Origin of the sequence: Nocardia asteroides (genome assembly GCA_019930625.1) — a bacterium.
In the GTDB taxonomy this organism is placed as follows: Bacteria; Actinomycetota; Actinomycetes; order Mycobacteriales; family Mycobacteriaceae; genus Nocardia; species Nocardia sputi.
The window spans coordinates 6,612,430-6,670,100 of the sequence record CP082844.1; the positions used below are offsets into that span (position 1 = coordinate 6,612,430).

Here is a 57,671-nt window from a genome sequence, read left to right on the forward strand (position 1 = left end):
CATTCCTGCCGTGCAGCAGAGCGTGGTTCTCGACCACGACGATGTCGCCGGTCCGCCACTGGTGGGCATAGCAGTAGCGCGCGTCGTGCAGCCGCTCGCGCAGGTCCTCCATGACGCGCACCCCGTCCTCGGCCGAGATTCCCTCGACGGTCAAGAACAGCGGATTGGCGTAGCGCGCCGGATCCAGCGGCTCGGCGTATCGGATCGTCGTCTCGCCCGTGACGGGATGCGTTCCGAGCAGCGGCCATTCGGCCGAGCCACCGTAGTGCGCAAGTTTGTCGGTCCGGTATGTGATCGTGGTGCGAGCCCAGAGCTCCTTCAGATCTTCCGGCGCCTCCCGGTAGACCTGAACGCTGTCACAGAACACGGTCTCGCCGCCGGCGCCCTCTCCTCGCACGCACTGGAAGAGGAAGAACCGCGGTACGTGCTCGGCGAACGCCCCGTCCCAGTGGAACGGGACATCGTCCCGGTCGAAAAGGTAGTTGTCGGGAGTGTCCCGGACCACCAGATCGAGAATCGACCCGAAGTTCCACTGAAGGATCTCGCCGGCCGCGCGGCAGTAGTTCTCCAGTTCCGGTTTGCCGAGCAGGCCGAATCCGCGCAGCACGACCACTTTCTCGCTGAGCGTCGTTGCGAGCAGCTCCTCGATCGGCACGTCGGCGAGGGTCTGCCCCTCCGTCGCGGACGCCACGAGACGGCCGAACGGCCGAAGCCGCTGCCCTCCCAGCAGCAATTCGCTCGAACTTTTCATCATGACCTTATGACCTTCCTTACACTCGCTAGGAATCGGTTTGCGGCGTCCTGCCGAGGACGAAGTGACTGGGGCGACTGTTGCGCCATACCAAGCGAGCGCCCAATTCCTCGGCATGCATCCGCTTGACCAGCGTCTGGCTGGTTCCGTCGTCGAGCACCACGCCGTGCCACGGCGTCAGCCAGCTGTCCTGGGTCCGCAGGAGATGGAAACCGATCTTCTCGGAATGATTCGCCTGCGGATGAATCGACAGTCGCACCGCCTCGGTGAAGATCTCCGCCATCAGGCGGCTCCACGCTTGGCTGCGCTGCACCACTTCGTACGCCGTCTCCTTCGACCGGTTCCGCCGTTGGGTGGCGGACAGGTCGGGCAGCAGCACGGCATTGTCCTCGACCATGAAACGGTGGATTCCGTTGAACATTCGCCGTGCGGCAGGATCGGTGCGCACCGCTGCGCGTAGTGCGCCGATGCCGTCCGAGTACTCCGCCAGCAGACGCCGCCTGCGTTCGTCCCAGGTCATCTCGGGCATCGCGTCCCGCAATCCGTACAGGCCGATGGAGCCGCCGCCGGTCGACCGGATCATCCGGCGAAGCTCCGTACCGTAGTGATCGACGTGCACGTCCGGGATTCCGAGCGTGTCGCTGAAGACATGGCCGTCGGAACAGATGGTCACGATCGCGCCCGGCCGGTAGACCGACGAGATCTGGTCACAGAATCCCTGCAGCGACTCGATCGCCAGTGCCTCGGCCATGTCGGGCAGACGACCGAGCGTCTTGCGGCGGTTACGCGACTTCGCCGGGAACGCCGGAATGACGAAATGGACCGGCGTACCTGCCTCGATGTACCGGATCACCTTGGGCAGGTGCGGTGCGAAACACTCCGCGCACGGAGCCAGCTCACACACCGACTTCGGCTCGGCGCTTCGCCGGCGCGCGAAGACCATGCGAAGTATCTCGGTGGCAACCGATTCCGCGTCATGGTCGTGTCTGGAGTAGGACTGTTGTCGCCCGAGCTCGTGGAGACGCTCGGACCCGTTGTCGACAGTCGTATTCATTACTACCTTCCGAACATACGACACAGCGAGCGCACACAACCGGACCGCACGGCGCATTTCCGCGATTCACGCGGACCGGACCGTCGGTGAATTGTCTGCGATCAGAATGCCTGAGCGGGATTCGAAATCAGGAAGGAGAATCCGTTCGAAACCCCGTATATGCGAACCCTAAAAGTTCATAACCAGATGCGATTCACGTAATTCATTTGATCGAGCACCCCCCATATTCAGAACTCGTTCCCTGACTCAGAACACATCCCAGGATACCGCCGAGGCGGCGGCGAGGCAACCGAATTGTTCCCATCGTCGATAAAACGTGAATCGGAGGCCCGTGGCGCACCACGAGCCTCCGACCGGAAAATTTCCGCTGATTTCGAGAGCGATCCGAAGGTCTAACCGACCACCCTTTCTTCGACGCTGGGAGCTCGCCTCGGCCGAGCGAACCGACGCATAGCAGGTGCTTCCACGAAGGTGAACAACATCCAAGCGGCGAGGATGTTCAAACAGAATAGAAGGACGATTATCAGCACGGCGACCGGCACACTGAACGTGGCGGCATCCATGAGGCGGCGGACATAGAACAAAGTGACGCCCTGACAGATATAGAAGGCGAAGGAGATCTCACCGAGCTTGACCGAGAGCCGGCTCGACAGGAACCGCGACGTCCCCTCGATGTCGGACTGGGCGGCCGATCCGATCAGCAGGGCGAGCGGAACCGCGGTCGCCAGGACGAAGCCGACGTAGAACGGCGTGTACATCGCCACCACGTAACCCACCCCGACCGCGGCCACCGCGGCCCAGAGCGGAATCCGTATCCATCGCCCTTCCATCACGATGCGCGCCACGAACACACCGAGGAAGAATTCGAACAGACGCGACGGAGGAAAGAGGTAACCGAACCACAGCTGCAGAACGGGAATCGGCGTGAGTTCGGATTTCTCGGAGCCGGGGACGACGAAGGCCGTCAAGAGGACGATCACGGCAATGCCCGCCACCATGGCGGCGGCTCCGTGCCACAGATACTTCCTGTCGATTCGCAGCACCGCCGGTATCACGAATGGAAACAGAATATAGAACAGCAGCTCACAGGACAACGTCCACGACGGCGTGTTGACTCCTGCATTGATGTAGTTCTGTGGGAACCACGCATGGAGGAGGAAGAGATTCGGCAACCAAGCTTTCCATGGCGTGATAGCCGCGGCGAAAAGAACCATCGACGCCACCCAGAGCGTGAGGTGGTTGGGGAATATCTTGACCACTCGTCGCCGGATGAACTGCAATTTGCTCGATCCCGGTTTCCACGACCAGGTCAGGACGAAGCCGCTCAAAATGAAGAAGAAGGACACCCCGAGGAATCCCAACTTCCCTACAGCCCACGCCGCGTCGTACGCGACGTCCGGATCGGCGAAAAGATTGACCGGCTTGTAGGGAGGTATCGGCGAGTTCGGCAGCATCACGTGGAAAACGAACACCGAGAGCGCCGCGAAGAACCGCAGTCCGGTCAGGGACGGCAGCCGTTTGCGCTTGTCGACTTCCATCGGATCAGCCCAGCCCTACGACGAACGGGAACTCCGGCCTGCCGCCCATCAGGAAGGCTCCGGTGGACTGGATCACCTGGTCGTGCGCGATGATGTGCCGCGCCATCGTGTTCATGTCGCGCAGCCAGATATCCAGCGGATCCGGCCGGTAGATCGAATCCGTACCCACCAGCTCGCACAGGCGGGAGACGATCCGCAGCGCGGCGCGGAAAGCATGGGTCCTGGCCAGCGCGGTCGCGATCCTCGTGTCCGGTGGCAATTCCGCGAAACGGTTGCCCTCCAGAGCGTCCCACAGTGCCTCCACCGTGTTGACGACGGCGCCGCGCGCGACGATGTACTCCATCTCGCACTCGCCCAGCAGGTACTGCGCACGGTAGTTGTCCGCCCATTTCTGCCCGGCCGCAGGCACTGTCTTGCCGTCCGCGAGTCCGCGGACGTAGTCCAACGCCGCGCGCGCCGTACCCAGCGGTACGCCGGGCATGATCCGGGCCAGCGCTTCGGGCTCGGCCAGCTTCCCGCTACAGCTCTTCCTTTCGCCGAACGCGAAGGAATGATGCTCGGGGACGAAGAGGTCCTCGACCGCGTAGTCGTTGCTTCCGCTGCCACGAAGACCTGTGGTGTCCCAGGTGTCGAACACGGTGACCTGATCGCGGCGCATGAAGAAGAGCCGGACGACCGGCCTGCCGTCCGCGGTCGCCTCCGGGATTCCTCCCGATGTCACGAATGCCCCGCCGATGACCAGGTCGGCATGCGTGATCGCGCTGCCGAACTTCCATCGTCCGGTCAGTCGATAACCACCGGGGGTGCGCTCGGCACGGCCGGCCGGGAAGATCAGACCCGCCGTGATCAGGTCCTGGCTCGGCATGAGCTCCGCGATCGCCTGCTCGTCGAGATATCCCGCGTAGATGCCGGTGGCGGCGCCGATCATGGCACACCACCCGGTCGCCGTGTCGCCGTACGACAGGGCCTCGACCACTTCCAGTTGCTCGAGGGAGGTCAAGCCGGGACCGCCGATCTCCGAGCTGAAACCCATTCGGTAGACGCCGATCTCGCGGAGTCGCTCCACGATGTCCACCGGAAGCTTGCGCTCGGCATCGATCTCGCTGCGGCGTGCCGCCAAATCGGGCGCCAGGGAACGTACCGCCTCCAGCAGGGAGGTCGCCGAAATTGTTGCTGCAGTCATCGTTCGATTTCCTATGCCAGAGAGGTTTCGTGCGATTCGGACCGATCGCGCAGGAGCAGCTCGATCGCCGAGGTGGTCTGCTCGGGTCCCAGCGCGGAGTAGCCGCCGTCCACGGTCCACTCGGCGCCGGTCACGAAGCTCGCCCTGGACGAAGCGAGAAAGGCGGCCACCTCACCGATTTCCCGGGCATCGGCCGCCCTGCCCAGCATGTGGAATCGGGAGGCCACCGCGTCGGTCCGCGCCCGGTCCCCTTCGGTGATCTCATCCATCACACGCGACCAGGTCCAGCCCGGCGAGACACTGTTGACGCGGATCCCGTCACCGGCGTATTCCAGCGCGAGACTTCGGGTCAGTTGCAGCAACCCGGCCTTGCTCACCGGGTATTGCACTCGCCCGGCCTGCGCGATCCGTCCACTGGGCGAGGTGAAGTTGACGATGGACCCTCCCGCGTCTCGCAGAGCGGATCGCGCCTGTCCGCACAACATCGCCGTACCGACGACATTGGTGTTCAGCACCTCCAGCCACTGTGCCCGTATGTCCGCGGTGGAGCCGTCGTCGCCGTAGACGCAGGCGATGTTGACCAGAGCGTCTATCCGGCCGTGCCGGTCGACCGCGGTCGCGACGAACGACCTGATGGACGAATCGCTGCGGAGATCGATCGGCACGAAGACGGCGCGATCGCCGATACCGGCGGCCGTCCCCTTCCCGCCGTCCGCATCGATGTCTCCCAGCACAACATTCGCGGAATACCCGGCGAAGACCCGAGCGACCTCCGCGCCGATTATGGTTGCCGCACCGGTTACGAGTACCGTCTTACCTTCGAACAACGTCGACTCCCCTCAGCTGCGCCCTCCGACTGGCTCCAGCCATAGATCGAAGTATTCACAACCAAAAGAGCGACCAGCCAGTCCGATTCGCGACAGACATGCACTCCTTTGCGCCACACGCTCCGGACCCCGTACCGAACGTGGCGTAGGTCACTCTCCCCCCTCATTCGCCGCGCGGTTGCGATATCGTCTCGATGCAGGTAGTCCGTCTTTCGGGGGTTTCCGCACCGCGGTTCGACGTACGGACAGACCGCCTGCGAGGGTCGAATCCGACCTCGCGATCTCCTCAATGCCGAACGGAGTCGAGGCGTTGCCGAGCAACCAAATGATCTTGTTATTGCTGGACCTCGTACTCATCGTGGCCGCGGCCCGGCTGCTGGGATGGCTGGCCGAGAAATGCGGCCAACCCCCGGTTATCGGCGAGATCGTGGCAGGAATACTCGCGGGGCCGACGATCCTCGGCGCGGAGCTGTCCGCAGCGGTGTTTCCGCACGACATCCGGTCGTATCTCACGGCTTTCGCCAATGTCGGCGTGATGATCTTCATGTTCTCGGCAGGCCTCGAGATGGATCTCCGGTCGCTCGCCGGTCGCAGGCGGTCGGTCACCGCTGTGGCGGTTTCGGCCTACGTCGTTCCCTTCGCGCTCGGTTCCGCGATCGCGATCTGGGCGCTGGCACGGCACGGTGAAGGAAATCGGCTGACATTCGCCCTCTTCATCGGGTGCGCGTTGGCCGTGACGGCGTTTCCGGTGCTGGCCCGCATCCTGCACGACCGCGGGCTGCTGGGCACCCGCCTGGGCCAGTCGGCGATGACCAGCGCCGCATTCGACGACGTACTCGCCTGGTGCGTTCTGGCGGTAGTCATCGGTATCGCGCAGCCCGACCTCGATCACCAGTGGCGGATACTACTGTTCATCCCGCTGGTCATGGTGTTGTGGTGGGCGGTGCGTCCGGCGCTGTGCCGTATCGCCCGCAGCGGGTCCGAGAAGAACACCGGCAACATGGTATTCATCGGCGTCGCGGGCGCTCTGCTATTGGGAGCCACCACCGAGTGGCTGGGCCTGCACCTGATCTTCGGCGCGTTCCTGTTCGGTGTGGTCTTCCCCCGGCCGCTGCGCACGGCCGTCGAGGACGGCGCCCGACTGCTGAGCAGTATCTTCCTGCCTGCTTTCTTCGTGGTCGCCGGCCTGCAAGTGGATCTCGGCGCGCTCGACCGCGCGGGCGTCGTCGAGTTCGTCGCGATCATGTTCGCCGCCCTCGTTGGCAAGCTGGGCGGCACCTACGTGGCGGCCCGCTGCGGCGGAATCGACCGGGTGGAGTCCGCGGCCCTCGCCGCGCTGATGAACACCCGGGGGCTGACGGAGCTGGTGATCCTGAACATCGGACTGACGATCGGCGTCATCGGCCAGCAGTTGTACTCGCTGCTGGTCATCATGGCCTTGGTCACCACCGCGATGACGGCACCGTTGCTGAGAATCTGCGGCGTCACCCGCGCGGTGCGGCACGGTGACCCACCGTCGGCTACAAAAGAGCCGGAACAGGAGGTCGACGCCGCCGCGCAGACCGAGGCTCGAGCATGACGCCGCCCAGAGAGCCGGACCCGGGATCCTTCCCCGCGCCGGAGCTGATCGATCGAAAGGTCGCTGTCCCAGCTGTTTTCGTCGACGTCGATGAAACGCTGGTCCGGAGCGTAACCTTCCTGTCCCTGTTCGTCTTCGACGCGCGGCGCCGGGGGCACGGCGCCGAAGCCGACGCCGTGCTTCGAGAGTTCCGGACGCTTCGTGCGGCAGGCATGAGCCGCGGCGAATCACATCGGTGGTTCTATCGGCACTGGGCCGGCCGTGACACCGCCGACCTGCGGCGTACCGGAAGAGACTGGTTCGCCTCCAGTTCCGCGGACCCGGCTTTCTTCAATGCCGCCGTGCGGCGACGACTGGACGAGCTCTCCCGCACCGGCAGTCGCATCGTGCTGGTCTCCGGCTCGATCGCCCCGGCGCTGGAACCGATCGCCGAAGCCGTTGGCGCGGCAACGGTTCTGTGCACGAAGATGGAGACGGCCGCCGGAAAGTACACCGGCGACGTCCTCGCGACGATGGTCGGTACCGACAAGTCCGCCGCCCTGCTGCGGTATGCCGAACAAGCGGCCATCGATCCCAAGGCGTGCATGGCCTTCGGCGATCATCATTCCGATGTCGCGATGTTCGAGCTGGTGGGTCATCCGGTCGTCGTCGGCGACACCGACCCACGACTGCGCGATTATCCCGCGCAACGGCTTCCCGGCTAGGGCCCGAGCCCCCGGCCGAGCAGTTCCCGGAGGCGCGCCGTTCAGTTCCCGACCGTGAACATGCGCCGGTACTGGCCGGGGCTGACGCCCAGATGACGTTTGAACACCGCCCGGGTGTTGGCAGGGTTGCCGAGGCCGACGCGGTAGCCGATCTGATCGACCGGGAGGCCGGTGGTCTCGAGCAGCTCTCGAGCCTGATTCAGGCGCGCGCTGGTGATCCACACATGCGTGGAGGTTCCGGTTTCTTCGCGAAAGCGCCGGATGAAGCTACGGCGCGAGAGATTGGAACGCCTGGCGAGGTCCTCGATCGAATGCCTGCGATCGAGGTTCGCGAGAATCCACGCGCGTGTCTCGGCGAGCACGCCGGAGGAGGTCTGCGGCGAGAACTGCCGGGTGTACTGCGCTTGGCCGCCCTCACGGACCGGCGGCGCCACCAGGTCGCGGGCACGTTCGTTCGCGGCCGCCGCGCCGACGTCCTTGCGCACCACGTGCAGGCAGAGATCGATTCCGCTGGTGACCCCCGCGGAGGTCATCACGTCGCCATCATCGACGAACAATCGATCGGAATGAACGTCGATGTCGGGGTATCGGCGCTGAAGCAACGGCGCGGCGCGCCAGTGCGTCGTAGCGGGCCGGCCGGCCAGCAGGCCCGCCGCGGCGAGCGCGAAAGTGCCGGTACAGATCGACAACATTCGCGCACCCCGTGCGTGGGCGTCGCGAAGCGATCGGATCACGGGGTCCGGCAGTGGCTGCTCGTAGGTGGAATAGCCGGGCATTATCACCGTATCGGCATGGCGGAGAGCCTCCAGCCCGGCCGTCGCCACACACGACAGCCCAGGAATCGAGGTCGGCACGGTCGGCGATGCCGCGCACACTTCGAGGCGATAGTGGGGGTCGGAACCGAACACGTCGATCGGAATCGCGGCGTCCAGAACCACTACTTCGTCGGGAATGACGACCGTCACACGACGCGTTCCCCCATCCGGTTGCATGGCCCGATCGTAGCGGTGATCGGCACTCGGGCTACTACCCCGCGGTTCCGGCACGCGCATAGCCTCGCTGGAGCATCTGAGCCGACGAGCCGAAAGAAGGGGTTTGATGTCCGATTTGGCGGACTTCTCTACCAGCAACGGAGGATTCCGGGGTGTGGTCGTGACTGCTATCGAGATGTCGACCGCTGTCGGCGCCGACACCGACGCCACCTGGAAAGGACTCCTCGCCGGCGAAACCGGGATCGCCAAGGTACAAGACCCCGACTTCGAGCGCTTCAAGGTTCCCGTCGACATCGGCGGCCAGTTCAAACTGGATCCGACCGACGAACTCAGCCGCGTCCAGAAGCGACGCATGTCGTATGTCCAGCAGATCGCCTACGTCATGGGCAACCGGATCTGGGACACCGCGGGCCGGCCGGAAGTCGATCTCGATCGACTGGGCGTCTGCATCGGCACCGGCCTCGGTGGCGCCGACACGATCATCGAGTCCAACGACCAGATGCGAGAGGCGGGCTACCGCAAAGTGTCCCCGTTCGCGGTGCCCATGGCCATGCCCAATGGCGCCGCGGCGGTGGTCGGGCTGGAACTCGGCGCGCGAGCCAGCGTGATCACGCCCGTCTCCGCGTGTGCTTCCGGATGCGAGGCGCTGGTGCACGCGTGGCGTTCGATCATCCTGGGCGAAGCCGACATCGTCGTGGCGGGGGGCGTGGAGGGCCGGATCAATCCGCTCGCGGTGGCCGGGTTCTCGATGATGCGGGCGCTGAGCACACGGATCGATGAACCCGAGCGCGCGTCACGCCCGTTCGATCGGGACCGAGACGGTTTCGTCTTCGGCGAGGCCGCGGCCCTGTTCGTGCTGGAGTCGGAGGACCACGCACGGGCTCGGGGGGCGAAACCGCTGGCTCGCCTGATGGGCGCGGGCCTCACCGCCGACGGGTACCACATGGTTCTCCCGCACCCGGACGGCGCGGGAAACATTCGAGCCATGCGTCGTGCGCTCGAAACGGCGGGGGTGAGCGCTTCCGACATCGATCACGTCAACGCCCATGCGACAGCCACTCCCTTCGGCGACCTAGCGGAGGCCAGGGGAATCCGAGAGGCGGTGGGCGACCACGCATCGGTCTACGCGCCCAAATCCGCTCTGGGCCACTCGGTGGGCGCGGTGGGCGCGGTGGAAGCCGCCCTGACCGTGCTCAGCGTGCGGGACGGCGTGGTGCCGCCCACGTTGAATCTCGACAATCAAGATCCCGAGATCGATCTCGATATCGTCCACGGCAGCGCCCGGACTCAGAAGATCGAGTACGCGCTGAACAACTCGTACGGTTTCGGTGGCCACAACGCGGCCGTCGTGTTCGGCCGCTGCTGACGGAGTCGTTGCGTGCGGTCACCCGTAACGGGCTTGTCCGTCGGCATCCGCTGTGCCGGTTCGATCGGGCTCGGCGCCGCGGCGTGCTCGTTTTCCGCGAGCGATCTCCGTCGCGAGAGCGTCGAGCGGTTGGGCGAACCGATGTAGCGGGTCCGTCAGCCCGGTCAGCCAGGCCCGGGCGGCGTCGACGCCCGCGGGGTCGAGGGTGTACAGCCGTCGAGTGCCCTCGGCGCGGACGTGCACCAGCCCGGCATCGCGCAGCACCTTGAGATGTTGTGAGACGCCGGGCTGGGAAATCGGCGTGTGCTCTCGCACGGCCGCGACCAGCGCACCCGCGGGCTGCTCGCCCGCCGCCACCACTTCGAGGATGAACCGGCGAACCGGGTCACCCAGTGCCTCGAAGATCTTCGCCGGAGACCTGTCCATCAAACCTGAGAGCCGCCTTCCGAGGCGCCGGTATAGAACGCGACGGTTCGCAGCGCCGCCGCGTTCGCGGCAGCCGGGTCGTCACCGCCGCCCACTGCGGCCTCTGCCCAGCCGAGAGCCGCCGTGCGGATGAAGGCCGCTCCCTCGGGCGTCGTCGGAAACGCCATGGCCTCGGCCTGGTCCACCGGAACTCCGCTCGACAAGTGCAGCCCCAGTCCCATCAGGCCGAGATCCCACCCGACGCCTACAGCACCCGGTCCGTACTGCGACCAGAACTCGGGATCGACCGGAGCCTCGTGTACCAACTCCAACTCGGTGCCGTCTCCGGAAGGCGTGAGATCCACCGTCAGCCAGGAGATCTGCGGCCCCATCTCCCATGTCACGGCGAACCGCCTCGGCGCATCGCACTGTTCGACGACACCGTTGGCATTGCCCTCGAGCTGATAGCGGCCGCCGACCCGCAGGTCACCGCTGACGGGCAGGAACCAGCGTGGGATCCGCTCGATGTCGGTGAGGGCGTCCCAGAGATCCGCCTGATCGGTCGGATACGTGCGCCGGGCGACAGCGATCCTGGTCGGCGTGCCGTCGCGAGATCCGGTGCGGACCTCACGGGTCACGAGCCCGGCGATGGCGGCGGGATCGGTCAGCAGTGGCATGGCATCCTCCTTGATAAGCCTTGACTTATATTAGGCTCCGATGCGGCGAACGCAATACCCCGGAGCCCTTCCGGCATCGGCGCGCGTACGACCGGAACACATGCCCACCGAGCACTTCAGCCGTTGCGGGTCAACCCCGCGATCGCGCGCAGCGCCGAGATCATCCCCGTCACCGGGATGCCGGGATCGATCGACCGGAACAGGCCCAGCCCGACACCGAGCGCCAGCACCGCGACCGCGGCCTCGGCCCGCGATCGCTGGATTTCGAGGTCGTCCGGGGTTCCCAGGGCCGCGCCGACCATGCCGACGATATTGTCGAGCCGGGTCGCGAGTTCGTCGCGGAGGTGGTCATCGCGCCGAGCATGGACACTGAACTCCAGCTCCAGTTGCGTCCAGTTCGGATCACCGACAACCCGTTCGGCCCATTCCGTCATCCGTTTCAGACGGTCGGTCGCCGTAGGCGCCGCGATGATTTCGGCGACCTCCGCCGCTCGCTCGGCGTGAATTTCGTCGAGCACCGCCAGGCACAGGTCGTCTTTGGTGCGGAAGTTCGAATACACCGCCCCTTTGGTGAAACCGGCGGCCTTCGCGACCTTGTCCAGAGTCGTCGCCTGATACCCGTCCCGCAGAAAAAGCCGTTTTGCGGTGGCCATCAATTCGTTGCGCGTACGCGCCTGGCTCTGCGCTCGAGTCGGCCGCGAACGCCCTGTCCCCCGCAGCGGCCGACACTCATCGATATTCCCAGACAATCCATACCCCTTACAGATACTCTCAGTATCCGATTCTAGATGCCATGGGTATCCCAATCGCAGGAAGGATCGCATCGTGAGGAGTCGAATACTCAGATTGGCCACAGCCCTGACGGGAACCCTCATCGTGGCCGGGAGCGGGGCGGTCTCGGCCCCACACGTGTGGGCGGAACCAGCCGCGGAAGCGGTGGCGGGCGACGAGTTCTACATTCCACCGGCATCGCCCGGGGGCGCGCCGGGCTCCATCATCCGGACCGAAGCGTCACGGCTGGCGATTTCCGTCCCGGGAATCGGCGGATCGATCCCGGCTTCGTCGACCCGCATCATGTACGTCAGCAGCGATACCCACGACGCCAGGACGACGGTGGTCGGTACATATCTGGAGCCGGCAGCGCCGTGGACCGGCCCCGGTGAGCGCCCGCTGATCGCGTACGCGGTCGGCACGAAGGGGCAGGGCGACCAATGCGCGCCTTCGAAACTGCTCGCGCAATTCATCCAATACCAGCCTCCGTTCGACGTCATCGTGGAATACGACGTACTGGCGCTGTACACGCTGCTGGCCCGCGGCATAGCGGTGATGGTGACCGATTACCACGGGCTGGGAACGCCCGCGGTGCACGACTACCTCAACCGTAAAGCTCAGGCCTACGCCCTGCTCGACTCCGCGCGTGCGGCGCTGCAATTGCCGGGCACCAGCCTCAACCCCGGCTCGCCGGTCATTCTGTACGGGTACTCCCAGGGCGGCATGGCGTCCGCGGGCGCGGCCGAGTTGCAACCTGCTTATGCCCCTGAGCTGAACGTACAGGGCGCTTACATCGGCGGGCCGGTGGTGGACGACCAGTACTTCATCGGGTTCAACGATGGCCGAGCTCCACTCGGACCGGCTTTCGCGTGGATCCTCAACGGCATCGCGGCCAACTATCCCGAAACCCGCCCGGTGCTCGAGTCCGAACTCAACGACACCGGCAAAGCGATCCTGCGGGAGTCCATGGAGAAGTGCGCCGTACCGCTGGGACTGGCACAGCAGTTCCCGAACACGTCGCAGTGGACCACCAGCGGGCAACCGCTCACCGCGGTGATCGATCAGTCCCCGGTGTTGAAGTCGGCGTTCAGCCAGCAGCGAGTCGGCACGCTCACCCCGCAGGTTCCCGTCCTCATCTCCTCGAGCCCGAGCGACGAGGGTGCGCCTTATGTGCCCGTTCGCGAGATGGCCGCGGGGTGGTGCGCCAGCGGCGTGCCGGTGCAGTTGAACGCGAACGTCGAGCTGCCCAGTGTCATCACCGGGTTGCGGGCCACCCACGTGCTGGCGTTCTTCCCCTCGCTGGTCGGATCGCAGCAGTGGATCACCGAGCGGCTCGCCGGACAGCCCGCACCGACCAACTGCGGGGCCCTGCCCTGATTTGCGAAAACACGCCCGACTCGGATACCTTCGGTATCTCGATCGGAGACTCGGCGCAGCGCCGCGCGCAATCGCGCAGCATCGGCTCGTAGCGCCGCGATCTCCATGCACAATGGTCGGCCGCGGTTCGGTTTCACGACCGAGCCGCGGCCGACCTGCCTGCCAGGGTCGTCACAGATCCCCGCACGGCAGGCGAGTTCCGCCAGAAGGTCCAGCCCGAGGCGTCCCAGCTGCAGAGCCGGTGGACTGATTGCAGGAAATTTGCTGTTTGAGGTATCGCGTGACTGGTCGAGATCGGCACAGAAAGGGTCGCATGTCGGAGTTGGCTCACCCCCGCCGACCTGAGCCGCTCAGGTGCGCACACCGGTGATACTCGGAGATCCGGCGCGGATCCATCCGTGTCCGACACCGCATCGCCGACTGCAGGAAGACCGGAAGTCGATGCCTTACTGTCGAAATATTCACCTCGACTATGCCACCGACGACGACCGGCCGACGACGACCGAGCTCGCCGAATCCGGTCACCGGGCACCGAACCAGACACCGGTCGCACGAGGCCGCTACCCCCGGCAGGTCGCGGCCGACCTCGCCGCACCGAATGATCGTGAGTCGGACACTGCCCGCTCAGAGGGCGCTTTCGATAGTTTTCCGCCATCCAGCGAACTTCCAGTTATCCTGGATGAGCGTGCAAAAAGTCCGCGTTGTCCGCAGTCAGAACTGTCGGTTGAGTGTCCTCCTGATGGATCGGCGAGATGACTATGACGATCTTCGAGCACACGAAAGCCCGTGATCCCAAGCGATACCTGTGGCTTCTGGGTTTGATCGCCCCGGGTTGCGCCTTGCTTCCCTCCCAACTGGTGTTGCTCACCGGGTTGGAGGTGTTCTGGTGGATCGGCCCCATCATCGTGCTGGTTGTGATTCCACTGTTGGATTGGGCGGTCGGCGACGACGGAAGCAATCCTCGCGACGAGGATTACGAGGCGCTGTCCAACGACCGCTATTACCGGTGGTGCACCTTTATGTTCCTGCCGATGCAATTCATCGGCCTGCTCATCGCCGGATATCTGTGGAGCAGCCACGAGTTGAGCCTGGCCGACAAACTGGGCTTGGCCGTGACTCTCGGCTTCGTCTCCGGTATCGGCATCAACGCCGCGCACGAACTCGGGCATCGCGCCGAACGCCTCGAACGCTGGCTGGCCAAGATCGCGCTCGCCCAGTCCGGGTACGGCCACTTCTTCGTCGAGCACAACCGCGGCCACCACGTTCGCGTCGCCACACCCGACGACCCCGCCAGCGCCCGCTTCGGGGAATCACTGTGGCAATTCATGCCGCGCACCATCGTGGGCGGATTCCGTTCCGCCCTCGAGCTCGAGCGTCAGCGCCTGGCCCGCAACGGCAAACGCTGGTTCAGCCCCACCAATCATCTTCTGCAAGCCTGGGCGATGAGCGCGGCGTTGTTCATCGGCTTGATCGCGGCCTTCGGCCCCGCCATCATCCCCTACCTCGCCCTGCAAGCACTCATCGGCGCAGGTCTGCTGGAAACCGTGAACTACGTCGAACACTATGGATTGCTGCGCGCCCGCCGCCCCGACGGCCGCTACGCACGCTGCTCACCGCGCGACAGCTGGAACAGCGACCGTCTGGTGACGAACATCTTCCTGTTCCACCTCCAGCGCCACAGCGACCATCACGCCAACCCCGGCCGCCGCTACCAGACCCTGCGCAGCTCCGAACAGGCCCCCCAGCTGCCCGCCGGTTACGCCACGATGGTCGTGCTCGCCATGATTCCCCCGCTGTGGCGCGCGGTCATGGATCACCGCGTCTTCGCCCATTACAACGGCGACATCACGCGCATCAATATGCAGCCTCGCAGGCGGCGGCTCCTGCTGCCGATCCGGCATGCGCGCAACGACGCGCAGCCTGCCGCGGACCCCCGCGCCCACAGCATGAGCCAGTCGACCCAGTCGGACCGATGACGGGCGGCGAGAGCCGCCGAGCCTCAACGGCGCAGGCGCTCGAACTCCGTCGCGCAGTGCGCGGAGAACACCGTCACCGTGTCGGCATTGTCGCGGACGAGTTCCCGTAGCCGCTGCTGGTTGTCGATGCGAGACGGGCGCCGAGTGTCCATCGCCCACTGAAAGGCGCGTAGCCCCGGGGGCATCGACGGCTTCTCGGCCATCTGCCCGTGGAAGGTATAGGCGTCCCCGGCGTGCAACAACCAGCCGTTCCCGGTGTCCACAGCGACTCCGACGTGACCGCGTGTGTGTCCCGCCAGCGGAACAATAAGAATCTCCGACGGCAGACCGCGCAGTTCGCGCACCGCCCGGAAGCCGAACCAGCGCTCCTCCCGGCTGTCGGACTCGTCATAGACCGACCACCTGGGTCCGTGCTCGAACTGCACCGGCCGATACCGGATCTTTTCGCGACGGCCGTACGCCCCTTCGACAGCCTCCAACTCGTCCCGGTAGACATGCACGGCCGCCCGGGGGAAGTCGGCGAGCCCGCCCGCGTGATCGAGATCGAGATGCGTCACGATGATGTCGCGTACATCGTCGCGGGAGAATCCCAGCGCTTCGACCTGACGCGCGATCGGCTGGTCGAGAACCGGATTCGACCGGCGGATGAGTTGCCGCCCCACCCAGACATCCGGCCGAACCAGCGCCTGCTCGCCGTAACCCGTATCGACCAGGGTCAACCCAGCAGAGTGCTCGACCAACAAGCAATGACACGCGCCGGCTGCTCTGCGCAGCACCCCCGGGCGGCCATCGAACAAGCGGCCACCCGAAGGACGGGTTCCCCCAGCATCCAAGTGATGGACACGCACCAGTCCCACTCCTATCCGTGCCGGCCACGCTACACGCCAATTTCGAATGCGGCGAGCCCGAAGGCGCCGAATCGACTGTCGCACTTCGACTACCGGCATCACAGTTGTCCCTGCTATCGATGCGCGCACCGTGAGTGCGTCAGCGCCCCGGTGCTCATGATCCCGCAACCGAAGCGACGGACAGCGATCCCATCGACGGTCGTGCAGATACCGTCATCGGACGCGATCGACGCGCACGATCGCGGTCACCGGCGGCTGACACCACTTCTTTCGAGGGCGCTGCCTCACTGGCTGAATGGTCCACTGCCGGACCGGACCGCTGTCCCAGATTGTTCGCGCTGCGAACGATGACGGAAATGAGTATGCTCCCTCAGCGTTAGTCGAATTACGCTGCGGTCGAATACGTTTGGGCAAACCAGTCGGTTTGACTACCGGGTTCGGCCGCGGCGCCAATTGCCGACGGCATAGCAGGGGAGTTCAGAAGTGTCGAGGTCGTACCGGGCACGCGGATCGTCAGGATCCACGACGCGCCCAGCGGGCCGGCGACGATCCGCGCCACCCGCGTGTCATCGGCCTCCCGTACTCGGCTTCCCGCGGTAGCCGACTCAGCTATTCCTCACACGGCCGGACCCGCCTACGCCAGAGAAGCCGTGCGGATCCTGTCGATGATTTCGTATTCGCTTTTCAGGAGCCTGTTGTGACTATTTCGTCGTCTCTCGTGCTGGGAGCGAGACCACCGGGACGTCCGGCGCTCCGCCCGTCCGCGCCGCACGATCGCTACGGTGCGCGCCGGTGAAACTGTATTCTGACGAGTTCGCGGCCGACCCCCATGCCGCCTACCGGCGAATGCGCACCGATCACGGCCCGCTGGCCCCGGTCGAGGTAGCACCGGGAGTGCCGGCGACATTGGTCATCGATTACCGCACGGCGTTGAGCGTCCTCACCGATCCTTCCCGTTTCTCGGCTGATCCGAGCCAATGGGAAGAAAGTGCGGCCACGCGGTGTCCGGTGCCGTGGGCGATGCGGTGGCGGCCGGACGCGTTGCGCACCGCGGGAGACGCGCACTCCCGCTACCGAACGGCTGTGACCGACAGCCTCGATCGGATCGACCTGCACGCGCTGCGTCACACGGTCGAACGCACCGCGGTGTCGCTGATCAACGGTTTCTGCGCGGACGGTTCGGTGGATCTGCTCAGCGAGTACGCGATCCCGCTCACCGTCGGGGTGCTCGAGCAGGTACTGGGATTTCCGCCGGGGACCCGGCAGAACGCGTACACGGCGATGACGAACTTGCGCGACGCCGTCGACGAGACCTCGGTGGAATCCGGTCATCGAATGCTCACCTCGGCGATGCTCGAGGTGATCTCCGCCAGACGGGTAGCACCGGCCAGGGATGTGGCGTCCTGGCTCGTCCAGCATCCGGCTCGATTGAGCGAGACCGAACTCGTGCATCAAATGGCCATGTTGTACACGACGGGCGCCGAACCGACGTGGAACCTGATCGCGGTCACCGTACTGTTGCTCGTTACCGACGAACGCTTCGGTGGTGAACTGCTCGGCGGAGCGCTGTCCACCCGGGACGCGATCGATGAGGTGCTGTTCACCGATCCCCCCGAGTCGATTTCCTGCATCAGATATCCGCGTCAGCCCCAGATCGTCGGGAATATGTGGCTGCCGCAGCATCAACCGGTGCTGATCGGTTTGGCGGCATGCAACAACGATCCCGCCGCGGTGGCCGACGATCGCCAAGGCAACCGTTCGCACCTGGCGTGGGGCGCCGGGGCACACACCTGCCCCGCCCAGTCGGTCGCCATGGTCGTCGTCCAGGAAGCGCTCGACCAACTACTGGACGCCCTGCCGGAGATCCGGCTGGCGGTCCCCGCCGAGGAATTGCGGTGGCTACCGAACTCCTTCCACCGCGCCCCGGCCACCGTCCCGGTGACCTTTCCCCCGTCCCCACCTCTACCTTTCCCTTGACACGACGACTCCTGCGCGAACAAGGCCGCGCCATCACCGACAAGTAGGCCGCTTGCCCACCACCTACCCCTCCGCACCGGTCGACCACCCCCCACAACACACTCTGACTAGGCGATTAGCACCGCCCCCACCTCGTGCGGTAATCTCTTCGAGCGCCCGCACAGCGGACGCAACGGGCTGTGGCGCAGTTTGGTAGCGCACTTGACTGGGGGTCAAGTGGTCGCAGGTTCAAATCCTGTCAGCCCGACATAGAAAAATCCCCTCCGACCTGCATCGGAGGGGATTTTTTCCTATGGGACCGCCCGCAGAGTTGGGGCCAATCTGGGGCCAGACTTGCCCCGCAGGTGCCGCGACAGCTGATTGCCGTCCTCCTGCAATGCCGCGATATCCGGGTGTAGGTACCGCTGCGTGATCCTGGGATCAGTGTGCCCGGCGATCCGCTGAAGCCGATGCAGCGGAACCCCGGCATCCGCGAACCATGTCAGCCCGGTATGCCGGAGATCGTGACGCCGCAGATGCTCATATCCGAGCTTCGTCACAACCTCGTCCCAATGGGTCGCATCCCGCAGCACTCCCGTTTGGATGCGACCTCCCCGAGGCCCGACGAACAGCCGAGCATCCAACAGCGCCTCTCGCCGCTGCTTCTCGCTCGCCTCCTCCTGGCCACGTTCAACGCGGGCGCGCGCCTCGTTGATCCGCCTGAGGATCAGCGGACGAATCTCCTCGATCAACGGAATCGGACGCGACCGCTTGCCCTTCGTGCCCTTGTCTTGCAATCCACCCGGCCCCGGCGTCGTCTGCCGCCGCAACGTCCACACCCACTGCTCGGTGTCGATATCCCGGACCCTGCAACCCGAAACCTCCCCGATCCGGGTCGCCGTGCAGGCCGCGAACATCACCACATCGCCCCAGCCGCGAAATCGGCCGGCCGATGCTTCCGTGAGCGCCGTCATCAACTGCTCGAGCGTGGCCCAATCCGGCAACGCCAACGCGCGCGGATCGTCGAGCTCGTCCTCGCGCCGCGCCAGCTGCCGACGCCACCCGCTCACGTCGACCCGGTTGCGATCGATCACTTCGTCGCGCACGGCTTGATCCAGGACCCGCGCCAGTGCTGCCAAGGTGTTCTTGATCGTGGACTCTCCGCAGCCGTCCGCGATCCAGCCCGTCACCGCCCGATCGGCCAAACCGGTTGTGATCATGGTGACCGGCAGATGACCCAGTGTCGGCACCACCCGACGCCGCCAGCCCGCCCGATACGGATCGAGCGTCTTCGGCTCCACGCCCCGCATCGCGGTATCCCAGTGCGCATTCCCGTACTCGGCCAGCGTCGCAGTCGCGGTCTTCGGATCTACACCGCGCAGGGCCGCCTGCTCGATCCCCGAAATCCAGTTCTCGGCTTCCTCCTGGGATTCGAACGTCTTCGACCTCGTGTCCCGGGCCTTCGCCACTGGATCGGTCCAGCGGACCCGAGCCCGAACCATCCCGCTTTTGCCTCGGACCTCGATATAGCCTCGGACTGCGACCCCGAGCGGAATGGCGTCGATGCGGTCGCTCATCACGCCGCCTTCGGATCGATGCGCCTGCTCGACAGGTACTCCATCACGTCGGCGCCGCTGTAGCGGATCACACGATCGGAGATGGCTACGAACGGCGGCCCTTGCGGCGCCTGGCCGGTGCGCCAGCGGCGGAGGCTGGAGGCATCCACCTTCAGCAGCGCAGCAACCTCCTCGGTTGTGTACCAGGCTGTCGGGTCCAGGTGCAAGTAACGATCCGTGTCCATATCGAAAGTCCTGTCTGTTCGTTATTCCAAGATTTGGGGAGCGCGCGGTGCACTATCCCCACCAGTAATGGGGGTGTGTGTCTGGGTTGGGGCTATGCCTGGTGGCCGGATCGCCCGGACATCCGGGTCCATGAACGCTCCGTATCTGCACAGTCGTCAACTACCCTCTCCTCCAACGGGTCTAATGCCCTGCCGGCCGATCCGGTGTGGGTCCGGGGCCGACCCCCACTGCTATCGCGGCAGCGGGCTATTCAGGGCGGGTTACGTCCCAGCCGTATGACCGGACAGCATCGGGTGGACGGCGGTCGGGGTTGTCCGGTGCGGTGACGCGGCGGGCATATACTCGTTGGGCGGGCAGAGTCGAATGGTTCAGGCTGCGCGGTTCTCGAGCATCACCTCCTCCTGCGCATCGGCATCGGTGTCGCGTTCGCCGCGGGGGGCCGTGACTGTCTCGGGATCGTGGGGTCGGTGAGCGGGGGTCGCGGTGCAGCAGCGTCGATTTCAATGTCGGTGTCGCCGTCGTTATCGGCGAGTTCGCCGGGATTGGTGGTGATGAGCGCATTTTCGGCGGGCGAGGCGAGAGACCCGAACACCGCCCGGTCGGTGCCGGTGACCGCGAGCAACCCCGATCCCCGTGCCGCGGAGAGTAGGAACTGCTTCTCGCCGTCGGAGAGCTGGAAGGCGGTAGCGACCTCGTCGATGGCCTGAGGTGCCTGCCGTAGCAGGATTTGGGTCGCGGCGTTGGACACGATCGCGCGCCCCAGCTCCGTCGACAGCACATCAGCGCAATCCTGCGTCGCGACGGTGAGCCCGGCCCAATGCTTGCGGAACGACTTGGCTGCCCGGAACAGGAATTGTGCTCCTGCCTGCTCGCGCAGGAGCAGCCACGCCTCGTCCACGGTGACCATGCGGGGCCGCCGCTGTCCCGGATTCGACACCCGCCGCCACGTAGCATCCAAAACCAACAGATTGCCAATGGTTTTCAGCTCCTCGGGCAGATCCCGTAGCGAAAACACGACTAATCCGCCCTCGGGCTCGGTGGTGGTCGGCCCGTCGATCACGCTGGCATAGGCACCCTCGCCGACGTAGGGGTGCAGTCCGGCGGCCAGCTCGGCACCGGCGGCCGTGCCGAGTCGGGTGAGCTGGTCGCGCAGTCCGCTCAGGGTGGGCGCGGGCCGGGTCCAGGTGGCGGGGTCGTCGGTGATCCCTACGGCGGCGTAGGTGGCGGCCAGCGCGGCATCCAGGGCGGCCCGCTGTGCGGCGGTCTGTTCCCCCAGCAGCACCTGGATCAGCCTGTGTAGGAACAACTTGCGTCGGGTGAGGGCATCGGTGGGGGCGCTGCGGCGGCCGTCGGCTCGGCTGTGGACCTCCAAGTCGAGGGGGTTGATCCTGACTCCGGGTGCGCCGAGGCGGATGTGGGTGCCGCCGACGGACTCGGCGAGGCGCCGGTATTCGTCCTCGGGATCGATGACGACCTGCTCGATCCCGCGATACAGCGAGCGCAGGATCTCTGTCTTGACCAGATAGGACTTGCCCGAGCCACTGCGCCCGAGAACGACGAGGTTGTGGTTATGGGCCTCGGGCCCGAACCGGTCCACGAACAGCAACCCTGCTGCGGCGTCACGCCCGACGAGAACACCCTGCGGTCGGTCGGCTCGGGCGGGATCGGCAGCGGCTAGCTGGGGTGAGTCGAAGGGGAATGCCGCGGCGAGGGCGGTGGTGTCGAAGGTCCGGTGGACCCGGAGCAGGTCGAGCCCGAGGGGCAACGTGGTCACCCAGGCTTGAGCTGCCCGGTAGGACAGGGTGCAGGTGTCCACGAGCAGGCTCGCCGCCAGAGCGCGGACAGCGGCGACCTCTTCGGTCAGTCCGGTCTCCGTCTCGGCGTGCACGGTCAGATACACCCCGACCCGGAACAACCGGGCTTCGGCGCGTGCGACGCGCGCCGACAGGTCGGCGGCATCCTCGACGGCGACGTCGATCTGTGGGTCGGTCAGGCGGCCCCGGCCGAGATCGTGCATCCGGGAGGATTCGAGGCGGGCCTGCTGGCGGCGCAGCCGGGTGGCGGCAGTGGCCGGGTCGATCGGCTCGACGTGCACGGCGACCTCGACTCTGCCCGGGTGAGTCAGCAATGGCGCGAGCCAGCCGGCCGTGACCTCGCGCGGATAGCCGGTAACCGCAAGGGTCGCACTCCAGTCGGAGCCGATCTCGAGATGGCGGGTGCCGATGGTGAGGGACTCCGGCGCGAACCGGTCGAGGCCCTCGGCGAACGGATCCGGTGATCGGCTGTCGGGGTCGGTAGTGATGACCGTGTCTGTGGCGGCGATGTCGGCGGCGGCGGACACCACGCTCTCTGGGTTGGTGCAGCTGGCCAGCACAACGGTGGCGGCGTCGTTGTCGAGGGCGGTCACCGAGATCCCGAGGGGGGAAAGGACATCGGCGGCCTCGGTCATCCGGCGCAGCAACCGGGACTCGGCCGCCCGCCGCGCACCACCCGACAGCACCCGTCCCGCGCGTCTGCGGCCGGGCAACCGAGCCCGCAGTCCGGTCGCGGTCAGGGGCTGGGTCTGTTCGCGCCAGATCAGCAGTACCTGCCGGTGCACCGGGGCCTCGCGGGCAGCCAGTTCGGTGAGGTGATCGGCGTGGTCGAGGGCCGCCGCGGCGAGGTCGGCTGACATCTGGGCGGCGGCGGCGTGCAGGCCGGTGATGTGCTCGGTCAGGTCCAGGCGGGCCGAGCGGATGAGGATTTGCACGGGTTGGCGGAGAGTGTGTAGCCAGCCAGCGAGTTGGCCGACGAGGCTGTCCTGTTCGGTCGGGGTGCGCAAGCTCAGGTTGAGGGTGCCTGCGACAGCGATGGCGGCGAGCCCGTCGGCGCCGAGGTCGATCACCCCGACACCACCACTGCTGCTGGCGGTGACCGATTCCGGTAGTCGAGCCGCCTGCGTTGTCAACGCTGCCGGGGCGGGCATGCGGGGCCGGGTGGTGGTGGCACGGCGGGAGATCCACTTCGGGGCCACGTGAACGCGAGTCCGGACGAGGTGGCGTGGGCGGAGGCGGTGACGGATGGCGGCCACGAGCAGCAGGTCGGCCGACAAGCCGTCGCGGCGGGTGAGCACCGCGACCGCGACGACGACGAACACCAAGGCAGCGGCGACGGCGAACACCGGCAGAGGCAGCAGGGATCGGGTCGCCGCCCAGGTCGAATACAGCAGTACGGCGGTGGTGGCGAGGACAACGAGCTGGCGGGCGGTGAAGGGCCCCAGCAGCCGGTCGGAGCGGTCGACGTCGGCGGGGATGCGCACGATGGTGCTCACTGGAGGGTGCCTCCTCTCGGGGCGCGGGGCGCGCGGCGGCGCACGGGCAGATCGGGCATGGGCAGATGCAGCTGCCGACCTGCCGGACGCGGCGGTGCGGGTGGTTGTGGTGGGTTCGGTGGCGGTGCAACGGGTTTGACCCGGGTGACGGGGAACGGCAGCGGGTACTGGCCGCTGCGCGTCGGGCGAAGACGCGCGTACGGGTCGGCCGGGGTGGGCTCGGTGAAGTCGAAGGCGAGCTGTTGCGGTGTTGCACGGCGACCGGGACGCTGCGGCGGCGGCTCGGGAGCCGGTGGTGATGTTCGGATCCGGCGCACCGGGATCGGGAGCGGGTACTGTCCCCCGGCCCCGGCGCGGATGCCCCGGTACGGGTCGGGCTCACGGAAGTCGAAGGCGAGCTGGCGTCCCCTCGCCGACCGGGTGGGACGTGGCGGTGGAGTGCCGGTCGCCTCGGCCGGTGCCGGGCTGGGTTGCCGCGCGACCCGGCGGACTCCTTCCAGGGGCAGCATGAGCTGCCCGTCCCGTGTCGAGCGCACCCGCGCGTACGGATCGGGCAGCCCATTGCTGGCGGCGGTGCGAGGGGCTCGTGGGGCGCGGGCAGGGCGCGGAAGTCGCCGTGCCGATCCCCCCGACGCGGCGGAGCGGGCACTGCTCGAGGTGGCTCCTTTGAGCATGCCGAGGGTCTTGTAGGCGATGAACCCGCGCCCGATCGACCCGAGGAAGCTGCGACCTTGCCCGATCTCGAGCACCGACAACAGCCACATCGGCGTCTTGATCAACACGAACATCAACGCCAAAGCGACAGTGAGGTCGGCGATCTCGTTGGCGTCGGGGCCGAATAGATGCCAGCCGCCGGGGGTGAGCAGGACCCGCAGGACGGTCACCAACGTCAGCGATTGCACAACCTGGATCGCCAGGCAGGCGGCGAAGCTGCGCCACCACCAGCGGGCGATGCCGTCGAGGCCGGGCAGCCCGTGACACATCAACGCCAGGGGCGCGCCCACGATCAGCAGGATCGTGATCGTGACCCGCACGACGTAGGAGATGAGCAGCACCAGCAGCATCACCGACAGCGCGAGTTGCAGCAGCACGAACACGCCTCGGCTCTGGTTGCTGGTGATCGCCAGCTCGGTCAGGGCGTCGGCGGCCGAGCCGGAGTCGACGCCGTCTCCGGCCAGCGCACCGGCGAGGGCGTTGGCGAAACCGATTCCGCCGGTGGCGATCATCATGCTCAATCCCCCGACCCCGAAGCCGATCACCAGGCGGAATGCGAGTTCGCGGATCGACCATTGGGTTTGGACGCTCTCGCGCATCATCAACAACGCCCCGGCGGCCATCACGACCAGGACGTAGAGCGCGACCACGATCTGCCAGGACTGATTCCACAGAGTGCCGATCTCGGGTATCTGCCCGGGTTCGGGTGTGGTGAGCAGGGTTTGCGAGAGCAGTTCCAGTAGCGGGTTGAGCGAGGTCTCCACGATGCGCCGGAAGAACCCGTCGACCGCGTTCTCCACACAACCGTTGATGTTGGTGACCCCGCACTCCGCCGAACCCGAGCCCGAGCCGGGTGTCGGTGCCGTTGTCGTGCCGGGTGCAGTCGTTGTCGGCGGGGCCGGTGTCGGGGCGGTGGTCGAGGGCGGTGTCACCCACCGGCGCGGGGTTGTCGTGGTCGGTGGAGTGGTTGTCGAGGCGGGTGTGGCCGGTGCGGTGGTCACCGGCGGGGCCGGTGTCGGGGTGGCGGGTTGGGCGGCGGCCCCGCCGGAACTGGTGAGCGCGATCAGGACCGCGGCGAGCACCGCCGCTGCGCTGGCGGCAGCGATGCGCGCGACAGGTGAGAACCGGGCGGGTGCCGGGGGTGCCTGGGCCGAGGTGGTCACGGTCAGGCTCCGATGATGGACTTGAGCACGGCGACAACAACCGGTGCCAGCATCGCCAGCGCGTATCCCAGGCACGCGGCGCGGAAGGCGGTTTTGGCCTTCTCGATCTCGCTGGGGTCACCGCCGCCGAGCAGATAGCGGGCTCCGGCGATGGTCAAGAACAATGTCGCCAGCCCGGCCAGGATGCCCACCAACCAGTTGCGGGCGTTGTCGATCACCTCCCCCAACGACGAGGCGATGGCCAGCACCTCGGCGTGCGGTGGTGCCGCCGAAGCAGATCCGGCGATCGGTACCAGCAGGACCACGGTCGTGGCCGCGACCGCAAGCACCCGCAGCCAATGCCGAGCCGACCGTGGCGTCGCGTGGTTGAGATGTCCCTGGTTGGTGTTCATGCCGCCACCTGCCCGTGCTCGGTGCTCGACGGTGCCGGGGCTGGCGAGTTCCGGTTCGGCCGGCGACCTCTCCGCGGTGACCGATCCGGTGGTGCGAGGGCGGTGACCGCCGCCGCCTCGACCGGGCTGGTGCGCTCGGGGTCGACGTCGCGAGCGCGGTCGTTCAGCCATGCGAGCAGAGCGCGTTCGGCGCGGGGCCGCTGCTTGCGCAACTTCCACAGCGACACACCACGTTCAGCGGCCAAGGAGGTCAGCGACCGGCCCTCCCACCGCGACGCGGCGATGAGTTCGGCGGCGTCGGCGGAGATCACTCCAGCGGCCACGGCTTGGGCCAGCACCGTCTCGGGATGCCCCGGCCCGGCCCCGATCGCCCGCACCCGCTCCCCCAGCGGGGCCAGGTCCTGGTCGAGGTCTCCCACCACCGTCACGCTGATTCGCTGACGGGTTGCCGCCTTGAGGACGGCGCGGTAGGCACCCCAACGCAGCCGATGCCAGACTCCCGGCTCGTCCACGCTGACGCGCGGCAAGTGGACCAGGAACGCGGTCAGGATTTCGGACTCGACGTCGTGGCGGGCGGTGCTGCTCGCGGTCACGTACTCGCTGGCGGTCCGCGACAGCATCGGCGCGGCCAGCCCAGCGCACACCAGCATCGCGCCCTGCTCCTTGGCGCGGACTCGGTGCAGCAGCCACACCCAGATCGCGTCGACCTCTGCCATCGGGGTGGCCGGGTGCCACAGTCGCTCGCGCAACTGCCCCCAGGTCCGCACCGGGGTGGCGGGGGGCTGCGAGGTCGGCACCGGGCGCGGGTGGGCAGGCAGGGTTTCGGCGGCCATCCGGTCGAAGCCCGCCCACACCACTGCCAGCGGCGAGTCCGGCTTTCCGCTCGCTCCCACGTATTTCGCGACGTGTGAATTCGTCACTACAGGTCTCCTTGTTCGGTCGAGAACTTCCGACCTCGCAAGGACATCTCGCGCTCATATCCGAAACGCACCTAAACCCTATCCAAACCACCCCCAAAACCTATCTGAAACATATCCAAGTCATATCCTGGGCGGGTTGGCGAATATTTCGCTACCGTTCGCCAAGCACCAGTAGGACGCCGGATATCCGTACGGATATGAGCATCTACCTGGACTTGTGAAGCTGCGGATAGAGTCGGGATATGAACCGGATATGTTTCAGATAGGGTCCGGATACTGCACCTTCCTCCGTCGGCAACCCGACGCAAAAATTCTTCAAAAAAAATTCCGAACCACCAGGGAACGGACCGCCTTCCCGAGGCCCAATTTTCGACCTCAGGAAATTCTCAGAAAAAATATCGGGTAGCCGTGTCCCGATTTCGGCTTTTTGGCGGAAGTAAGCGAGTACACACCGCTCTCTCGCTCAGGAGGCCGCCATGCCCGCCAGCTCCCGCCGTCCACGCTCCACCGCCGCCGTGGCGATCCCCTCGACCTTGTGGGCGCTCGGACCCGAACCGCTCGATCCCACCGACCGCTGGCCCGACCGGGCGCTGGTTCACACGATCACCGAATTCTCCGCGCCCGGTTCGCGCGTGACGCTGCTCGGTTGGCCCGCCCCCGTCACCCGAGGGGCGTTGCGGATCATCGAGCCCGACACCGCCGCCGCCCTGTCCACGATCGGCGATCTGGGCCGCCACGGCCTCGACGCACCCACCGACCGAACCTGGCGCGGTGAGCCGGTGGATCTGGTCGTCGCGAGCCTGCTCGCCGATCACCTCGACCCGATCGCCGCCGCCGAGCACATCACCGCTCTCGCGACCGAAGTCCTCGCGATGGGTGGGTTGCTGGTCGTTTTCTCCCGCTGCCGACACAGCGACTCCGGGATCCTGTTCGACCCGGCCGGATCGGTCGTGGCTGCTGCGCAGGCCGCCGATCTGCTCTACCTCCAGCACATCATCGCCGCTCCCATCTCCGGGCAGATCGTCACCGCGACTCCCGCCCCGGCTCCCTCGGGCAACGCGCGCCACACCGTCGCGCACACCGACGTCTTCGTCTTCCTCCAGCCCGCCCATGGCTGAGCCCACACGCCCTCTGCCCCACCGGAACTCTCACGCGAAGGACGCCCCGATGACTCTCGAACCGACCGCCACCGCCACCGCCGACGTGGACTCCGGCACCCCCGCACAGCCGTGCCCGGCCGTCGCACCGGTGTCGGTGTGGGCCACGGCCCAGACCGCGCCTACCGCACAGCGCCGGGGGCGCTATCACCCCGACAGCACCGCCCATCCCGCGAAGATGTTCCCCGCCATCGTCGCCCACGCCGTGAACACCTACACCCAGCCTGGGGACCTCGTGCTGGACCCGATGTGCGGGATCGGCACCACCCTGGTCGAGTCCCTGCATCTGGGCCGCCGCGCGGTCGGGGTGGAGTACGAGGGCCGGTGGGCGGAGCTGGCGCGCACCAACATCGAGCTCGCCCGCGACGCCGGGATCGACCTCGCCGCGGAGGTCTACCACGGCGATGCCCGCAAGCTCGGCGATCTGATCCCGGCCGAGCTGCGCGGCCGGGCGAAGTTGGTCATCACTTCACCGCCCTACGGCGACAGCTTGCACGGCCACGTGCGCGCCAACCGCAAAGAGCCGGTCCTGAAGAAGAACCACCGCTACGGCCAGATCCTCGACCGAGGCAATCTCGCCAACGTCGGCCTCGGGCGATTGTTGAGCGGATTCACGAAGATCCTGGCCGGGGCCGCCGAATACCTCGCTCCGGGCGGGTATGTGGTGATCACCGCGCGGCCGTGGCGTCAGCACGCCGAACTCGTGCCGCTGCCCGCCCACCTCTACACCTGCGGCGAGCTGGCCGGGCTGGTCCCGGTGGAGCGGTGCGTGGCATTGCTGGGCCGCCTCACCGACGGCGAACTCATCGCCAGGTCGAGCTTCTTCCAGCGCGACTTCATCGTCAAACAGCGCGCCGCCGGGCTGCCGATGCACCTCATCGCCCACGAGGACGTCATCATCCTCCGCAAGCCGGAAGCCACCGAGGCGACCGAACGCCGCCGCGCGGCAGGGCGATTCTTGTTCGGCAGCGCGGAGACTCTGTCGAACGCCGATGGTACCGGCTCGGGGTCGGTGGCCGCGTGAACACCGCACACGACCCCGAGCAGGGGTGGCTCGGCCGGGCGCTCCTCGCGCCCGGCCGGGCCGTGGCCGACCTCGCCGAGACGTTCCAGCACACCTTCGCCTCCACCAATGGGCTGATCATCGTTGCGGCCGTCCTCGCCGTGCTCGCCGCGGTAGGACTCGCGGGCCGGGTGCGGCGAGGCCGGCTGAGTGCACGTGCCCGCCAGATCACCGTGCTCACCCCACCCGAAGTCGACGCCAAAGGCGCACTCACCTTCTGGGCACACCTCATCGGCCAGCTCCGCCCAGCGTGGGCGAGGACGCTGCTGGGGCAGCCTCATCTCGGGTTCGAGTACACCGTCACCCCTGAGGAAGGGGCGGCGATCCGGCTGTGGGTGCCGGGCGCGATTCCACCCGGGTTGATCGAGCGGGCTGTCGCCTCGGCGTGGCCCGGCGCGCATACCGACACTGCCGAACCCGCCCGGCCCCCACTGCCGAACCCGGTCAAAGGGATCCGGCGGGTCGTGGCCGGAGGCGAGCTACGCCTCGGGCGCCACGAGGGACTCCCGCTGAGCACCGATCACTCCGGTGATCTGGTGCGCAACCTGATCACCGCCGCCGACGACCTCGCCCCCGGCCACGCCGTGTGCGTGCAGATCCTCGCCCGCCCGGTCACCGGCCGCCGCGTCGCCCGCGCCACCCGCTCCGCGGCGAGCACCAGCAGCCGGACCGGTGTCGCGGCGGGACTGCTACGCGAGGCCCTCGACCTTCTCACGCCCGGCTCGAGCAGCCCCCGCGCCTCCCGCACCCCCACCGGGGTGGGAAGCGCGCGGGCCACCGACCGGCAGACCTCGCTCGAATACAGCGCCGCCGCCCGAGCGGCAGCGGCCAAAGCGCGAGGGGCGCATTGGGAGACGGTCGTCCGCTATGCCGCCTCGATCCCGGTCTCCACCGACCCCTCCGAGATCGACTCGACAGCCGAAGCGCGGGCGGTGGCGCGCGGACGAGCCGACGCTCTCGCCACGGTGTTCGCGGCATGCACCGATCACAACTTCTACCGGCGTCGCCGTCGGCTTTTCCGCCTCGAGCGGTTGATCCGGGAGCGGCGTCTCGGGCGTGGGGATGTGTTGTCGGTGCCCGAGCTGGCCACGATCGCGCATCTGCCCACCGACGATGGGCTACCGGGCCTGCAGCGCGCCGGGGCTCGCGCGCTGTCCCCGGCCCCGGAGATCCCCGTCGGTGGGGAGTTCACGAAGCCGTTGGGGATGGCCGACACCGGCACCCGCCGCCCGGTCGCGGTCAAAGTCAGCGACGCCCGTCATCACCTGCACATCCTCGGACCTACCGGTGTCGGCAAATCCACGCTGTTGGCGCGCACGATCCTCGATGACGCCGAGGCGGGGCGCGGGGTGATCGTGATCGACCCGAAGGGCGACCTCGTCACCGATGTCCTGTCGAGGCTGCCGTCTCGCATGGGTGAGCGGGTCACGCTCTTCGACGCCGACGCATCCAGTGCTCCGCCGTGTGTGAATCCGCTGGACATCGGCCGGATCGGGCGCGCGGGAATGGATCTCGCGGTCGACAACCTGACCACGGTTTTCCGCCGGATCTTTCATCAGTGGTGGGGGCCGCGCACCGACGACATCATGCGCGCGAGCCTGCTCACCTTGTGCGCGCAGCCCGGGACCGCGACCCTGGCCGACCTGCCCCGCCTGCTCACCGAGGGTGCGTTCCGTTCCCGGGTCACCCGCACCACCGCCGATCCCGTCCTGCGCGGGTTCTGGGACTCCTACGAGCAGCTCTCCGATACCGGCCGCGCCCAGCTCACCGGTCCACTGCTGAACAAGCTGAGGGCGTTCCTGCTGCGCCCGTTCGTGCGCGCGGCCGTCGCCGGTGGTCCTTCGACCGTGGACTTCGGCGACATCCTCGACCACGGCGGCATCTGCCTGGCCAGATTGCCGAAAGGCTCACTCGGCGAGGAGACCTCCCGTCTGGTCGGGTCACTGCTGGTCGCGCGGACGTGGCAGGCGGTGACCGCGAGAGCCCGGGTGCCCGCCGCCGACCGACCTGACGCCGCGCTAGTGCTCGACGAGGCGCAGAACTTCCTCAACCTGTCGACGCCGATCGAGGACATGCTCGCCGAAGCCCGCGGACTGCGCTTGTCGCTGCTGCTGGCACACCAGAACCTCGGCCAGCTGTCCCGTGAGTTGCGCGACGGCATCTCGGCCAATGCCCGCAACAAGGTGATCTTCGCCGTGTCGCCCGACGACGCGCGCGATCTGGCCCGCCACACCGACCCGTGGTTGTCCGAGCACGACCTGTCTCACCTCGACGCCTTCCACGCCGCCGCGCGCCTATTGGTCGACGGCCGCAACGCTCGCCCTTTCACCCTCACCACCCGCCCCCTGAACCCACCGATCCCCGGGCGCGCCCGTGAGATCGCCGCCGCCGCCCGCACCCGCCTCAGCACCTCCCGCCCCAACCGCGACGAGTGACCCGAGCACCGACAGCTCATCCCCGCCAACCGCCCCCGCCCGTTCGTCCTGAGAAAGGTTGTGCCACCGATGCTCTCCCGACCTGCCCAGCAGGCAGACAACCGCCGACCCCGCCCCGACAACCGGCCTCGGCCCCGACCGCTCGACAGCACCGCACTCGTCTCCCGCCTGACCGAGCGCGACCGCTGGATCCTGCGCATGCTGCACGAACACCGCGTCCTGACCACCAACCAGCTCACCAGCCTGGCCTTCCCCACCCAGCCCATCGCGCTGCGGCGGCTGAACCTGCTGCACCGCTACGGCGTCGTGGACCGTTTCCGGCCGTGGCGGACCCAGGGCAGCGCGCCGATGCACTGGGTACTCGCACCAGCCGGGGCCGGCGTCCTCGCCGCCGAAGCCGGGATCACGGTGCGCGAGCTGGGCTACCAGCATCAGCGCGCCCTCGCCATCGGCCACAGCATGCACCTGACCCACACCCTCGGCGTTGCCGACTGGTTCACCGCCCTGATCTCCCACCCCGCCCTCGACCAGCGCGGCGAACCCGCCCAGGTCCAGGCGTGGTGGTCCCAGACCCGCTGCGAGCGCCTGTGGGGAGACCTCGCCCGCCCCGACGCCTTCGGCCGCTACGCCCACGCCGACACCGTGCTCGACTTCTACCTCGAGTACGACCTCGAGAGCACCACGGCGCTGTTGCGGGTCGCGGCGAAACTCACCGGCTACGCCGAGCTGGCCCGCACCACCGGCGTCATCGCCCCCGTCCTGCTCTGGGTGCCAAGTATCGCCCGCGAGACCAAAGCCCGCGCGGCGCTGCACCGAACCTGGGAACGGCTGCCCGATCCCGAGGCCGTGCCCGTGGCCACCGCCGCCGCCGAACTCCTCACCCCCACCCACGAGGCCAGTCCCGCCGACCAGGTCTGGCTGCCCCTGGACGCCAACGCCGCCAATGCCTCTCGCAGGCGACACCTGCACCAGCTCGCCAACGCGTGGCCCCGGCGCACCCCACCCGACGCCGACATCGAACCCGAGCCGACCTGGGCACCGCAGGGCGGCATTGTCACCCTGTCCCCACCACCCCCTCAGCCACCGACCTACGAGTCCTGGTGAGCTAGCGATGCTGGTCAAGGCACTCGGGGCAGGATTCGGCGCGTTCGTGTTCCTCACGGTCGTGATCGCGACCGTGGTCAGCGCCGTCGTGGTGTTCGACCAGGCGCTCACCCCACCCGCCTCGGGAGCCTCGACCGGCACCGGCTCGACTTCGAGCACCGAAGCGGTGCAGGACATCCCAGCCGAGATGCTCGTGCTCTACCAGGCCGCTGCCGGGGACTGCCCCGGCCTGGACTGGAGCGTGCTCGCCGCGGTCGGCAAGGTCGAAACCGACCACGGCCGCTCCACCCTGCCTGGAGTGTCCTCGGGCGAGAACGCCTCCGGGGCCGGTGGGCCGATGCAGTTCCTCGCTCCCACCTTCGACTCCGTTGTCTCGCGACACCCGTTGCCCGCCGGTGGCGCGAGCCCGCCCTCGCGCTACAACCCCTCCGACGCCATCCACGCCGCCGCGTTCTACCTGTGCGACTCCGGCGCACCCGATGACCTGCGCGCCGCGATCTGGGCTTACAACCACGCCGACTGGTACGTCGACCAGGTCCTCGACCAGGCCGCCCGCTACCGCGCCACCGACACCTCAGGCGGCGACTGCCAGACCGCCTCGCCGCCGACCCCTGCTGCTGCACAGGTGGTCTCGTTCGCTTGTGCCCAGCTCGGCTTGCCCTACGTGTGGGGCGGCAACGGGCCTGAGGTGAATGGCGGCTGGGACTGCTCGGGACTGACCCAGGCCGCCTACCGCGCCGCCGGGATCTCGATCCCGCGCACTACCTACGACCAGGTCCACACCGGCACGCCGGTATCCGAAGACCAGCTCGCCCCCGGCGACCTCGTCTTCTACGGCACCGCCGCCGACGTCCACCACGTCGGGATCTACCTCGGCGCAGGCCAGATGGTGCACGCACCCACCTTCAACGAACGCGTCCAAGTCTCGCCCTACCGGTGGAAAAGCGACGACTTCTACGCCGCTAGGAGACCCACACCCACCCACGACGATGGTGTAGGTTCGCATGTTAGCTGACATCTTCTCAATCATTTGGCATCGACCTGGCGAATGCGTCAGATCGGTGAGAATTCCGTGCGGCGTGTCGGCCGATTGCTTCTGCTGGACAGCGGGAGTGTGGTCGGCATGAATGAAACACGTTATATACCAACCGGTTTCGGCGCTTCTCGGTCGGATGATGTGCTGGTTCGGTACCGGAATTCTGATGGTCGTTTCGTGGACGCGACTATGGCTCAATTGCCGGTCGAGGATGTGCTGGCCGGTCTGCCGGTGCGCGAGTTCCGTTCGTATAAGGGGCGTCGGCATTATTCGGGCTGGTATTGGTCATCGACTACCGGGACGCATCTTGTGTACGAGAGCCGTCTGGAATTGGCGAGACTGCTTGTAGCGGATCAGGATTCGACGGTCGTTGCGATCGCGGCTCAGCCGTTTCTGCTGGAGGGGTCCGATGGCGTGCGGGTCCGGCGGCATGTGCCGGACCTGTTGCTGGCCCGTGCGGACGGCACGGTGACGGTGGTCGATGTGAAGGCGCCTTCGCGTGTGGCCGATCCGAAGGTGGCGGCGCAGTTCGCGTGGACCGAGAAGCTTTGTGCTTTGCGAGGTTTCGGTTTCGAGGTGTGGACCGGAATGGATGCCGTCGAGCTGGAGAACCTGCGATTCCTGGCCGGATATCGCCGCGAGTCGACGGTATGTCGGGAGTTGATCGCGCCGGTGCTGGAATCGGCGGCCGAACCGGTGAGCCTTGCGGTGTTGGAGCGCGGCCTGGCGGGGCTGGCCGTTTCGTCGTTGGTGCGGCCGGTCGCGCTGCACTTGCTGTGGCGGTCGCGGATGCGGGCGGATCTGAGGTGTCCGCTTGATGCCGACACCGTCGTTTCGGTGGGAGCGGCGGCATGAGCGCGCGCACGGTCACGATCGCGGTGGGGATGACGTTGCTGTTCGACGGGGAATCGGTGCGGATCGTCGAGTTCGACGGTCGCCGAGTCACTCTGCGTCACAGTGACGATCGGTTCAGCAGTGTTGCGGTGTCGGAGTTCGTCACTCGCGCCCGCGGCACCGAGATCGCCGAGGCCGGCGCGGATGTCGATCCCGGCCTGGTGCTGGCCGGGTTGTCGCAGGCCGAGCGTGAGAGGGTCGCCGAGCGCGCCGGGCATGTGCGCGAGGTGTTGACCGGCTATCGGGCCGGTCACCGTGACGCTGCGGCCGATGGTGAGCCCCGTGCCGAGTACGCGCAGACGGTGGCGCTGATCGAGCGCTATCGGGCCAAGGCCGCCGAACTCGGCATCGGGTTGCGCACGATCCAGCGGTGGGCTGCGGCCTATCGCGCCTGCGGCGAGGCCGGGCTGGTCGACGACCGCTCCCGCAAGGGGCGTTGGACTTCGGTGGATCCACGTTGGGACGCGGCACTGCGGGCGGAAATCGTCGAGGGCGTGGCCAAGTCGACTCCTTCGCGCGCTGCGCTGTTGATGCGGGTCACGCAGCGGATCGAACGCGAACACGGCGCCGGTGTGGTGCCGATGCCGTCGACGGCGACCGCGTATCGACGGCTGGAGGTGCTGGCCAAAGGCACCAATGCGGTCAATGGATCAGCGCGGGGACGTCGCTCGATCGCCGATCGCCCGCACGGGGTTTACGGTCGGCTGCGCGCGACGCGGCCGGGCGAGTATGTGGTGCTCGATACCCAGGATCTGGATGTGTTCGCGATGGAGCCGGTTACCTGCCGGTGGTTGAGAGCACAGTTGACCGTCGCGCAGGACCTGTTCGACCGCCAGATCGTGGGGTTGAAGGTCACGGCCGTGTCGACGAAGTCCGTCGATGTCGCGGGAGTGTTGTTCGAGGCGGTCACCGGGCAGAGTTCGGGACGGCCGGCGCTGGGGTCGGTGCACGGGTTGCCGGATCGGCTGGTGTTCACCGAGTTCGGTGAACACACCTTGCAGTCGTGGTGCCCGCCGGAAACGTTGGTGGTCGATCACGGGAAGGCGTTCCTGTCGGCCCATGTGATCGGGGTGTGTTCGCGCCTGGGTATCTCGATTCAGCCCGCGCAGCCACGCAAGCCCACCGACAAACCGACGGTCGAGCGGTTCTTCCGGTCTCTGCGCGAAGGGCTGATCCAGCATCTTCCCGCCTACAAGGGCCCGGACCTGCACAGCCGCGGCGAGGCAGTGGCCGAGCAAGCGTTCTTGTTCCTGCATGAGCTCGAGGACATCATCCGGGACTGGGTCACCACGGTCTATCACCGGTGCGCCCATGACGGACTGGTGGTGGCGCAGTGGCCGGATCTGGCGCTCTCGCCCAATGACATGTTCGCGCTCGGTCTGGCCAAGGCCGGGGTGTTGCGTATTCCGGCCTCCCCGGATCTGGTGCTCGAGTTCTTGCGAGTCGAGTGGCGCACGATTCAGCACTACGGGGTCGAGATCGAGGGCCGCCGCTACAACGGTGCCGCGTTGGACCCCTACCGCAACGCACGCAGCCCCTACGGCGGAGTCGCTGCGGGCAAGTGGCCCTTGCGCGTCAACGACGACGACGTCCGCGTGGTGTTCTTCCAGGATCCCGAGGATTCGACCTGGCACCGACTGGTCTGGGAACACGCCCCGATGCTGGGCACCCCGTTCTCCTCCGAAGCCGCCCGCTACGCGCGCGTCCTGGCAACACGCGATGACCGGTTCGCAGACCCCGTGCAGGCGTTGAGCGAGGTGCTGGGCCGGTGGAACGCCGGGGAGGTGATCGATCGGCGCGAGCGGCGCATGGCCGCACGGCTGTCGGCCGAACGCAGCGGCGTCCAGGCGATCGCCGATCTCGGTGAAACCGTCGCCGGAGCATCGCTGGGCGCGGTCGAGCCGAGCGCGGAGATCCGCGGCGACGACGACACCGACGAACTCGATGAGAGCTACTGGGCGGATGCGTTGGAGGTGCTGGAATGAGCAGCGCCTACAGCTTGTCTCGCAAGCAGGGGTGGCGTCGATTCGTCGACACCAAACCCCGAACCCGTCCCGACGCTCTCACCGCGGAGGCGCTGGCGCGCCTCGGTGAAGACGCGTTGTTGGACTACAACGATGCCCGTTGTGACTGGCACGCGAACTTCGGCACGATCGCCACACCTCAGCTGACCGCGGTCCGCGACGAGCTCGAGCTGATCGTGGCGTCGAATCGCCAAGATCCCGACCGGGTGCGCGGGGCGGCGGTGCTCGACGGCTACCCCGGCCTGGGCAAGACGACGATCGTGAATCTGTTCGGCCGCGACTTCCACCGCTCGGCGATCCACCGGGTCGGGGATCTGACCGGTGAAGGCCACGAACACATTCCGGTGTTCCGGGTCGGCCTGACCTCCAACACCACCTTGCGCACGTTGAACAAGATGATCTGCCAGTTCTACGGCCATCCGGCCGCCGACCGTGGCAGCGCCGCGCAGCTGGCCACCTACGCGCTCGATTGCGTGCTCTCGTGTGAGACGCGGGTCGGGATCATCGACGACATCCACTTCATCCGTCACGACTCTCGCGACGGGCTGGCAGTCAGCAACCACCTGAAATGGCTGGCCAACGAGCTGCCCGTGACGTTCATCTACGCGGGAGTGGGACTGGGCGAGCGCCGGTTCTTCGAGGAAGGACTCACCGGCCGCCATGCCGCGTTCGCTCAGAGCGGCCGACGTTGGACCCGCTTGAGTGTCGAGTTGTTCGACCGCGACGAACACTGGCGCGCGCTGGTCAAGGCCGTCGATCGCCAGGTCGTATTGGCTCGATCGCGTCCAGGCCAGCTGAGCAGGCAGGCCGACTACCTGTTCAGCCGAACCGGCGGGCACATCGGTTCGCTGATGACCCTGATCAACAGGGGCTGCTTCAAGGCTATCCGGACAGGCACCGAGGCCCTGTCCAGGGACCTTCTGGACAGCGTCCGCATCGACGAGACCGCCGAAAAAAGCTCGCGCCGAACAATATCGGCATCGGTCAAGGCGGTGACTCGATGAGCGCGGCCATGACCCTGCCGCTGCGGGTCGCGATCGGCGAGGGCGAGGCAGTCGACTCCTGGATCGAGGCGCTGGCCCGCCGCAACGGCACCTCCCCACTGGCGGTGCTGCAAGCCCTCGGCGCCCGCCCCGGTCTGCGCAACACTCGACAGCTACTGGGAACCACCGCCGACGAAGCGATCCTGCGACGCCTCGAACATGCCGCGGGCCTGCCCGAGAACAGACTCGACGCGGCAGCGGCACGCGAATGTGACTGGGCGACACAGCTGTTGGTTTCGGGCCGGTCCCGTTTCTGCCCACAGTGCTTGGCCGAGGGCGGTGGCCGCTGGCCGCTGATCTGGCGGTGGAAGTGGCAGCTCGTCTGCGGTGAGCACAACCTCTTGCTACACGACAGCTGCCCGGTCTGCGCCGACACCCCACGTCGGCTCCTACTCGGCGGGCGAGACCCTATCCCGCCCGCGGCCTGCGGCTACGGTCCCTCACGCGGAAACCGCTGCGGCAACGACCTGACCGCGGGATCGACGCGGCGAGCACCCCGAGAAGTGCTCGACACCCAACAGTGGATCCACGACCACAACACCGAGAACCCCGCGACCACAGCCTCCACCGGGTCGCCGCGGGAGTCCGAATTGACGCTGGTCTCGGACTGGCTGCGGGGCATCGACCTCGACAGCGTGACCGCCGAAGCACACGCGATCAATCCCGACCGCGAACCGACGACCTATCACCCCGACGGCAACCCGCGATATCTCGATGCCGCTCTGACCGCCGCGCTACTGGGCCGCGCGAAGAACATCCTCGGCACCCACGACGAACCCGCGATCGCCTTCATCGGCGACATTCACGCGAAAAACCCCGCACCGAACCGGTTCCCACCCCGACGGATCGAGTTGAGGCGATGGCAGAACGCATCCGGGCGCTTTCCCAACAGATATGTGCGCGCGATCGATCCCGATCTGGGCGCGTTGACCCGCCTGCGGCTCAAGAGCCCGACAGCGACTGCGATCCACGTCGGCGGCCAGACCACCGCCCGGCAGCGGGCGCTACCGCAACTGCTCTGGCCGGAATGGTCGGCCCGACTGCTGCCCGCGAGCGGATTCCACGCCGAACGGTTCCGCGCCACATTAGCCACACTGCTACTGGTCCCCGGCAGCGCTGTCGGCCGCGCTCACCGCACAACGCTGAATCCGAGAGTCAACCCGGGCAACTGCACCGCTCTGCTGCAAGGCATGGCGAAACTACCCGGCGGGTCAGCGGTCACCGACGTGATCACCGTGCTCTGCCGAATCGCGGACTACCTCGACAGCGCCACCGTCCCGATCGACTACCAGCGCCGCCGTGAGGTGGTTCCGGCCGAAGCGATCACCTGGCAACGATGGCGGGACCTGGCCTGCGAGATCGGAGCCCACCCGGGCGAACAAGGCAAAGGCCTGGGGCGCATCCACGTCGTCCAACGCCACCTACACGAAATACTCACCGGCGCAGATCTATCCGACCCAAATCACCCGCTGGTATTCCGCAGCCCGCAAGACCGCGGCACCTACACGACCGCCCTGGGACAGTTCACCCCCCACTTGCGCCGCGCCCTGCGCGACTACGGCCAGCAGTTGCTCGCCGAACTCGGCATCGAGGAGCCGATCATCTGGTCGCCACCGGCCGAGCTCGCCGACGGGCTGACCCTGCCGGGCATCGACCCCACCGACCTCGACACCGACAAGATCCGCCGACTCGTCCTCGACGAGAAGCGCGCCCCGAGCGCGGTCGCCGACCTTCTCGGGGTTCACATCGAACACGTTCGCCTCGCGCTGGAAGGACTCGACCGGCCTGTCCGGCAATGGTCCAAACACACCGCTCCGGTCTCCTGGAAACTCGACCGCGACGCCGAACGGACGCTGACCCGGGAATTCTTCGAGCGCGAGTACATCCAGAACAAACGCACCCTCGCCGACATCGGTGAGGCAACAGGATTCGGCAAACCACGCGTCAGCCGCATCGCCAAAGGACTGGGCGTCACGTTGCGCAAAGGCGCAGACGCTCACCCGATCGACCAGGCATGGCTTCGACAGCAATATTGCGACAAGCTGCGCTCCACGGCAGACATCGCCGCCGAACTCGATGTCGATCAGATGGTCGTCAACAACGCGCTTCACCGTTTCGCCATCCCCACCCGGCCGCAAGGAGTTTTCAGCCGAACCGAATTCCTCGCCTCCCTTCCGGACATGGTGCCCACACGAGTCCGCACCACCGTCGAAGGTCGGCTACACGGATGGCTGCGTCTGCACCGGTTCCGGATCGCGATGCAATTCCCCAACCTGCTCACCGCCCAGAAATACCTCGGCCGATCCGTCGCCTTGATCACCCAACTCCAGCAACTGGAGAAACATATCGGCGGCCCTCTCTTCGACCGATCCGAACTCGGCAGGCACCAACACCCCACCGCTCTCGGCCGGGCGTTGCTCGAGGATCTGGAAGACGACAACGTTGCACAGCTGATGATCCAAGCACTCGGCGCCAAGGCCCTGCCAATGCCCGATGCCGAGACCATCGCAGCAGCTGAGGCAGCGGTCTCCAAACTCGCACGGCAAACAGACCCCACATCACCACAGAGCCGATCAGCAGCAGAACTCGCGAGACAGACCGCACAACAACGCAAAAGCGACTACCAGCAGATCTTCGCCGACCTCCAAGTCGAACCGGTGTCCATCAGAGCCGAAAGCAGCCTGATCATCCTCCAGGACCTGCTCGGCGCTGCCAGCGATGAATCGCACGGACTCGCAGTCCTGCAACGCACAGGATTCACCGAGGGCCCCGTCTATCAGGCCCTCAACAGATTCCGCAAAGCGGGCTGGCTGACCGTTCATCTCGAAACCCACGCAGCCCGCCGCGCCCGCATGGGCGGCTCCACCCAAACATCCCGGCGCAGAACCTTCTTCCGCCTCACCCGAGACGGCCGCAAAGCCGCCGAACGAGTACTGGCAAACGCCCAACTCCGAGAAAACGTCAAACCAGTGAGAAGAAAACCCCGCCAAACACATGAGACACAACAGCATTCGAGCCGGTCATGAGGAGCAGCGATGCCAGCTATCACGCGAACCTACAGATGGCTCCCGCGCCGCCTCCTGACCATCCCCCTCGCAGGAATGGAGAAACCCGTTGCACCACAACAACTCCCGCCTCCGCCGCACCGCCCGCGCGGCGCTGTGCGCGGCTATCGCCGCGACCACCGTGACGGCCGGTGTCGCCGCCGCAGAACCCACACCCGACCGCGCCGGTACCCCGTGCCCACGCTGGACCGCACTGCTGGCACCGGGCACCTACGAGACAAACCCCACCACCACCGGAGGGTCGGCACCCGGCATCCTCACCCTGCTCGGGGAGTCCTTGACCGCCCGCTACGGCAGCGACATCGAGATCCGCACGCTCGCGCCCTCCCCTGGTACGGGATCGGTGAGCGGAGCCGACCTCACCGCGGCGGTGTCGGGGCTGTGCTCGGACACGCGAGTCGTTTTGGCCGGCTACGGCCAGGGCGCCGAGGTCACCGGCGACCTCGCCACCACCCTCGGCAATAAGGGAGGCCCGATCCCAGCCTCCCGTGTCCTGGCCGTGGCACTCGTCGCCGATCCGCGCCGCGACGCCACCACCACTCAGCTCGGCACCCCGGTCTCCGGGCAGGGTGTCACCGGGCCACGCTCGCAGGGCTTCGGCGTGCTGAGCGACCGGGTCCGCACGCTCTGCCTCGAGGGCGACAGCTACTGCTCGACCACCGCCGAGTCGTCTCCGGTCCTCGCCGCGGTGAGCCGCGCCCTCACCACCGCCGCCTCGGCCGCCTCCACCCCGGCCCCGACCAGCACCGCCTTGCCCACTACCACAGCGAAAGCCCGCGCCACCACGACAAGCACACCGATCACCAGCTTCGGGTCGGCCTCGACCGGGCAGATCAGTGCATCCCAGGTCCTCGCCCAGGTCGTCACCGTCCTGCGCGGGCTCACCAGCTTCACCGCGAATGTGCCCGCGATCGTGGCCGACCTCGCACAGCTGCCCGGCCTGATCACCGCCGCCGACGTGCGCGGCGTGCACCGCGTCTCGGGGGACCTGAACAACCAGTTCGCCCCGCTGGTCGAGCTGGCCGATGGACTCGACCTGCGGCTGGTGGCGCGTGCGCTGGCGTTGGCCGCGCCGCTGGACACGACCGGTGTCGCGACGATCGCCGCTGAAATCGTCGGTGTCCTGGCCGGACTCGACATTTCCCGCATTGCCACCGATGTCGGCCGCGCTCAGGAGATCGCCTGGACCGCCGTGGAATCCCTCGCCGGTGGTGACCCGGTGGCGGCGGTGTTGGCGCTGACCGGTCTGGCACCGGTCGCCGCCGATCTCGTCTCTGCCACCGCCGCCGCGTTCACCGGCCAGCAGTTCCCCACCCTGACCAACACCTACACCGCCTCGACGGCCGAAACGGGCACAGCGGGCAGCGCCACCGGCACGGGCACCGCCGTTCCGGCCGCCCAGGATGACCACACGGCCACGTTCGACGCCACCGGCTACAACCCGACCGCCCCCGTCCTGACCGACTGGATCGAACAGGCCATCGACCGCAGCAAGTAGCCCGTACGTCACAGGAAACGGCTGGTGGCGCTGAGCGGAATATTCAGCAGCACCAGCCTTTTCGATGCCCAGCAAGTTGCAGATGGGCAAGACGCTCACGCAGCGCGGAATGCAGAGGTCGGAGACGAGCTGCGGACACCCCCAGGAAGCATCAGAGGCGGAAACCAGTGGTCGGACTATCAGCATGTAACGACAGGTTGTCACCGGCCGGGGGAGCTGGCCTTAGGTCCGGTCGGGCCTTACAGGTCGTGGTCGTCACTGTTTGTGAGTTGTAGTTGTCACCAAGAGTCGGGTCGTAGACACGCTGGACCCGTCTGGCCGGTGAGGTGGTCGCGGTGTACGACAAGGTTTCCGCCTGGTCGCGATGAGTTGTACTGTTCGTCCGATGGCCCTTCGGGCAGGAGAACCACGGGGAGGAGGCCACGTGGGTGGTCGATTGACGCCGAACGGTCCGTACTTCATCTACGCCTTGTTGGATCCCAAGGTGTATCGAGAGACGAAGGACGATCTTCGAAGCATCTTCTATGTCGGGAAAGGCCGGACGACTCGGCCTCACCAGCACGCGAAGGATGTCCGGAGCGCGCTTCTCGAGGAAGAGCGGCTCCATGAGCGACTCGATTCGAAGGCACACCGGATTCACCAGATTCTCGACCGGGGCGAGCAGGTGCAGATCCTGTATCTGGCCGAGGGAATCCACAACGAGGACGATGCCTTCAATGCCGAACAACTCGCCATGACGCTGGTCGACGGATTATTGAGGCGCACAGACAAGTCCGTACTCACCAACGCGATTCCAGGCCACCACCAGGGCGTGCGTCGAGTCGGCGAGAGCGACCTGGGCGGCATCTCCGAGTGGGAGGCGCGGCTGCGCAAGGACGAGGTGGACATCGGGACGCGACAACTCGACATCGAAGGTGCCGGACCGACCTCGGTGATCCTCGTCAAGGGAACTCGCGAAGACCTCACCGCTCATGCCCATCGGCTACTGCGCAAGGTCACGGTCCCGCATCAACTCGAGGGACTCGCCGCACGAGTGAACATACTCGAGATGACCGATGAGCCTCTGACCGTCCGGCAGGGTTGGGACCCGGATGACCCCTGGGACGATATCGATGCCAGGGAACGCGCCCGCCGATATTGGAACTTCTCCGTCGACCGAGTGGTGGGATGGCTACGCGATTCCGAGTCACTGCCGACCCACCTGCTGCTGGGCATCCCGACCCAGACCGGCGAAACTGTCGTGCGTTATGCCTGGCGGATCGATCCTGACGGAAAGTGGGAGTTCTTCCCAGGGGCACACCAGTGGGGTGTGCCCCTGGGTGACAGGGATCCGGCTCATCCCTTCCTCAATCACTCGCTCTACGAAACGCGGAACGGTAAGCGGACGCAGGTCCTACTCCAGCGTTCGGCAGGCTGGCGGCACCTCGTCTGCTGAGCGCATCCTTGGTCAGTGGCTGACGAGGTCTTCACCAAGAACGGCGACTACCCACCGTGTCACGCCTCGTATCAGGCTTACCATCAGCGCGGCCTGAGGCCGCGGCCTCAGGCCGGCGACCTCGCCGCGGACACCTCCCCTGACCGAGGTACTCAGCCACCCGGATCGGTGCGGCGGCCGACCGCGACCCCTCTTCCGCGACGGCTGTGTCGGGCTTCGCCGACCGCGCCGCGCCGCCACCCGCAACACCGGTGACGACTACGACGAATTTGACGACTACGACGACGAATAGCGCAAGCCAGGCACACCCGGGCTTGCACTGAATCGTCTCGGCGTCCTGCCCGGACTCGACACCTCCCGCATCGTCGCCGATCTCCTCTCGAACAACGCCGTTGCGTTCACCAGCACCATGTTCCCGCCCAGACCCCCGGCATACCGCCACCACAGCCGTGACGGGTACAGAACGGGCACCACACCGGCGCGCGCACCGCCGTTCCGGCCGTCTAGGACGGCCACACGGCGCGTTCGACGCCACTAGCGAACAGCGCCGCCCCCGTGCTGACCCGCTGGATCGAATCGGCCATCGACCGCAGCAAGTAGCCCGCGCGCCGTCCTGCACGGCGCACAGGAAACGGCCCGTGGTGCCGAGCGATTGCTCGGCACCACGGGCCGTTTCAGCGGGTAGGCGCGTCAGGAAAAGAGCGGCGGCACTGCGCGCGGGGTGAACGCGGGCGGGGCACCCTTGTCGCGGAACCGCCACGACGGCAACGGCGTGGGCGCGGCGTCGATCTGCTCATCGCCGCCGCTGTCGCCGCCGTCGTCGTCGCTGGTGGCGCCCTGGTCGATCAGCTCGTTCAGGGTGGCCACGACCACCTCGCGGGCGGCGGTGTCGAGGTCGCGGTACAGGGTGCCGGTCAGCGGGCCGGTCATGATCCGCACCGCACCGGTGTGCGGGAAGAACTCGCCGTCGGTCGTCACCTTCTCGTAGCGCAACGCGATCGGCACCCACGGCACCAGCGAGGCCAGCACCGGCATTTCCAGCTCACGCATGGCCGTGTCCGCGATGGCGATCCACAGCTCCAGGCTGTCGGGAGCGTGGCTGGAATCGGCGTACACGCGGTACAGGGCCGAGGCGAGGACCTTGGGGGTTGGGGTGGAGTACATAGTCGAACACCTTTCTCAGAGGTTAGATTGAGAGGGCGGTGTCGGACTCCCCGGAGATACGCGCTCCGGGGATTCCGGCATCGCCCGTTGTCAGGACGCGAGGGTGAACTTCTTTGGGGCCGTGCTGGTCTGGCGCGCGGTCCCGTGTTTGGTCAGGGTGACCAGGGCGTTGTGGACCGCGCCGCTGGACCGGGCCAGGGCTTTGCCGATCTGGTGTGGGGTGAACTCCTTTCCGGGGTTTTCGCGCAAGTGGTCCTCGACCTGTCCCCGCAGGGCACCGGCGGGCAGGCGTTCCACCGTTGACTCCGGGTCCGCCGCAGCGCCGTCGTCGGCCGCCGCCGGGGGTACCGGGGCCGGGGTGGCGGGATCGTCGCCCGTGGGGGCAGCTACCGCCGTCTCTGGGGTGGTGTCGGGGGCGGGGTCGGCCGGGGCCGCCTGCTCGGCGGGGGTGGCCGGTTCGGGCGCGGTGGGTTCGGCCGCGATGGATTCCGGGGTCGCCGGTTCGGCCGGTGCGGTGGCCGCCGGTTCGGGTACGGCGGGCTCGGGCGCGGCCGGGGCCTGTTCGGGTTTCGCTCCGGCGGTCCAGGTCTCCCCGCCCTTGCCCGGGTCGGTGACCGCCCACACTGCCCCGGCGAGTTCCCATTCCGTCAGCAGATGCCGTGCCGGAATGGTCTCGATGGCTGCGAGTTCCGCCAGCTCGGCGGTGGTACTGCCGGGGTGGGTTTCCAGGGCCTCCCACAGCGCGCGTGCTTCGGCGCTGTGCAGCGCGGGCACCTCCGCCGCCGACACGGTGGCGGGTTCGGTTGCGGGCCCGGCGGTGTCGAGGTCCGGTTCGGCCGCTGTGAGTGTCTCGGGCGAAAACGGTTCCGGCGTGCCCGGTTCGGCCGGGCACGGGTCGGCGGGCGCGGCGGGGGCCGGGTCCGGTTCGATGGCAGCGGGTGCGCCCGCGCCCTGGGTCCAGGTCTTGGCGGCCCGAGGCGATTCGGGGTCGGTGTGCGACTGTGCACTCCCGGCGGTTTCCCACTGGGCCAACAGACGCCGCGCGGTGGACACCCCGATCCCGGCGATGTCGGCCAGCGCGGCGGTGGTGCTGTCGGGGTGGGCCCGCAGCGCCGCCCACAACGCATGGTTGCTGTCGCGGGACAGCACCGGCACGCCACCCGACCGCGTGCCGTGTTCCGGGGCGGGTGCGTCCGTTTCCGTGGCCACGGCGGCGTTCTCCCTTTTCGACATGGGGGTTCCTTCCAACATTGGGTTTCGTGAATTCGGTGATGTCCCGGTGGGACGGAATGCGCACCGATCGGGGCGATTTCCCCGCCGGGTCGGTGCCGTTTCCGGTTCCATGACCGCTCGATAGGGCGTGTGATGTCAAGCGGAATGTGGAAATAGTTCCGGCCCCGGATTCCTCTCTTCCATTTCTGGAATGCGAACGGCACGAGAGGAATTCGACCTGTCATTATTCATTTGCGCGAGACCAGGTGACTCACGCCGGCGACCTCGCCGCGGTGCCGCAGCGGACGAGGACACACTCCGGAGCACGCGGCCGGTTGCGGGTCGCGCCGCTACCGCGTTGCCACCGAGTTTGGCTCCGGGTTTGATCACGCCGCCCTCGTCGTGACCTTGGGTGTTCTTCATCAGGCGCATGAGGGTTTCCTGTTCGTGGGCTGAGTTGAGGTCGGTTGTGTCGCTGGCGGGTTCATCGAGTGAGGCGCTCGCGCAGGGGGCCGGTGGTGCGGTCGAGCCACACACTCGCCCCGTGCCCGCGCCCGCTCCGGCGCATCAGGTCGGCGGCACCGGTGGCGTAGGCGGCGATGTCGTCGGGGTGCACGAGGTGAATACGCGGGGCGGCATAGCCGCCCGTACCGCCGGTCACGTGCGCCACGGTGTACATGCCGCGCTCGCCGTGGGGGCCGGGGGCGTAGATGATGAATTGATCGCCGGTGATGGCGTTGGCGATCACGTAGATCGGCTCGAGGGCGGCGGTGGTCGGGATCGCGGGGTCGGTCATGGTTGCCTCCTGTCGTTGCCGCCCCGGTCGGGGCGGGGTGAGGGTTGGTGGTGGTTGGACCGCGCCGGTGGCCCGGTGGCGGCCCTGTCCGGGTGCCCCGGGCGCGGTGCGCGCCCGGGGCACCCGGGGACTAGGCGGCGCGTACGGCGGCGGTGGCGGCGCGGCCGATCGCGGCGGCGGTGGCAGCCGGGTCGGTAACCAAGTGCAGGGTCACCCCGTCCAGCGGCTCCGGCTCGCTGTCGGCCGGTGCCAGCCACAGCACCGCGCATCCGGCCGCGCGCAGCGCGTTCACGCGCGCCTGGGCACGGTTACGGTTGCGGCCTTGGTATTGGCCGTCGGAGATGATCACCAACAGCCGGGTCGCGCCGGGCCGGGCCAGGTCGAGGGCACCGTCGAGGGCCTCGACAGCGGTATCGATGGCGTGGAGGTAGTCCGGGCAACTGAATTCGGTAACCCGCGCCGGGGCGGTGCCCGGGTAGGTGATCGGTTTGACCGAGGCCCCGAACGTCACGGTCGCGGTCTGGGCGGGCATGGTAGCCAGCTCGGCCGCGCGGGCGATGATCCATGCGGCCGAGGCCGCTGGGGCGGCGTAGCTGCCCATCGAGGAGGACACGTCACACGCGACACCGACTCGCAACGGCGGCACCGGAGGGGTTTTGCGGGTGGTGCGGGTGAACGGCTCGGCGGTCGGAATCGCCCCGGCGGCGCGTTGGGCCTCCCGGGCCAGCGCGCCGCGCATCCGCAACCGACCCGGCGGCAGCGCGGAGGTCGTTTTCACCGTGGCCCGTTCGCGGGTGGCGGCGGTGTTGAGGGCGCGGGCCAGCACCCGCGCGGCGGTGTGCTCCTCCGGGCGGGCGGTGCGTGTCCGGCGCGTGCTTGCCGTCCGACCCCGACCCGACCCGTCACCGAACACCGTCCGCGCTTGCCTTGCAGCGTCTTTCGCGGCGCGTTCGGCAGCCTTCCGCGCGGCGGCGGCGACCTCAGCCGGGTCGGGGTCCACCGGCGAGGCGGCGACCGCGTTGCCTATGTTGGTCACGGTGTCGCCGATCGCGGCCCCCAGCGGCGAGGACGGCACCGGATCGGTGTGGGGGTCGGGGCCGACGATATCGAGCCAGCGTTGCCCGAGCTCGAGCATGGCGGCGGCGTCGGTGTCGGCCACGGTGTGGGCCTCGCGCCAGATGGCGCGCAACTGGTCGAGGGTGTCGGTGCCGAGGATGGCCTCGATCGCGGTGGCGGCGGGCGCGACCTCGGCCGCCTCCAGGATGCCGCCGTCGAGGCGGGCCAGGATGAGCGCGGCGTTGCGGGCCGCGTTGTAGCGGGTTGGGGGGATCTGGGCGGCGGCGATCGCGCCGCCGTTGTCCCCGATCACGATCTCGGTGGTGCTGGCGCGCAACCAGTGCCGGTCGTCGGGGCGGCGGCGGACCTGGGCGGCCTCGATCCGTGATTCCTCGAGCAGCATCGCGGCCTCGACCACCCCCGGGTGCGCCACCGGCGGCGGGTTCCACGCCGAATGTTTGGCATGCGCGCACTCGTGCACCAACGCGCCCCACACCGCCGGGTAGCGGTTGCGGTCGCTGTTGCGTTCGGGGTGGGCGGTGGCGGGGTCGATCTTGAGGCGGGAACCGTCGAGTTCGATGGCCGCGAGCCCCGGCACGAACACCGCCGGGTTCCCGAACGCGGCACCGGGGGCGATGCTCACGGTCAAATCGTCACGGTCGGCGATCGGCGGAACCTCGGCGGTCATCGCAGCGGAAAGGGTGGCCCATCCCCCGGTCACCGGCACCGACGCCGGGGCGGGGGTGGCAGGCGCGGCGGGGGCCGCCCCCGCCCCGGCGGCCGGGGCGGAAGCGGTGCCGGTGCCCGGGGTAGCGGGGGCGGTGATCACGTGGCCGGTCATGGGGGCAATACCTTTCGTAGGCGGGGTGGGTGGTCAGATGCGAGGGCCGAGGGCCAGCGGGACGTGGTTGGCGCCGTACACGCTGCGCACCACGGCGGCCACGATGGCCCGGTCGTCCTCGGGCGCGGCCCCGATCAAATTGGCGGCGGCCGTGGCGGAGTCGGTGGCGGCGGCAATCTTGCGGAACGCCAGCAGCTCGCGCAGCTGGGGCGCCCACCCGACCTCGCCCTTTTCCTGCCGGGCGGCCAGCTCCCGCGCCACCTTCACCGCCCGCCGTTCCACCCCGAGCTGGGCGGCGAGGTCGTAGTCGCTGCCCACCTGCACCTGGAACGCGAACCGGCTCGCCAACGCATCGGACAGGATCGCCCCGTGCACCCCCGGGTTGTGCCCGGCCACCACGAAGAACCCGGGCGCGGCTTTGACCACCTCGCCGCCGTGGGCTTTGATCACGATCTCCTTGCGGCCGTCCATGGCCGGGTACACCACCGACAGCACAGTCGGCGGGATGAGGGTCGCGTCATCAATGAACAGCACCCGGCCCTCACGCATGGCCCGGACCAGCGGGCCGTGCACGAAAACGAAAGTGCCATCCGGGTTCTGGGTGTACTCGCCGACCAGATCGGCGACCGTGGTGTCCCCGTCACCCTGGACGGTCAGCAGGTCCCCGTAGGCGGCCTCGATGAGCGAGGTCTTCCCGGTTCCGGGCGGCCCGTACAGCAGCACCGGCACCTCGGCCGCGCGCATCGTTTGCAACACATCGACATCGGCGCGCCCAGCCAGCTTCCGCACGTGGTAGTCCTGCCCGTTCGGCCGGGCCACCGTGTTGCCGGTGCGCGCCGGTGCCGCCGGGGCGGCAGGAGTGGCCGGGGCGGCGGGAGTGTTGTTCTTCTTGGGGCGGCGGCGGGCCGGTTTCGCCGCCTTACTGGCGGCCGGGGCTGCCGGGATGGCAGGCGCGGCCGGTGCCGGGGCGGCAGCGGTCGGGGCGGCGGCGGTGGCCGTGGTGGCGGTGGCGCGGTAGCGGCGCGGGGCCGCCGAGGTGCGTTCGGCGTGCCCGGCGGCGGTCAGCGATTCCAGCGCGTTGCCGACCGCGCCGGACGACCGGCCGAGCCCGTTGGCAATCTCACGCGGGGACTGTTCGCGGGCCGGGTCGGCGGCCAGCGCGGCGGCAACCATGCGGCGGAGTTCGCCGTTGGGCAGGCGACCGGCGGCCGGTGCAGCGATAGTGGCGGTGGCGGTGGCGGGTGTGGTGGGCATTGCGACTCCTGCAATTCCGTTCCGAATTCGCGCCGGTTTTCGGCATACGTGCGGCGTGGCCGCCATTCGGATTTCTGCGAATTTCCCGGCGAATTCCGGGAACTGGTCGACGCTAGCTCGACCTCGAACAGCCTCACAACCCCGAGAAAGGCTCAATTTTCCGGAATTTTTCCGGACAACAGCGAATCCGTCTAGGCAATATGGAAACGCGGCGCGCACATGCACTCGACAGCCAGGCCACGCCTCGGCCAGTAAAGCCCGGGAAGAATGGATAGATAATGATCAATAGAAAAAGGAGAACGAGGTGAGAGGAGGAGGCAGGCGACCGGGTAGTCAGACACAAGAGGACGCATCGAACCGGCCGTGAGAAACCGCCCGAGCATGTCTATACATCTTTGTGTATAGACAATCCCCGCCGATATCCGACCGGATATTTCCCCGATGACCTGCTGTTTCGCGCCGCGGGGGTGCGTCGTTCCAATCCGCGCACCGAATCATGCAGCGAATCTCACCATGGAACATCGCACGGAAATTTTTTCATCGAGCCACTCAGGCCGACAGGGACTCCATCCTTGAGAAAAGCTACGAGTGCCCGGTGCAGGAAACCCGATCCCTCCAGCAATTATCGAAGAATAGCGGAATGACACGAAAGCACGAACGATTGTTTCGTAAACGGCCGGAAAAACTGATTTCTACACTAATCGACAATCAACGCGAGCGGTAATATCCGACCGCATTCGACTCATTTTTGGGCACGGCGGAGCGTTTCGAGAAGCTGTCGGGTTTCCTGACTCGGGGACTGGCCGATTTCGGCGAGTCTCCGGGTCAGGAGGCTGTAGGTGCGGGTGAGTGCGGCGGTTTCGCCGAGGCGGGCGTGCAGGCGCAGGAGGTCGTGCCATACTGCTTCGTTGTACGGGTCGTTCTCGACGGTGGTTTCGAGCATTCCCAGGGTCGCGCGAGGGTCGTCGGTGTTGCGGGTGGCCAGCCAGCTCAAGGCATTCAGCGAGGTGCGTCGCGCCGACTCACGAATGGATTGGACCCAGGTGTCGGTGAGGTCGCTGGCCAGCTCGCTCGTCGCCAGGGCCGCGATGCGGCGGGCGGCGTCGGTCTGCTCGGCGTCGCTGCGGGCGTGGCGGCGTTGCGCTACCGCCGTGTTGAAGTCCCAGTAGTCGACGCCGAGGTGGCCCGAGAGCCGGACCTGGGTGCGATCTTCGGCGAGTACGTCGGTGATCTGCCCGCCGGTGGCGGTGCTGAGCGCGGCGCGTAGGCGGCTCAACGTGTTCGCCAGCGCGCTGCCGCCCCGATGTCCGGGCCGCTGGCCCCACAACAGCTCGATGAGCTGCTGTCGTGGCAGCCCTTCGGGATGCAGGGCGAGCACGGCCACGAGTTCGCGAGCACGCGGCTGCAGCTGTGTGGTGATCTCCACGCTTTCCCCGGAGCCGGGGTCGTGCCAGAAGATCCGGGTGGGCCCGAATACCCGCACCGTCAGCGCGGGCGCGCCGCCTACCGGTGTCGGCACCGGCGCAGTATCGGTGGAGGCGGTCTCGGGGTGTGAGCTCGGCTCAGGCGCCGCGGTGAGGTCGCCCTCCGCGAGCTGGCCGGCGTCCTCGGCCTCGACAGCGAGCACAGGCTCAGAAGGCGGTGCGGCGATGGTCTCACCGGCGTCCACCACCACAGGCGCACGCAGGCGAGGACGCGGGGTGGGCACGGTGGCGGGGTCGATGCTGTAGATCCTCGGCCCGTCCTCGCCGCGGCGTCTGCGGCGGTCCTGGCGGGCCGCAGGGGCCGCGTGAGGTGGGTCGAACTGGCCGGAGTGTTCGTAGCGGCGCAGCTGGATCTCCACGTCGATGATGGTGCCGCGAGCGGGCGGGATCAGGTGCTGGCGTGTGCGGCGGCCAGTCAGCAGGGCACGGGCACCGGCGCGGGAGGCGGGCAACTCTCCCACGACCGGGAACCCGATCGCGTCGATGTAGGCGCGGCTGCCGCCGATGACCACGATGCCCCGGGGGCGTCGACGCCGGGTGAGATCCAGGAGCCGCTCGGCGGCGGGCTCGGGATCGATGTGCTCGGCGCGCACCACGAACAGGGCGGCGTCGGCGGCGGCGATGACCGGATGCGCGGGCGAGCCCGGTTCGGGGACACCGCAATCGGCGAACACGGTCGCGCCGAGCCCGCGCAAGCCCCGGTTCGGATCGGTCAGCAGCGCAGCGGCCGGGACAGGATGGGCGGGGTCGTATTCGGGAGGCGCGGCCAGGAACGCCTCCCCGCCGGGCAGATGCTGCACGTGCTGGGCCAGCAGCTCAGGGGTGATGGGATGGCCGACGGCGCTTCGGCGGGCGAGGCTTGCCAGGCCGAGATGCGGGTCCGCGCCGACCATTTCGGCGAGCTGGCCGCCTGCGGGGTCGGCTTCCACGATGAGCGCGGTTTCGGGGCCGGGCCAGGTGTGGGCGAGCGCGACGGTGGTCGTGGTTGTCCCGGCGCGCGAGCTCAGTCCGGCGACGGCGATCAGGTACGGCGCCTGCGGCCTCATCGATGGGTTCCTATCCCTGCTTCTGGACGTTGGAGATCACCAACGCGCCCCCGGTTTCGGCGGGGCGGGTGTTGATCAGCTGGAGGTAGTCGATCCGTGTACGGTCCGGGCGAATCTCGGCGATATGGACGTTCGCGGTCGTCGGGGAGATCGGGGTGATCGCCACGCAGTGCCGGGTGCCGGGCGGGATGGTGGCGATGCCCGCGGCGAGGCTGTCGAAGACGATCCCGGTCTCGAGGGCGAGCAGCGGCATCGCTTTGGCCGCATCACGGTCGATGTAGTACGCGGCTTCGAAGGAGGCGATCACCCCCGTGAGGGTTGTGGGGTCACCGGCGCGGTCGGTGACCACCTCACCCGAGAGCCCGGTGCACGGGCCCTGCGCTGTGGTGGTCGGGCTGGGCGGGGCGGCGGTGGCCTGTAGCTGCTGGCCGGTGTCGGCGGTGTCGTCGGTCGAGACCACCAGGACACCGGCCAGGACGGCGACAGTGGCCGCCAGGGCGGCCCAGGCACTGCGCGGAAGCCGTTCGGCGATGTCGACCCGCCATCGGGGTACCCGGCCGCTGTCGGGGGTGGCAGGAGTGGCGCGTATCCGGCTGAGCCAGAACTCCTCAGGAGGGGGCGACTCGTCGGGCTTGTCGACGTCATGGCCGGAGCTGGTATCGGCGACGATCCGCAGGTCCGGAAGAGCCTGAGGTAGGTCGACCCAGGCTTCGTCCTCGTCATCATCTGGGGTGTGGGGGTACCTCGCCATTCATCTCGCCTCGCCTCGGATCGGGTTGTCTCCGGGCTACCCGCACCCCGCGAGGAAGAAAATGGGGGTCGCGGGGTGCGGGCAGGGTTCCCGGAGGGTCAGGGGTGGATCACGTGCTCGGCTCACTTCTGGCCTCGGCCGGTGCCGAGATCGGCTGAGACACGGGGCCGTTGGCGATGTCCTCGGTGAGCCGGGCCAGGACGTCGGAGATCGCGCAGTGTGCGGTGCTGCGGTGGTCGCCGTCGTACTCGCGCCAGTCGACACGGGTGCCGCGCTGCCGGTAGGCAATCAAAGCCTTTCGTCCAGCGCGGACGGGCACGATCAGATCGAGTTCCCCGTGGTAGAGATGCAGGGGTACATCGGATTTCACGTGTGCGAGGGTCTCCAGGGCGAGGACTCGACGCCACCAGTGGTCGTTCCACGGGTCGGGTTCGCGGCACCAGTGCGCGAGAGGTTGCGGGAAGCGTTCCAGTAGTTCGACGACGGTGAGGTGGCGGGCCTCGGCGGCAGCGACGAGACCGTCCTCGTTGAGCACGTGCCGCAGGGGCAGTTGGTCGTAGGCGCGAGCCAGGCCGATCAGCCCGGCGAACGCGAGCCCCGCGAGACCGGTGCGGGTGCCCCGGCTGACCAGCGGGGCCAGGACCGCGAGGTCGGAGGCGACTGCTCCGGCCGCGACGCCGCGCAGGTCGATCTCGGGGGCGTACCAGGGCTGCAGCTCCCCCGCGACCGCCGCGACACGGCCACCGTCGGCGTATCCCCAGGCCACCACTGGCGCGACCGCGACCCCGAGGTCCGCGCCCCGATAGACCGCTCGCGCGAGGTCCAGCACGCTGCGGGCTCCGGCGCGTGCGGCGAGGAAGGTGTGCGGGCCGCCTCCGGTGATGCCCAGGCCCTCCCCGTCCGGGATCGCCACCACCCAGCCTCGCGCGAGGGCGGCCTCGATACCGGTGGTGTCGGGTTCGGCACCGATCGCCAGCAGTTGCGACGGCGCGCAGACACCGCCCAGGCCGCGAAACTCCGGGCAGTACACCAGGATCGCGGTCGTGCCCGGGGTTGCGATGGTCTCGGGGATCAGCACGATTCCCGAGGCCGCGATGGTTTCGGAGCGGGCGTTGGCCGTGGCGTAGATGACCTGCCACGCCCCCCGCGCCTCGCTCAGCTGCGCGACGAACACCGGCCGTGTGCGCACGAGGTCTCCGGGGCGGTAGCCGTCGAGGGTCGTGACGTTGTAGAAGTCGTTGGTGCTGGTGGTCATTGGTGGCTCCCGGCGAGGTCGTGGGCGAGTGCGGTCATCCACGCGATGCCGCTGGCGAGTTGTCCGGCGGCGGCGTAGCCGGTGTGGCTGCCGTGGATGTCGGCGTAGCGAAGCCACACGCCCGGATTCGTCAGATCGGCGTTGTCGCCGACCAGCTGGCCCCACGCAGCCGACAACTGCCCGGCCAGCTTCGGCAACTGCCCGACCGGGTCGGAGGCCACCACCCCAGTGATCTGCCCCCACCGCGCCATTGCGGCAGCCGTCTCATCCGCACCCGGTCGTGGAGTGCGGGGGTCGGAGGCGTCGGTGAGCCGGTCGGCCAAACTCGCCGCGGGCACGTAATCGACGATCCCGGGCTCGATTCGGAAGTCGCTGTTCACCACGGTGGTCCAGGCGTCACCGAGCACACCCGACAGCAGCGCCTGGAGCGAGCCGAGCGCCGCTACCGGATCACGCAGATCCGCCTGGGCAGCGACCTGCGCGGCCACCCGCAACAGAGCGGCGCGATCAGGTGCCGCACAGCTGAGGTCGCCTTCGACGCAGACGTCGGTCACCCGGCCGGTCAACGCCCCGTACTCGACACCCGAACTGGTGGCGATCCCGCCACCGGCTGCCGGGGCGGTGGTGATCGCCACCCCCGACACCGCCGCCCCGGACGTGCCCGGGGCCGGGTCGGGAGTGAGTTGGCCGGGGCGGCCTGGGATCACCGGTGAGCCCGGGGCGCGGTCGGGATCGGAGTACAGCGCGATACCCGCCACCCGCTCGGGCGGGACGGGTCCCTCGCCCGCGCCGACAGCACGGGCGAATTCCGAGACCACCTGTGCGCCTTGGGAGAACCCGACCACCGCGAGCGCCGTGGCCGGGCAGTCGGCGGCGATCCTCGCCGCGGTCGCGGTCAGCGCGGCCAGGCCCTCGCCGACCGAGGCCGCGTACGGGGCCGTGCCGCCACCGGTGCCTACCGCGCCCCCGAACGCGGCCGAGTACGGAATGTAGGTGCGCTGCACCAAATCCGGGACAGCGGCCACCACCGGGCCGAGCAACGCGCCCAGCATCCCGGTGTCGGCGGTCTCGGAGGCCCCCAGCGAGGACTCGCCGGTGCCCTGCACCCCGAGGACCCACAGCACGGGGCAGCCCGGCCCGCCGATCGCGGGTGGTTGCGCCGTCCCGGAACCAGGCGTGCACAGCGCGCTCGTGCAGGCCGCCAGGACGGTGGCGGTGAGGAGACGGAGACTGGTCACGGCTGGCCAACCCCCACTCCGGCACCGAATCCCGCGCCCACCGTGCCACCGGCCAGCGCGCCGACCACGGCGGCGGGAAGCCCGGCCACGATCGCGCCCGCGACAGCGCCCGCTGCCGCGCCCAGCGCGGTACCGGCCACACCGGAGGTGATCGTGCCGATGACCGGCACGGTCACCACGGTGCCCAGTGCGGCACCGGCGATACCGCCGATCGTGCCACCGGCCAGCCCGCCCGCGACCGCACCCGCTGCCGCCGCCGGTGCACCCGCCAGCGCGCCGCCGATCGCGCCACCGGCCCCGGCTCCGGCGATCGTGGCACCGGCCACCCGGTCCGAACGCCCGGCCGGGATCCCGACCGAGTCCAGGAACGTCGCCGCCTGGGCCTCGGCGTTCGCGGCGACGTCGTTGATGGTGTCGCGGACCTCCGGGGGCACCCAGTCCGGCGAGGGTGTCTGCCATTGGCCGATCCGGATCGTGTCCGGCGGCGGCTCGATCGGCGCGACCGGAGGCACCGGTTCCGGTGAGTGCAATTCGATCACTTGGATCGGGGGCGCGGGAGCGGGTGGAGGCGCCGGGCGCGCGGCCGGACCGTTGCGGATCTCAGGGGGCTGCTGCAGGTACACAGGAGGCTCGGGCGGCGGTATATCCGGTGGCGGGGGCGGGACGGGGGCGGCGGTCCCGGGCTGGACCGGGGCGGTGACGCCGGGCTGGTCGGCGATCGGATCCAGCGTCACCGCACTGGCTTCCAGCGCGGCCAGCATCATCACCACCGGCACAGCGCCGACAGCCAACACACGGCCACCCCACAGCAGCCGACCCCCGTATGCGAGGGATGCATTCCCGTTTTCGGGCACGACAAATAACCCTTTCGATCGAATGAGAAAGGAGAGGAAAAGGATCAGTAAATGCGCGTGACAACGCGCGAGAAAGGCCGGGCGCCCCGGCTGCCCGACCGCAGCCGGGAGACCCGTTGCCGTATTCCCCGTATCAGGGGATCGGTACGGCCGATCAGATGAACGGCAGGACCAGGTTCAATACCTGCGAGGCGGCTGAGAGCACATTCGAGACCAGTGATGCGCCTGCGTCGAGCAGCGACAGGATGGTGTATGGGTCCACAATTATTCCTTTACCGAAGGAGGTGCAGTTGCACCACCATCACAGCCCCGAAAACCGCTGCCGCGCCACCCCTTCGAGGGGTAAGGATTCTGCTAGCAAAACCATTACCCCTCCGGCTGCACATAGTGACCTGCACCGACGGGTGAAAGGGGTAACGCGAGTGTCAGTAGGGAAACTTCCCGAACGCGTGTCCCCCTCGGCGGGCGAGCGCAGCGAATAGTCCGCGACCGCCACACGGAAGCCTTCGGCTAATCATCAGCTAGCTCACGGAGAATAATATTTGCCGAGATGATCTTCCTCTGGTAGGAACGAATCAACTCGGGGGAGTGAACCTTTCAACGTACCCCAAGCGGAAGGGAGTACGGAAGACCGTAGTAGGAGTGGCTTTACATGACCCGGACGACGAACCCGCACCATCCACGACGACGCCGCCAGCAGGACCGCACCAGTTCGTCGTGTGCGGAGATACCCGACCTCGGTTGCTGGGCACGCCGGATCCGCGAGCGCCGCAAGCTCCCGCGCCCGCGCGCCGCCGACCGCCTCCACATCAGCAAGGAGATGCTCAAGAAGATCGAGAACAGCGATGCCCCGTGCTCGCCAGTGGTTTTGAATCACCTCGTCACCGCCTACGACCTCGATCGCGCGCAGGAACGCTACATCCGTGACCTCGCCCGGCCCGCGGTCGCTCTGCCGCCGATCGAGGAACTACGCACCCGCACCGACACTCCCGAGAACCGGGCGACACTGACCTACCTCGACCGCCGCGAGATCGCCGCCGCCTACATCGATCCGCTGTGGAATGTGGTCCTCGCCAACGAACGGTTCACTGCAGGCCTGCCCGGCATCCAACAGTTCCGCGACAACATCGCCTTGTGGTTCTTTCACCCCGGCACCACCACGCCCACCGCCGAACCCATCGTCGTGCACTGGGACAGCGCCGCCGCCTACCTGGTCGCGACCCTGCGCGGCGCCCTCGGACGCCACCGCGAAACCCCGCACGCCCTCACCCTCTTCCACAACCTGCGCGGTGCGGCCACCTTCCGCGAGGCGTGGGACACCAGCGACGCCGTCGCTTACGGCCGCCGCCCCGAGGAACCCGTCCACCTGCGCGACCCCACCACCGGCGAGCCGTACACCGTACACATCCACCTCGGCTACGCCTCGAGCTCCCACGACGTCCGATTCTGCATGTGCTACCGCGAGCCCTACCCCCGGACCAGGTCTGACCGACAGTGTTAGCCGACACGAAAATGCCGATGAACCGCAGCTCACCGTGCCAACGAATGCGACCGGCATCGCCGTGCCGACAAACGCGCCGGTTGCCGCCGATGAGCGCCGTACGGGCACAAGGCCCGCACGGTCCTGGCCTCGCGGTCCGGTCACGTGCGCACAGCCGGAG

Annotated in this window: 44 protein-coding genes, 1 tRNA gene and 1 pseudogene (1 of these 46 running past the window's edge); 20 read left to right on the plus strand and 26 right to left on the minus strand. The window is 67.9% G+C overall.

Annotation, left to right across the window (positions count from 1 at the left end; translation table 11 throughout):
* The 5 genes from K8O92_29875 to K8O92_29895 all read right to left on the minus strand — a co-directional run.
* Nucleotides 1-754 carry the 5' portion of a TauD/TfdA family dioxygenase gene (locus K8O92_29875; protein UAK31899.1) on the minus strand. 50 nt of this gene lie to the left of the window's left edge, so only the first 754 of its 804 coding nucleotides appear in the window; it begins with the start codon at nt 752-754; the stop codon falls past the left edge of the window.
* Between the two features lie 25 nt (nt 755-779).
* The gene (locus K8O92_29880; protein UAK31900.1) at nt 780-1,805 is read right to left on the minus strand and encodes an isocyanide synthase family protein; all 1,026 of its coding nucleotides are present in this window, start codon (nt 1,803-1,805) and stop codon (nt 780-782) included.
* 392 nt (nt 1,806-2,197) lie between these two features.
* Nucleotides 2,198-3,343, minus strand: a complete 1,146-nt coding sequence (locus K8O92_29885; protein UAK31901.1) for an acyltransferase — start codon at nt 3,341-3,343, stop codon at nt 2,198-2,200.
* A gap of 4 nt (nt 3,344-3,347) precedes the next feature.
* Nucleotides 3,348-4,526, minus strand: coding sequence for an acyl-CoA dehydrogenase family protein (locus K8O92_29890; protein ID UAK31902.1), 1,179 nt, complete (start codon nt 4,524-4,526; stop codon nt 3,348-3,350).
* Between the two features lie 11 nt (nt 4,527-4,537).
* Nucleotides 4,538-5,353, minus strand: a complete 816-nt coding sequence (locus K8O92_29895; GenBank protein ID UAK31903.1) for an SDR family oxidoreductase — start codon at nt 5,351-5,353, stop codon at nt 4,538-4,540.
* A gap of 289 nt (nt 5,354-5,642) precedes the next feature.
* Between K8O92_29895 and K8O92_29900 the strand changes: the two genes are divergently transcribed.
* Both K8O92_29900 and K8O92_29905 read left to right on the plus strand, forming a co-directional pair.
* Nucleotides 5,643-6,932, plus strand: coding sequence for a cation:proton antiporter (locus K8O92_29900; GenBank protein UAK31904.1), 1,290 nt, complete (start codon nt 5,643-5,645; stop codon nt 6,930-6,932).
* Nucleotides 6,929-7,636 (plus strand): HAD-IB family hydrolase, encoded by a 708-nt coding sequence (locus K8O92_29905; protein ID UAK31905.1) that lies wholly within the window; start codon nt 6,929-6,931, stop codon nt 7,634-7,636. The genes K8O92_29900 and K8O92_29905 overlap by 4 nt, the downstream gene beginning before the upstream one ends.
* A gap of 41 nt (nt 7,637-7,677) precedes the next feature.
* Here the strand turns inward: K8O92_29905 and K8O92_29910 are convergent, their stop codons facing one another.
* On the minus strand, nt 7,678-8,628 hold the full coding sequence (locus K8O92_29910; protein UAK31906.1) for a helix-turn-helix domain-containing protein: 951 nt from the start codon (nt 8,626-8,628) through the stop codon (nt 7,678-7,680).
* 106 nt (nt 8,629-8,734) lie between these two features.
* On the opposite strand from K8O92_29910, the gene K8O92_29915 reads away from it, so the two are divergent.
* Nucleotides 8,735-9,994 (plus strand): beta-ketoacyl-ACP synthase II, encoded by a 1,260-nt coding sequence (locus K8O92_29915; protein ID UAK31907.1) that lies wholly within the window; start codon nt 8,735-8,737, stop codon nt 9,992-9,994.
* A gap of 18 nt (nt 9,995-10,012) precedes the next feature.
* Here the strand turns inward: K8O92_29915 and K8O92_29920 are convergent, their stop codons facing one another.
* The 3 genes from K8O92_29920 to K8O92_29930 form a co-directional block, all read right to left on the minus strand.
* The gene (locus K8O92_29920) at nt 10,013-10,420 is read right to left on the minus strand and encodes a metalloregulator ArsR/SmtB family transcription factor (protein ID UAK31908.1); all 408 of its coding nucleotides are present in this window, start codon (nt 10,418-10,420) and stop codon (nt 10,013-10,015) included.
* Entirely contained in the window at nt 10,420-11,076 is a 657-nt protein-coding gene (locus tag K8O92_29925; GenBank protein ID UAK31909.1) for an SRPBCC family protein, read from the minus strand. Before K8O92_29925 ends, K8O92_29920 begins: the two co-directional genes overlap by 1 nt.
* 116 nt (nt 11,077-11,192) lie before the next feature.
* The gene (locus K8O92_29930; GenBank protein UAK31910.1) at nt 11,193-11,900 is read right to left on the minus strand and encodes a TetR/AcrR family transcriptional regulator; all 708 of its coding nucleotides are present in this window, start codon (nt 11,898-11,900) and stop codon (nt 11,193-11,195) included.
* A 1-nt stretch (nt 11,901) separates the two neighbouring features.
* Between K8O92_29930 and K8O92_29935 the strand changes: the two genes are divergently transcribed.
* Both K8O92_29935 and K8O92_29940 read left to right on the plus strand, forming a co-directional pair.
* The gene (locus K8O92_29935) at nt 11,902-13,224 is read left to right on the plus strand and encodes a lipase family protein (GenBank protein UAK31911.1); all 1,323 of its coding nucleotides are present in this window, start codon (nt 11,902-11,904) and stop codon (nt 13,222-13,224) included.
* 752 nt (nt 13,225-13,976) lie between these two features.
* Nucleotides 13,977-15,200, plus strand: a complete 1,224-nt coding sequence (locus K8O92_29940) for an alkane 1-monooxygenase (GenBank protein UAK31912.1) — start codon at nt 13,977-13,979, stop codon at nt 15,198-15,200.
* Between the two features lie 23 nt (nt 15,201-15,223).
* Here the strand turns inward: K8O92_29940 and K8O92_29945 are convergent, their stop codons facing one another.
* The gene (locus K8O92_29945) at nt 15,224-16,048 is read right to left on the minus strand and encodes an MBL fold metallo-hydrolase (GenBank protein ID UAK31913.1); all 825 of its coding nucleotides are present in this window, start codon (nt 16,046-16,048) and stop codon (nt 15,224-15,226) included.
* A gap of 718 nt (nt 16,049-16,766) precedes the next feature.
* Between K8O92_29945 and K8O92_29950 the strand changes: the two are divergent.
* Both K8O92_29950 and K8O92_29955 read left to right on the plus strand, forming a co-directional pair.
* A pseudogene (locus K8O92_29950) lies at nt 16,767-18,025 on the plus strand (cytochrome P450).
* A 173-nt stretch (nt 18,026-18,198) separates the two neighbouring features.
* Nucleotides 18,199-18,272 (plus strand) — tRNA-Pro (locus tag K8O92_29955).
* Between the two features lie 43 nt (nt 18,273-18,315).
* On the opposite strand, the gene K8O92_29960 is transcribed toward K8O92_29955, so the two are convergent.
* The 4 genes from K8O92_29960 to K8O92_29975 form a co-directional block, all read right to left on the minus strand.
* Complete coding sequence (locus tag K8O92_29960) at nt 18,316-19,401, minus strand: site-specific integrase (GenBank protein UAK36023.1); 1,086 nt, start codon at nt 19,399-19,401, stop codon at nt 18,316-18,318.
* Between the two features lie 179 nt (nt 19,402-19,580).
* A complete protein-coding gene (locus tag K8O92_29965; GenBank protein UAK31914.1) occupies nt 19,581-19,805 on the minus strand; it encodes a helix-turn-helix domain-containing protein in 225 nt (74 codons plus the stop codon).
* A gap of 392 nt (nt 19,806-20,197) precedes the next feature.
* Nucleotides 20,198-23,116, minus strand: coding sequence for a PrgI family protein (locus tag K8O92_29970; GenBank protein UAK31915.1), 2,919 nt, complete (start codon nt 23,114-23,116; stop codon nt 20,198-20,200).
* Nucleotides 23,113-24,630, minus strand: a complete 1,518-nt coding sequence (locus K8O92_29975; protein UAK31916.1) for a hypothetical protein — start codon at nt 24,628-24,630, stop codon at nt 23,113-23,115. The genes K8O92_29970 and K8O92_29975 overlap by 4 nt, the downstream gene beginning before the upstream one ends.
* A 10-nt stretch (nt 24,631-24,640) precedes the next feature.
* Between K8O92_29975 and K8O92_29980 the strand changes: the two genes are divergently transcribed.
* A complete protein-coding gene (locus K8O92_29980) occupies nt 24,641-25,009 on the plus strand; it encodes a hypothetical protein (GenBank protein UAK31917.1) in 369 nt (122 codons plus the stop codon).
* Here the strand turns inward: K8O92_29980 and K8O92_29985 are convergent.
* Together K8O92_29985 and K8O92_29990 are read right to left on the minus strand one after the other, a co-directional pair.
* Nucleotides 24,996-25,322, minus strand: coding sequence for a pilin (locus tag K8O92_29985; GenBank protein UAK36024.1), 327 nt, complete (start codon nt 25,320-25,322; stop codon nt 24,996-24,998). The two genes, K8O92_29980 and K8O92_29985, sit on opposite strands and share 14 nt — an antisense overlap.
* A gap of 59 nt (nt 25,323-25,381) precedes the next feature.
* Nucleotides 25,382-26,305: a hypothetical protein gene (locus K8O92_29990; GenBank protein UAK31918.1), complete on the minus strand. Its 924-nt coding sequence runs from the start codon at nt 26,303-26,305 to the stop codon at nt 25,382-25,384.
* A 476-nt stretch (nt 26,306-26,781) separates the two neighbouring features.
* Between K8O92_29990 and K8O92_29995 the strand changes: the two genes are divergently transcribed.
* The 11 genes from K8O92_29995 to K8O92_30045 all read left to right on the plus strand — a co-directional run bounded on the left by K8O92_29995 (nt 26,782) and on the right by K8O92_30045 (nt 43,059).
* Nucleotides 26,782-27,423 carry a hypothetical protein gene (locus tag K8O92_29995; GenBank protein UAK31919.1) on the plus strand — a complete coding sequence of 214 codons (642 nt, stop codon included), beginning with the start codon at nt 26,782-26,784 and terminating at the stop codon, nt 27,421-27,423.
* A gap of 49 nt (nt 27,424-27,472) precedes the next feature.
* Nucleotides 27,473-28,486, plus strand: coding sequence for a site-specific DNA-methyltransferase (locus K8O92_30000; protein ID UAK31920.1), 1,014 nt, complete (start codon nt 27,473-27,475; stop codon nt 28,484-28,486).
* Entirely contained in the window at nt 28,483-30,960 is a 2,478-nt protein-coding gene (locus K8O92_30005) for a DUF87 domain-containing protein (GenBank protein ID UAK31921.1), read from the plus strand. The genes K8O92_30000 and K8O92_30005 overlap by 4 nt, the downstream gene beginning before the upstream one ends.
* Before the next feature lie 69 nt (nt 30,961-31,029).
* A complete protein-coding gene (locus K8O92_30010) occupies nt 31,030-32,064 on the plus strand; it encodes a replication-relaxation family protein (GenBank protein UAK31922.1) in 1,035 nt (344 codons plus the stop codon).
* Between the two features lie 7 nt (nt 32,065-32,071).
* Nucleotides 32,072-33,079, plus strand: coding sequence for a bifunctional lytic transglycosylase/C40 family peptidase (locus tag K8O92_30015; protein ID UAK31923.1), 1,008 nt, complete (start codon nt 32,072-32,074; stop codon nt 33,077-33,079).
* 162 nt (nt 33,080-33,241) lie between these two features.
* Complete coding sequence (locus K8O92_30020; GenBank protein ID UAK36025.1) at nt 33,242-33,955, plus strand: TnsA-like heteromeric transposase endonuclease subunit; 714 nt, start codon at nt 33,242-33,244, stop codon at nt 33,953-33,955.
* Nucleotides 33,952-35,979: a transposase gene (locus K8O92_30025; GenBank protein ID UAK31924.1), complete on the plus strand. Its 2,028-nt coding sequence runs from the start codon at nt 33,952-33,954 to the stop codon at nt 35,977-35,979. Before K8O92_30020 ends, K8O92_30025 begins: the two co-directional genes overlap by 4 nt.
* Complete coding sequence (locus K8O92_30030) at nt 35,976-37,022, plus strand: TniB family NTP-binding protein (protein ID UAK31925.1); 1,047 nt, start codon at nt 35,976-35,978, stop codon at nt 37,020-37,022. Before K8O92_30025 ends, K8O92_30030 begins: the two co-directional genes overlap by 4 nt.
* Entirely contained in the window at nt 37,019-40,087 is a 3,069-nt protein-coding gene (locus K8O92_30035; protein ID UAK31926.1) for a TniQ family protein, read from the plus strand. The genes K8O92_30030 and K8O92_30035 overlap by 4 nt, the downstream gene beginning before the upstream one ends.
* Before the next feature lie 88 nt (nt 40,088-40,175).
* Nucleotides 40,176-41,624, plus strand: coding sequence for a cutinase family protein (locus tag K8O92_30040; protein UAK31927.1), 1,449 nt, complete (start codon nt 40,176-40,178; stop codon nt 41,622-41,624).
* Nucleotides 41,625-42,048: 424 nt separating this feature from the next.
* The gene (locus tag K8O92_30045) at nt 42,049-43,059 is read left to right on the plus strand and encodes a GIY-YIG nuclease family protein (protein UAK31928.1); all 1,011 of its coding nucleotides are present in this window, start codon (nt 42,049-42,051) and stop codon (nt 43,057-43,059) included.
* A 690-nt stretch (nt 43,060-43,749) separates the two neighbouring features.
* Here K8O92_30045 and K8O92_30050 read toward each other — a convergent pair.
* From K8O92_30050 to K8O92_30095, 10 genes are all read right to left on the minus strand, one after another.
* Nucleotides 43,750-44,223, minus strand: a complete 474-nt coding sequence (locus K8O92_30050; GenBank protein ID UAK31929.1) for a hypothetical protein — start codon at nt 44,221-44,223, stop codon at nt 43,750-43,752.
* Nucleotides 44,224-44,313: 90 nt separating this feature from the next.
* Nucleotides 44,314-45,456 carry a hypothetical protein gene (locus tag K8O92_30055; GenBank protein UAK31930.1) on the minus strand — a complete coding sequence of 381 codons (1,143 nt, stop codon included), beginning with the start codon at nt 45,454-45,456 and terminating at the stop codon, nt 44,314-44,316.
* A gap of 463 nt (nt 45,457-45,919) precedes the next feature.
* Nucleotides 45,920-46,231, minus strand: a complete 312-nt coding sequence (locus K8O92_30060; protein ID UAK31931.1) for a hypothetical protein — start codon at nt 46,229-46,231, stop codon at nt 45,920-45,922.
* Nucleotides 46,232-46,361: 130 nt separating this feature from the next.
* Entirely contained in the window at nt 46,362-47,975 is a 1,614-nt protein-coding gene (locus tag K8O92_30065) for a VWA domain-containing protein (GenBank protein ID UAK36026.1), read from the minus strand.
* Nucleotides 47,976-48,161: 186 nt separating this feature from the next.
* A complete protein-coding gene (locus K8O92_30070; protein ID UAK31932.1) occupies nt 48,162-49,382 on the minus strand; it encodes an AAA family ATPase in 1,221 nt (406 codons plus the stop codon).
* A gap of 742 nt (nt 49,383-50,124) precedes the next feature.
* The gene (locus tag K8O92_30075; GenBank protein UAK31933.1) at nt 50,125-51,912 is read right to left on the minus strand and encodes a hypothetical protein; all 1,788 of its coding nucleotides are present in this window, start codon (nt 51,910-51,912) and stop codon (nt 50,125-50,127) included.
* A gap of 10 nt (nt 51,913-51,922) precedes the next feature.
* Nucleotides 51,923-52,663 (minus strand): hypothetical protein, encoded by a 741-nt coding sequence (locus K8O92_30080; protein UAK31934.1) that lies wholly within the window; start codon nt 52,661-52,663, stop codon nt 51,923-51,925.
* A 109-nt stretch (nt 52,664-52,772) separates the two neighbouring features.
* Nucleotides 52,773-53,918, minus strand: a complete 1,146-nt coding sequence (locus K8O92_30085) for a lipase family protein (protein ID UAK31935.1) — start codon at nt 53,916-53,918, stop codon at nt 52,773-52,775.
* The gene (locus tag K8O92_30090; GenBank protein ID UAK31936.1) at nt 53,915-55,156 is read right to left on the minus strand and encodes a cutinase family protein; all 1,242 of its coding nucleotides are present in this window, start codon (nt 55,154-55,156) and stop codon (nt 53,915-53,917) included. Before K8O92_30090 ends, K8O92_30085 begins: the two co-directional genes overlap by 4 nt.
* Nucleotides 55,153-55,947 carry a hypothetical protein gene (locus K8O92_30095; protein UAK31937.1) on the minus strand — a complete coding sequence of 265 codons (795 nt, stop codon included), beginning with the start codon at nt 55,945-55,947 and terminating at the stop codon, nt 55,153-55,155. Before K8O92_30095 ends, K8O92_30090 begins: the two co-directional genes overlap by 4 nt.
* Nucleotides 55,948-56,662: 715 nt before the next feature.
* Here K8O92_30095 and K8O92_30100 point away from each other — a divergent pair.
* Nucleotides 56,663-57,511 carry a helix-turn-helix domain-containing protein gene (locus tag K8O92_30100; protein UAK31938.1) on the plus strand — a complete coding sequence of 283 codons (849 nt, stop codon included), beginning with the start codon at nt 56,663-56,665 and terminating at the stop codon, nt 57,509-57,511.
* Nucleotides 57,512-57,671: the final 160 nt, after the last annotated feature.

Coding starts and splice junctions, on each gene's coding strand:
- K8O92_29880 (UAK31900.1), bottom strand. CDS start 1,805: ATGAATACGACTGTCGACAACGGGTCCGAGCGTCTCCACGAGCTCGGG.
- K8O92_29885 (UAK31901.1), bottom strand. CDS start 3,343: ATGGAAGTCGACAAGCGCAAACGGCTGCCGTCCCTGACCGGACTGCGG.
- K8O92_29890 (UAK31902.1), bottom strand. CDS start 4,526: ATGACTGCAGCAACAATTTCGGCGACCTCCCTGCTGGAGGCGGTACGT.
- K8O92_29900 (UAK31904.1), top strand. CDS start 5,643: ATGCCGAACGGAGTCGAGGCGTTGCCGAGCAACCAAATGATCTTGTTA.
- K8O92_29905 (UAK31905.1), top strand. CDS start 6,929: ATGACGCCGCCCAGAGAGCCGGACCCGGGATCCTTCCCCGCGCCGGAG.
- K8O92_29910 (UAK31906.1), bottom strand. CDS start 8,628: ATGCAACCGGATGGGGGAACGCGTCGTGTGACGGTCGTCATTCCCGAC.
- K8O92_29915 (UAK31907.1), top strand. CDS start 8,735: ATGTCCGATTTGGCGGACTTCTCTACCAGCAACGGAGGATTCCGGGGT.
- K8O92_29920 (UAK31908.1), bottom strand. CDS start 10,420: ATGGACAGGTCTCCGGCGAAGATCTTCGAGGCACTGGGTGACCCGGTT.
- K8O92_29925 (UAK31909.1), bottom strand. CDS start 11,076: ATGCCACTGCTGACCGATCCCGCCGCCATCGCCGGGCTCGTGACCCGT.
- K8O92_29930 (UAK31910.1), bottom strand. CDS start 11,900: ATGCGATCCTTCCTGCGATTGGGATACCCATGGCATCTAGAATCGGAT.
- K8O92_29940 (UAK31912.1), top strand. CDS start 13,977: ATGACTATGACGATCTTCGAGCACACGAAAGCCCGTGATCCCAAGCGA.
- K8O92_29965 (UAK31914.1), bottom strand. CDS start 19,805: ATGGACACGGATCGTTACTTGCACCTGGACCCGACAGCCTGGTACACA.
- K8O92_29980 (UAK31917.1), top strand. CDS start 24,641: ATGTTGGTGACCCCGCACTCCGCCGAACCCGAGCCCGAGCCGGGTGTC.
- K8O92_29995 (UAK31919.1), top strand. CDS start 26,782: ATGCCCGCCAGCTCCCGCCGTCCACGCTCCACCGCCGCCGTGGCGATC.
- K8O92_30000 (UAK31920.1), top strand. CDS start 27,473: ATGACTCTCGAACCGACCGCCACCGCCACCGCCGACGTGGACTCCGGC.
- K8O92_30010 (UAK31922.1), top strand. CDS start 31,030: ATGCTCTCCCGACCTGCCCAGCAGGCAGACAACCGCCGACCCCGCCCC.
- K8O92_30015 (UAK31923.1), top strand. CDS start 32,072: ATGCTGGTCAAGGCACTCGGGGCAGGATTCGGCGCGTTCGTGTTCCTC.
- K8O92_30025 (UAK31924.1), top strand. CDS start 33,952: ATGAGCGCGCGCACGGTCACGATCGCGGTGGGGATGACGTTGCTGTTC.
- K8O92_30030 (UAK31925.1), top strand. CDS start 35,976: ATGAGCAGCGCCTACAGCTTGTCTCGCAAGCAGGGGTGGCGTCGATTC.
- K8O92_30035 (UAK31926.1), top strand. CDS start 37,019: ATGAGCGCGGCCATGACCCTGCCGCTGCGGGTCGCGATCGGCGAGGGC.
- K8O92_30050 (UAK31929.1), bottom strand. CDS start 44,223: ATGTACTCCACCCCAACCCCCAAGGTCCTCGCCTCGGCCCTGTACCGC.
- K8O92_30055 (UAK31930.1), bottom strand. CDS start 45,456: ATGTCGAAAAGGGAGAACGCCGCCGTGGCCACGGAAACGGACGCACCC.
- K8O92_30060 (UAK31931.1), bottom strand. CDS start 46,231: ATGACCGACCCCGCGATCCCGACCACCGCCGCCCTCGAGCCGATCTAC.
- K8O92_30065 (UAK36026.1), bottom strand. CDS start 47,975: ATGACCGCCGAGGTTCCGCCGATCGCCGACCGTGACGATTTGACCGTG.
- K8O92_30070 (UAK31932.1), bottom strand. CDS start 49,382: ATGCCCACCACACCCGCCACCGCCACCGCCACTATCGCTGCACCGGCC.
- K8O92_30075 (UAK31933.1), bottom strand. CDS start 51,912: ATGAGGCCGCAGGCGCCGTACCTGATCGCCGTCGCCGGACTGAGCTCG.
- K8O92_30080 (UAK31934.1), bottom strand. CDS start 52,663: ATGGCGAGGTACCCCCACACCCCAGATGATGACGAGGACGAAGCCTGG.
- K8O92_30085 (UAK31935.1), bottom strand. CDS start 53,918: ATGACCACCAGCACCAACGACTTCTACAACGTCACGACCCTCGACGGC.
- K8O92_30100 (UAK31938.1), top strand. CDS start 56,663: ATGACCCGGACGACGAACCCGCACCATCCACGACGACGCCGCCAGCAG.